Raw genomic sequence first — 54751 nt, forward strand, 5'->3', positions numbered from 1 at the left:
GCCGTCGGGGGCGGGGGTCGCGGTGAAGCGCGTGAGGTCGACGCCGGGCGGGATCACGGCGATCGCGCCGCGGTCGGCGCCGTATCGCGCGGCCAGGACGTCCGCGAAGGCCTGGGAGAGCACCACGAAGCGGTCGCTCCCGCGGTAGCGGGCGCGTTCGACGAGTGCCTTGGTCGCGACGGCGGCCCGGCCCTCGCCCGCGGTGGCGCTCTCCTGCGCCCACGGGCCGTGGAAGTGGGTGACGAGCGCGGCCCCGCGGGGTGCGGGCCCGTAGAGCGCGAAGTGCCGGTCGAGGACCGCGGTGCCGTCCGGCGCGCGCCGACGCGACGCCCGGACGCGGGCCGCGGTCGACCCGGCGTCGGGGCCCCACGTCGCGCCCCCGGGCTCCGGGGCACCGAAGGCCACGGCGGTCGCGGCGACGTCGGGACGCCGGCGCAGGGCCGCGTACAGGTCCGCGAAGTAGCGGGGCAGGCCGCCGGGTGCGGCACCCGGCCAGGTGGTCCCCGTCAGGTGAACGCGGACGCCCGTCACAGGTGTGCGGTGACGGCCGCGGGCCACGCCGTGCGGTCGAGGCCGTGCGTGGCGAGCAGCGCGAGGGCGATCCGTTCGATGCCGAAGCCGAGGCACGCGCTGTGCGCGGGCACGCCGTCCACGGTGGTGATGTCGAAGTGCACCCCGAAATGATCCCGAGGATAGTTGCTGGACGCAACGGCGACCCACGGAGCGTCGTCGCCGTACAGCGGCACGAGGACCTCGGTCTTGAGGTTCTCCATCGCCTGGTTCGCGGCGAGCATGCGCCCACCGCGGCCGAAGAAGGGGTCGGACGCGGATTCGTGGCGCACCCGCAGCCCCAGATCGGTGAGCAGGTCGGCGGCGCGGGCGACCCAGGAATCGCGGTGCGCGACCGCGGCCCGCTCGGAGCCGACGCGGACGATCTCGCGCATGCGGAAGGACTGCATGCGCTCCGGAGCAGGGGACGGCTCGCGGCGGAAGCAGTAGCCGGCGACGTCGACCCAGGCTCCGTCGCGGGGCAGCTGCCCGCTCAGGACCGGATACACCGAGTGGCACGCCGACGGGACGAGCGCGACGTCGCTCGCGTGGAAGTGGCCGCCCCAGTCGTGGCCCGCGTTGCGGCCAGCGAGGAGCAGGCGGTGCTCCGCGTCGCCACCCGTGTAGGTGGACACCGCCGCCGCGAGGTGCGGGAAGGACGCGATGTAATCGGTGCGGTCGAGGTACTCGCGCGGCATCACGGGAGGGAAGGAGAGCACGGTGGCGGCGCCGCCGTGCACGTCGCGGATGGTCCGCCCGACGAGGGCGTCGACCGCGGCCGTCAGCTCCGCGAACGCGGCGCCGTGGCCGTACACGCCGTCGACTCCCGACGGGATCAGGAGTCCGGCGTCGAAGAGGGAGTCGCGGAACTCCTGCTGGCGCGCGTGCAGGTCAGTAAAGTCGATCGCACGTGCTGCTGCGGCCTGCGTCATCGGTCTCTTCTCCGTGGCTGGAACCGTTGTCACTGCAACATGTTACCAGGCTAGGGTGTACGGCGGCGGCGCGGGAGTCGTGACTGCAAACGAGCTCGCGGTCGGCGTCGTGCCGGGGTGCGACGTACGGGGGAGGTGTGGTGGACGAGGCGATTCGCGCGATCGTGGCCGCTCACGGCCGGTTGACCAGGCCTGTTGCGGAAATTTCGGGTGGTGATGATCTGTATGCACTTGGTCTCACGTCCCACGCCGCAGTGAATGTCATGCTGGCTATTGAAGACCGATTCACTATCGAGTTCCCAGACGCGTCAATGACCAAGGACACATTTAGCACTTTGGATTCACTCGCGGCGACGGTCCGCGAGCTCGCCGGCTGAGGCCTGATGACGCGCATCGCCGTCGTCCACGAGCGGTGGACCGAACAGGGCGGCTCCGAGAACGTCGCGCGGGCTCTCGTCGACGCCTGGCCCGGCAGCCGACTGCACGTCGCTTTCGCCGACCCGCGCACCGTCCCCGCGGAGCTGCGCGATCGGATCGCCGTCACCGGGCTGGACCGGGTGCACCGGGCCCTCGGCCGTCGCTCGCACGCCCCGCTGATCCCGCTCGCGCCGGCGGCGTGGCGCCGGCACCGCCCGGACCCCGGCGCGGACGCGGTCGTCATCAGTCACCACGCCATGGCGGTCTCCGCCGCGCGGGCCTGGCCCGGCGTCGCGGTCATCGCCTACGTGCACTCGCCCGCCCGCTGGGCATGGCTGCCGGAGCTGCGGTCGGGGGAGGCCTTCGGCGGCGCGGGCAGGCTCGCGCTGGCGGGGCTCGCCGCGCAGACCCGGGCCGTCGAGACCGCCGCCGTGCCCCACCTCGACGTCGTGCTCGCCAACTCGACCGCCGTCGCGCAGCGCATCGAACGCTGGTGGGGCGTCCCGGCGCGGGTGGTGGCTCCGCCCGTCGACGTCGCGCGGTTCACGCCCGACGGTGCCGCCCCCGGCGGCTACTTCCTGGTCGCCGGGCGCCTCGTGCCGTACCGCCGGGTCGACGTGGCGATCCGTGCCGCGCAGCGCGCCGGGGCGCGCCTCGTCGTCGCCGGGGAGGGGCGGCACGACGCCGCCCTGCGCCGCATCGCGGGCGACGAGACCGTCTTCCTCGGCCGCGTCTCGGACGCGGAGATGGTGCGGCTGCAGCGCGACGCGATCGCCACGGTCATGCCCGGCGAGGAGGACTTCGGGATCGTCCCGGTGGAGGCCATGGCCGCGGGCACCCCGGTCCTCGCGCGCGCCGCGGGCGGGGCGCTGGACACCGTAGTACCCGAGGTCTCCGGGGTACTGGTGCCCGACGGTCCCGACGAGCCGTTCATCGAGTCACTCGCCGCGGCGATGCGCGACCTGCGGCCCGCGGACTTCGATCCCGCCGCCCTGCGCGCGCACGCCGAGCGCTTCTCCGTGCCCGCGTTCCAGGAGCGGATGCGCGCGATCGTGGCGGAGGCGGTGCGGTGAACCGTGTGGGGATCGACCTCGCCGAGGTGGCCGCGATCGAGGAGTCGGTGGCGCTCTTCGGGACGCGCTTCACGGAGCGGCTCTTCACGCCGGGCGAGCTCGCCGCGTGCGCGGGTGACGCGCGCCGCCTGGCCGCGCGCTGGGCGGCGAAGGAGGCGGCGATCAAGGCGCTGCGCCTCGGCCCCGCCGTGCCGACCCCACCGCGTGAGATCGAGGTCGCCGACACGCCCCGGGGCCCGGAGCTGCGGCTGCACGGCGGCCTCGCCGCCCGCGCCCGCGAGCAGGGCTGGCTCCGCGCCGAGGTCTCGCTGACCCACACGGACCAGTGCGCCGCGGCGGTCGTCCTCGCCGAGGTGCGGGCCGGCGGCTAGCGGCCGCCGCGACCGAAGAGCACCGTGCCGACCGAGATCAGCAGGATTTTCGCGTCGAGCCACAGGCTCCAGTTCTCGATGTAGTAGTTGTCGTACGATGCGCGGTCCCGGATGTCGGTGTCGCCCCGCAGCCCGTGGATCGCGGCCCACCCGGTCAGGCCCACCATCACGCGGTGCCGGGACTGGTAGGCGGGGATCTCCGCCCCGAAGCGGTTCGCGAAGTGCGGTCGCTCGGGCCGCGGACCCACCACGGACATGTCGCCGCGCACCACGTTCCACAGCTGCGGCAGCTCGTCGATCGAGTGGCGCCGCAGGAACCGGCCGAGCCGCGTGATCCGCAGCCGCTCGTCGGTCCAGTCGCGGTCCGACTCCTCGTCGGGGACCGGCCGCATCGTCCGGAACTTGTACAGCGAGAAGAGCCGGCCGTCCTGGCCGACGCGGGTCTGCCGGAAGAGGATCGGCGCGGTCGGCTCCTGGAGCTTGATCGCCACCGAGACCAGGAGCAGGAGCGGTGACAGCAGCACCAGCCCCACGAGCGAGGTCACGAACGAGGTCACGCGCTTGACCCGCCAGTGGCTCGAGCGCAGCGCCAGGCGGCGCACCAGCACCAGCGGCGTGGTGTGGATGCGGTCCATGTCGCGGTCCTGGTGCACGAACTCGTACAGCCGCGGGACGACGTAGATCTCGCAGTCCAGGGTGTCGCAGTCGCGTAGCGGCTCGACCAGCGTGGCGTCGCGGTCGCGGGAGAACGCGACGATCACCGTGTCGATGTCGTGCTCGCGGATCAGGCGCGCGAGATCGTTGCGGCGCGGGATCACCTCGACCGGGAACGCGGTGGCGTCGAGCGGGTCGTCGTCCATCACCAACACGGGACGCAGCCCGTACTCGGGGAACATGAACATCGAGTGGACCAGCTCGCCCGCGACCTTGCCACCGCCGATGACGAGGGTGCGCCCCCCGTTCTCGGGGTGCCGCGCGCGGTGCCGCCGGACCGCGCCGTAGTAGAGCACCCGCCCGGCGAAGAGCAGCACCCAGCACAGTGCCGCCCCGATCAGCTGGCTGTGGTCGTCGTACCAGACGGTGACGACGCCGAGCGGTGCGAGCATCCATCCGGCGATCGCCAGCTGCGGCGCGGCGTCGAGGGCGCTGAGGGTGATCCGCGTGCGGTACAGCCCGAACAGGTAGAACACGCTCACGGAGATCGCGGCACCCAGGACGCCCTCGATCACGTGACTGACCGGCGAGGCGGTCGACGTGTTCGTGGTCGTCAGGAACACGCAGATGAGGACGAAATCGAGGAACGCGAGCGCCCATGAGTGGCGGCGCATACGGCGGCCGCTGCCCGCCGGTGCGGCCGGTGCACCGTTCGGTCTCATGGGCTCCTCAGGACTTTCCGATGTTGCTCCGTCGCTCGAATATAGGACATTGTCGCGATGCTGTGACAACCAGTGCATTCCGCCGCTCGGCCGCACGTAGGGTGAGCGGCGTGCAGCCACTCCCTTCGCAGGTCGCGATGCTGCAGCTCGCTGCGCAGCGCCCGAGCGCGCGCTCCCTCGTGATCGACGCGGCGTGGCGTACCGAGCTCCCCATCGACACCGCTGCCCTCACCCGGGCCGCGACAGCGGCGCTCGCCGAGGCCGAGGCCGCGGCGGTCGGGGCGGTCGTCGACGACGGGGTGCGGCTCGTCGCGACCCGTCCCGCTCCTGTCGAGGTGCAGCGGTTCGCTTCGGAGGAGGCGTATCGGGCGTGGCGCGCGGGTGGCACGCTGCACCTCGACGGTGGGCCGCTGGTGCGCGCGACGATCGCGCGGATCGGCGGCGCCCACGTGGTGCGCGTGCTCGCGCACCACGCCGTCCTCGACGGCTACGCGGTCACCGGCGTCTTCCGCCGGATCGTCGCCCGCGTGCGCGCCGAGGCCGACGGTGCGCCCCTCCCGCACGAGCGCCTGGGGGATCTCGCGGCCCTCGCGGCCGAGACCGCGCCCCAGCGCCCGCCCGACACCGCCTTCTGGTCCGCCGCGACGGACGGCGTCGGCGAACCCGGCCTCGAGATCGCCCTCGCGGAGCGCACCGCTGCGCCGTCGGACAGTCCCCGGCAGCACCGCGCGAGGATCGCGGCGCCCGGCGTCGCGGGCCGCCGGTCCTGGCCGGCGGAGGCCGTCGGCACCGTCGCGGCGTACACCGCCCGGCACCTCGGTACCGCGGACGCCCACGTCGGGGTGACCGCCGGCCTGCGCCGGACCGCTCTCGAGCGGGCCACTCCCGTGCAGTGGATGGCGGTGGTGCCCACCCGCCTGGCCGTGCCCGCGGAGGCGACGCCCGCGAGCCTGGCCACAGAGGTGCGCGGCTGGCTGGCGGCGGCTTCGGAGCGGATCGCGCGCGGCGAGCGGCCCGAGGACCTGCTCACCGCGGTGCCGGCCGCGTGGCGCACCGGACGCGTCTACGGCCCCATCGTCAACGTCCTCCCGGACGTGCGGACCGACGGCTGGTCGCTGGACGTGGCGGCCTGGGGGCCGGTCGCGGACTGCCTGATCTCGGTGTACTCAGAGCCCGGCGACGACCTCGTCGTCGACGGCGTCTTCCATCCGGATCTCTACGACGCGGCGTCCGCCGCCGCCCACGTCGACGCGATCGCGGACCTGCTCGGCGCGGCCCTCGCCGCGCCGAGCGCGCCGCTGCCCGCGGTGCCGGCGCGGCCGGTGGACCCGGCTCGGGTCGCGGTGCCCGGCGGGTGGGTGGTGCCCGCGCGGATCCGCGCGGCCCTGGCCGCCGCCGGCTTCCCCGCGCACGACGTCGAACTGCGGACCGCCCCGCCGGTCACGGTCGTGCTGCGCGGCGTGGACCCGGCTCGCCTGCCGGATGCGCGGGCCGTGCTGCCTCCGGGCGTGCGCGTCCGGATCGCGTGACGTTTTGCCGGAACGGCACGAGAACTTGCCCGGCACGTCGCGCCGTGGGCACGCTGGATCGCATGGCGGACCACGCACATACGCACGCGCACACCCATCCGGACTGGGCGGCCCTCGCGGCCGAGATCGAGGCGGAGGGGGAGGTTCTCCTGCCGTACGCGACCCGGGCCTTCGATGTGCTCGCCGATCGCCTCGCCGCACCCGCGACGGTGCTCGACGTCGGTGCCGGCCCCGGGGTGTTCACCGAGGCGCTGGCGGCGCGATTCCCGGCGGCGCGCGTGATCGCCGTCGACGGCGCCCCCGCGCTGCTGGACCGGGCCCGCGAGCGCGGCGCAGCATCCGGCCACTCGATCGAGACGCTGCGCACCGACCTGCCGGCGGGATTCGCGGAGCTGCCCGCCGCCGACCTCATCTGGACCGCGCAGACGATGCACCACGTGGGGGACCAGGTCGCCGCGGTCGCGGCGCTCGCCGGCCGGCTCACCCCCGGCGGTGTGCTCGCGGTGGCCGAGGGCGGGTTGCCCTCGCGGTTCCTCCCGCGCGACATCGGGCTCGGGCGCCCGGGCCTCGCCGAGCGGCTCGACGCCCTGCAGTCCGCCGGCTTCGGGGAGATGCGGGCCGCGCTCGACGGCACCGTCGCCGCGCCCGAGGACTGGCCCGCGATCCTGCGGGCGGCGGGCCTGCGCGACGTGGAGGCGCGGACCTTCCTGGTCGACCGCCCCGCCCCGCTCGACGACGGGGCCCGCCGCGGCGTCGCCCACATGCTGGGCCGCTACCTGCGGATGGCGGACCGCCTTGACCCGGACGATGTGGAGGTCCTGCGCCGGCTCACCGACCCGGCGGACCCGCAGAACGTGCGACGCCGCCCCGATGCCTTCGTGCTCGCCGCACGCACGGTGTACATCGGGACGGCGTCGTGACCGTCGTCGGGACTAGGAGACCGTCGCGACCCCGTCGCGGAAGGTGATCGTCCCGTTCTGGAAGGTCTGCTTGATCGCGCCGCCCTCGGCGGTCTCGTCGCTGGTGGGGTAGCCCAGCTTGCCGGCCTCGTGGCCCTGGTCGCCCCACTTGTCGCCGATCACGCCGTGCACGACGTGCGCGCCCGAGGCCTCGGACCAGTAGATGGTGCCGCCCTTGAGGGTGAGGTACTTGCCCTTGCCGTCCGGCAGCGCCGAGACGGGGCCGAGCGGCGCACCGAGGTGCCCCTTGTCGTAGCCGTACTTCGCGTACTCGCCGATGATCGGGCCGTCGGTCAGCGTGACCTCCGTGCCGCCGGGTGTCGCGATGCTGGTCGAGGGAACGGCGGCCTTCGACTCCGAGCCCGCGCCGTTCGCTCCGGACTCGCCCGCTCCGGCGCCGTTCGCACCGGTGACGGCCGACGCCGCGCTACCGGCCGCCGACGTCGCGGCGTCCTTGGCGTCGTTCGCCGTGTCCTTGGCGTTGTCGCAGGCGGTGAGGGCCACGGTCAGCGCGGCGGCGGCGGCTACTGCACCGATCGTCCGAGTGATCCGAGTATTCATGAGAGCTCCCTTCGGCAGGGTGAATTGAACGCTCGGAATGTAACCACACTCTTGACTGCTTTTCAGCGTAGACGCACGGTTTGTATCTGATCGACGGTTCCGACCGGGCCCGCGATGTCGTGAATGACCGAATGGGTCAGACCTGCGCCATCGGGTCCCGTCGAGACCCTGGTGTCGAAGCCGAGAGCAGGGCCGACGGGGTCCCGGAACAGGTGCGCGGTGAGGTCGAGGTTGGGGTACGCCACCTCGTCCGGAGTGAACCGGGGTGTCATGCCGTTGGCGATGTCAAACAGGCGTGCGGCGCGAGCGATCGGGCCCGTCGGCTCGTCGAGAAGTTCGACGTCGGACTCCACCCAGTACGCCGCCCGGCCGGGGTGGACCTCCTGGCGCCGGGTTCTCGCGGACGCGATGTAGCCGCCGGGCCAGACCGCGCTCGGATCGTACTGCGGCATCCGGTCGGCGGGCGGTATCGGATCGAGCTCGGAGCCGGCGACCTCGCGCGTGTCGCGCCGGTCGAGCAGCCAGGCGCGCAGGACGAGTCCGGCGCGGCCGCCGTGGCTCAGGGTCGCCTCGACGAGTTCGATGGTGCGTCCCGCCCGGATCACGCGCACGTCGACCTCGACGGTGTCCATCGGCAGGGTGCCGAGGATGTCGTAGGAGAGGCGCGCGATGCGCAGGTCGTCGTCGCGGCGCGCGTCCCGGTCGTGCTCCACGGCGTGCGCGAGCAGTCCCATGGGCGGTGCGATGTGCTGCTCCGCGGTGTTCCATCCGCCGGAGACGTGCGCGGTCGGGCGGAACGTGGTCGCGGAGACCCGGTCGAAGTACGGCATGGGGTGAGCGTACGCCTGCGACCGGCGCGAATCGCATTCAGGGTTAACTCTCGCTAACTGAAATTCGATGGGGGAACGACCGCGCCCCGCACACCGGGAACGGTGTGCGGGGCGCGGCTTCCGGCCGGTGGAAGAGGATCAGGCCTTCACATCGAACCGGTCTGCGTTGGCGAGCTTGGTCCACGCGGCGACGAAGTCGCCCACGAACTTCTCGCCGGCGTCGGAGGCGCCGTAGACCTCCGCGATGCCGCGGAGGATCGAGTTCGAGCCGAAGACGAGGTCGGCCCGCGTGGCCGTCCACTTCTTCTCGCCGGTCGCCCGATCGGTGCCCACGTACGTCGAGTCGTCGTCGGAAGCCGGAGCCCACTTCGTCGACATGTCGAGCAGGTTCACGAACCAGTCGTTGCTCAGCGTGCCGGGGCGGTCGGTGAAGACGCCCGCCTCGGAACCGCCGAAGTTGTTGCCCAGCACGCGGAGACCGCCGATGAGCACCGTCATCTCCGGCGCGGTGAGGCCGAGCAGGTTCGCCTTCTCGACGAGCAGGTACTCCGCCGGCATCGGTGCGCCCTTGGCGACGTAGTTGCGGAACGCGTCGAAGCGCGGCTCGAGCACGGCGAAGGACTCGACGTCCGTGTCGGCCTGCGTCGCGTCGGTGCGGCCCGGCGTGAACGGGATCGTCACGTCGACGCCCGCGGCCTTCGCCGCCTGCGCCACGCCCGCGTTGCCCGCGAGGACGACGACGTCGGCGAAGGAGACCTTCTTGCCCGACTCGGCGTTGAAGGCCTCGACGACGCCCTCGAGCGTCCGGATCACCTGGGCGAGCTCGTCGGGCTCGTTCACCTCCCAGCCGGCCTGCGGCTGCAGGCGCAGGCGGCCGCCGTTGGCGCCGCCGCGCTTGTCGGTGCGGCGGAACGAGGAGAAGGCCGCCCATGCGGTCTTCACGAGCTGGGCGGTGGTCAGGCCGGTGGCCAGGATGCGCTCGGTGATCGCGTCGGCGTCGGCGGCGTCGATCGGGGTGCCCTCGGCCGCGGGGATCGGGTCCTGCCACAGGTGCTCGGTCGTGGGCACGAGCGGGCCGATGTAGCGCGAGGTCGGGCCCATGTCGCGGTGGAGCAGCTTGAACCAGGCCTTGGCGAAGGCGTCGGCGAGCTCCTGCGGGTTGTCGAGCCAGCGCTTCGTGATGGCGCCGTAGATCGGGTCGAAACGCATCGAGAGATCGGTCGTGAGCATCGACGGGTGGGTCTTGCCCGTGCCGAAGGCCTCCGGCACCGAATTCGCCCAGCCGCCGTCCTTGGGGCGCCACTGGTTCGCGCCCGCGGGGCTCTGGAAGAGCTCCCACTCGTTGCCGTACAGGATCTCCAGGAAGCTGTTGTCCCACTTGGTGGGGGTGTGCGTCCAGATGACCTCGAGCCCGCTGGTCACGGCGTCCTTGCCGACACCGGTGCCGTTGTGGCCCTTCCAGCCGAGGCCCTGCTGCTCGATCGGGGCGGCCTCGGGCTCGGGGCCGTTCTCCGCCGGTCCCGCGCCGTGGGTCTTGCCGAAGGTGTGGCCGCCGACGATCAGCGCCGCGGTCTCCTCGTCGTTCATCGCCATGCGACCGAAGGTCTCGCGGATGTCGTCCGCGGCGGCCAGGAAGTCCGGCACGCCCTCGGGGCCCTCGGGGTTGACGTAGATCAGGCCCATGTGGGTCGCGCCGAGGGGCTGGTCGAGCTCGCGCTTACCGGAGAACCGGCCGTCGGAGCCGAGCCACGTGTGCTCGGGGCCCCAGTACACGTCCTCGGGCTCGGCGACGTCGGCGCGGCCGAAGGCGAAGCCCTCCGTCGTGAAGCCCATGTCCTCGAGGGCGACGTTTCCTGCGAACACGATCAGGTCGGCCCAGGACAGCGTGCGGCCGTACTTCTGCTTGACCGGCCACAGCAGGCGGCGCGCCTTGTCGAGGCTGACATTGTCGGGCCAGCTGTTGAGCGGCGCGAAGCGCTGCAGGCCCGCGCCGCCGCCGCCGCGGCCGTCGGTGGTGCGGTAGGTGCCGGCGGAGTGCCACGCCATGCGGATGAACAGCGGGCCGTAGTGCCCGAAGTCGGCGGGCCACCAGTCCTGCGACTCGCGCATGACGGCGACGACGTCGGCGCGAACGGCGTCCACGTCGAGCGTGGCGACCGCGGCCGCGTAATCGAAGTCGGCACCCAGGGGGTCACCCTCGGCGGGGTTGTTCGCGAGCACCTTCAGGTTGACCTCGTCGGGCCACCAGTCGCGGTTGCCACCGCCGGCCACGGGCGGGCGCAGCGAACCGTGGGCGACGGGGCAACCGCCGCTTCCGCTCGTCTGTTCCTGGGGGGAGGTGGTCTGATCCTCGGACACGGCGTTCCTCTCGGTACGGATGTGTGTACGGCTGTTGAAGCGAGGCGGCCGGGCTGGCGGGCCGCGCGTCCTTCACTGTACGTCCGCGGAGCGCCGGATTCCAGCTTTTCTGGAATTATTCTAGAAATACCTGAAAGTCGAGGTGAAACGCCCTATCGCTACGGTAGGAATGCCCTATGGAAGGGGGCTGAGACGAGCTCCGGCGTCAGTCGCGCGCGCGAGGAAAGGCCGCGCCGATGGCGTCCAGGAGAGCCGGGTAGCGCTTCGCCTCCGGGTGGCCTCCCGGCTTGCCGCTCGAGACGACGGCGACCGCCAGATCCCGCTCCGGGTCCGCCCACATCGCGATCTCGGTGAGGCCCGTGTGTCCGAAGGTGGCCGGGGCGTGCCGGCCGAACGGGCCGAACCGCTCCGAGCCCAGCATGTACCCGGTGCCCCACCGCAGGGGCGCGCCGCCGGTCGCGAAGTCGGGACGCAGGCGCCGCGCCTGCCGGGTCGCCGCCGCGAGGGTCTCGGGGCGGAGCACGCGCACCCCGTCGAGCTCGCCGCCGCGGCGCAGGATCTCCGCGAACCGGGACAGCTCCTGCGCGTTCGAGACGAGGTTCGACGAGGGCACGATCCCGGTGAGGAACTGCGGCGAGTTCGACATCGGCACGATCTGCTGCATCGTGCCGCCCACCACCTTCCGGAAGGCGGCCTCGATCGCGGGCGGGGCGGGCCTGCCCGTCGCGTAGCTCAGGCCGACGGTGGGCAGGTCCTCCGCCGCGACGCCGAAGTTGGTCCACCGGAAGCCCAGCGGGTCGAGGATCTCCGTGGCCGCGATCTCGCGGATCGTCCGCCCCGTGGCGGCCAGCACCAGCTCGCGGACCAGCGGCCCCCAGGTGAGCGCGTGGTAGAAGTGCAGCCTGCCGGGGGAGTACACGGGCTTGATGCCGGCGAGCATCGCCCGCGTGTACGCGCTGTCCTCGGACCGCTTCAGGTCCGGCTTGGGGCCGGTGTTGATCGGGATGCCCGCGCTGTGGGTCAGCACGTGCCGCACCGTGATCCGGTCCTTGCCATCGCTGGTGAACTCCGGCATGTAGTCGGCCACGCGGGCCTCGATGTCGAGGTCGCCGCGCTCGATCAGGCGGTGCAGCACCGTGACCGCCACGCCCTTCGCGGTGGAGTACGTGCAGAACGGGGTGTCGACGGTGACGGGCACGGGCTCCGCCGCCTCGTCCCGGTTCGACGGGAGGTCGGGGCCGTTGCCGCGGGCGTGCCCGATAGCGCGGTCGAGCACGACGCGGCCGCGGTGCCGCACGCACACCTGGATCGCGGGCTGCATTCCCGCCGCGTACCAGGACCGGGCGGCGAGCCAGATGCGCTCCATCGCGCGCCGGTCCACGTCGGTGTGGTCCTCGGTGCCGACGTCGGTGATCGCATCCAGGTCGCGCGGGACGCGGATGCGTCCCTCCTCGGATGCGGGGGCGGCCGGCACGGTGTCGCTGCTCACGGGACGAGCCTACGGATAGATTGGCGCGGTGACCCGCGCCAGCACCGCCCTCAAGCTCGCCTACGCCGCGCTCGCCGCGGTCGACACCACCCTGTCGGCCTCGCCGCGACCCGCGCACCACCGCGCGCGCCGGTTCACCAAGCCGCTGCTGCTGCCAACCCTCGCCGCGTCCTTCGCGACCGATCCGCGGGCGCGGCGCTCGCCGCTGCGCAGCAGCACGCTCGCCGGTCAGGCGGCCGGCTGGGTGGGCGACGCGGCGCTGCTCGGCGACGAGCCGAAGCACTTCGCGCTGGGCGCGAGCGCCTTCGCCACGGGCCACGCCGCGTACATCAGCGGGCTCCTCGCCCAGCGCGACCCGGAGGCCACGCTCGCGAAGCCGGCCGCCGTCGGCGCCGCGTGGGCCGTGGGCGCCCCGCGCACGCTGCTCGCCGCGTACCGCACCGAGCCCTTCCTGGCTCCGGTGCTCGCGGGCTACTCCGCGCTGCTCAGCGGCACGGCGGCGGCCGCATCGGTGCTCGGCCCGCAGATCCCGGCGGACGCCCGGCGCGCCACCCTCGCGGGCGCGGGCCTGTTCCTGCTCAGTGACTCGATCCTCGGGCTGCGCAAGTTCGTCCTCGCCGACCCTCCGGCGTGGCTGGAGGGCGCCGTCATGGCCACGTACACCGGCGCGCAGTTCCTGCTCGCGGAGGGCGCGGCGCGCGCCGGGGCACCGGCGGCGGGGTCGTCGCTGCCCGGGGCTTGACCCTCACACCGTGTCAGCCGACAGAGTGGAGTCCGTGACCGACACCCCGGACCTCATGCCCATCGGCAGGTTCTCCTCCCTGAGCCGGATCAGCGTGCGGATGCTGCGCCACTACGACACCCACGGTGTCCTGGTGCCCGCGGACATCGACGCGACGAACGGCTATCGCCGGTACGCGCCGGCGCAGCTCGCCGACGCCGCCGCGATCCGCCGGCTGCGCGACGTGGGATTCGGCGTGTCCGCCATCGGGGCACTGCTGGCCGTCCGCGGCACCCCGGCGTTCGACGAGGCCCTGCGCGCGCAGCGTCTCGAGCTCGCCGCAGCCGCCGCGGACGCCGCCGCACGGCTCCGCCTCATCGACACTCTGATCCGGGAGCCCACCATGACCGACACCGTTTCCCTCACCACACTGCCCGCCCGCACGCTCGTGCACCTGCGCGGCACCGTCCCCGACTACGCCGGGGAGGGCCTGCTGTGGGAGCGCTTCCTCCCCGCGCTCCGGGCTCAGGGCCTCGCCCCGATCGGCCCGGGCGGCTGCATCGAGCACGACGACGAGTTCCGCGAGTCCGACGTCGACGAGTCCGTGTACTTCGAGGTGCCCGCCGGCACCACCGTCGCGGCGCCGCTCGCCGTGTTCACGGCCCCGGCGGGCCGGGCGGTCGAGGCGGTCGTCGACGGGGCGTACGCGCAGGCGATCCCGCGGGCGCACGAGCTGATCGGCGCGTACGTCGCCGCGCACGGACTGGTGCTCGCGCGGACCGTCGACGATCCGGCGACGCACCACTTCAACGTCTATCTCAACGACCCGTGCGCGGTGCCGGAGGCCGAGCTGCGGACCCGCGTCGTGGTGCCGGTCCGGTAGACGGTCCGGTAGATCAGTGCGCGGCGGGGGCGCCGCGGAGCTTGCCGATCAGGTGCACGATCGCGACGACCACGGCGCCCACCGCCAGCCCGAACAGGGCCGAGCCGAGCGTGTTGGCGAGCCAGCCGACCACCGAGCCGATGGCCGGGATCAGGTCGTGCGCCCAGGTCTCGAAGTGGTGCACCACGGAGTAGGGCCAGTGCCAGCCCAGTTCGTCGAGGCCCACGAGCAGGATGTGGCCGCCGACCCAGCACATGGCCACGATGCCGACGTTCGCGAGCACGCTCAGCACCACCGGCATGGCCTTGACCATCGCGGTGCCGACCTTGCGGCTGAACTCGGACGGGCGCTGCGCGAGCGCGAGCCCCACGTCGTCCATCTTGACGATCGCGGCGACCACCCCGTACACCAGCGCGGTGATGAGGATCGCCACCACGACGAGGATCAGCGCCCGGGACCAGATCGACTCGCTCGCGACCTCGTTCATCGCGATGACCATGATCTCCGCGGACAGGATGAAGTCGGTGCGGATGGCGCCGGCGACCACCGTGTCCTCGTCCACCTCGCCCGTCGACGACGAGGGCTCCTCGACCTCCCCGTGGCCGCTGAGCTTCTCCCAGATCTTCTCGGCACCCTCGTAGCAGAGGTACGTGCCGCCGAGCATGAGGATCGGGGTCAGGGCCCAGGGAGCGATCCAGCTCAGCAGCAGGATGGCGGGCAGGATGAAGATCAGCTTGTTCCGCAGCGAGCCCTTCGCGATGCGCGCGACGATGCTCAGCTCGCGCTCGGGCTTGATGCCCTGCACGTACCGTGGGGTGACGGCCGTGTCGTCGACCACGACACCGGCGGCCTTGACGCTCGCGCGCCCCGCGGCGGCCGCGACGTCGTCGACCGACGCGGCGGCGAGCCGCGCGAGGGCGGCGATGTCGTCGAGCAGGGCAGCGAGTCCTCCGGCCATGGCGACAGCGTAATCGGGGAGGACGGCCCGCGTTTGCCGGACTGCCGTCGCGGGCCGTCGGGGTGGGGGAGGATACTGGGGGAACCGTTACATGGAGACTGACAGAGCAGTTCGTACAGAGTCGACCGACCAAGACATTCGGGAGAAGCAAACACACATGAGTGCGCAGCAGCAGACCATCATCTACACGCTGACCGACGAGGCCCCACTTCTGGCCACCGCGTCGTTCCTGCCGATCATCCGCGCCTTCGCCGGGCCCGCCGGCATCGACGTGCAGACGAGCGACATCTCGGTCGCGGCGCGCATTCTGGCGACCTTCCCCGAGCGCCTCACGGACGAGCAGAAGGTGCCGGACAACCTCGCGGCCCTGGGTGAACTGACCCTCGATCCGTCGGCCAACATCATCAAGCTCCCGAACATCAGCGCCTCGGTGCCGCAGCTGCTGGCCGCGATCGCCGAACTGCAGTCCAAGGGCTACGACATCCCGGACCTGCCCTCCGAGCCGAAGACCGACGAGGAGCGCGACATCGCGACGCGCTACTCCACCATCCTCGGTAGCGCCGTGAACCCGGTTCTGCGCCAGGGTAACTCGGACCGTCGTGCCCCGCGCGCGGTCAAGGAGTACGCCCGCAAGAACCCGCACAGCATGGGCGAGTGGTCGATGGCCTCGCGCAGCCACGTCGCGCACATGAAGCACGGCGACTTCTATCACGGCGAGAAGTCCACGACGCTGGACCGCGAGCGCGACCTGCGCATGGAACTCGTCACCGCCGACGGCCAGACCCACGTGCTCAAGGACAGCGTCAAGCTCGGCGCGGGCGACGTCATGGACTCGATGTTCATGAGCAAGAAGGCCCTGCTCGAGTTCTACGAGGAGCAGATGCAGGACGCCTACGAGACCGGCGTCATGTTCTCGCTGCACGTCAAGGCCACCATGATGAAGGTCTCGCACCCCATCGTCTTCGGCCACGCCGTGAAGGTCTTCTACAAGGACGCGTTCGCCAAGCACCAGGAGCTCTTCGACGAGCTGGGCGTCAACGTCAACAACGGCCTCGGCGACCTCTACGACAAGATCGCCACGCTGCCCGCGAGCAAGCACGAGGAGATCGTCAAGGACCTGCACGCCTGCCACGAGCACCGCCCGGAGCTGGCGATGGTCGATTCGGCGCGCGGCATCTCCAACTTCCACTCGCCGTCCGACGTCATCGTCGACGCCTCCATGCCCGCCATGATCCGCGCCGGTGGCAAGATGTACGGTGCCGACGGCCGCACCAAGGACACCAAGGCCGTGATGCCGGAGTCCACCTTCGCGCGCATCTACCAGGAGATCATCAACTTCTGTAAGACCAACGGCGCCTTCGATCCCCGCACCATGGGCACCGTCCCGAACGTCGGCCTCATGGCGCAGAAGGCGGAGGAGTACGGCAGCCACGACAAGACCTTCGAGGTCCCGGCCGCCGGCACCGCCAACATCGTCGACAACGCCACCGGCGAGGTCATCCTCTCCCAGGAGGTGGAGGAGGGCGACATCTGGCGCATGTGCACCGTGAAGGACGCCCCGATCCGCGACTGGATCAAGCTGGCCGTCAACCGCGCCCGCAATTCCGGTACGCCCGTGCTGTTCTGGCTGGACCCGTACCGTCCGCACGAGAACGAGCTCATCAAGGCGGTCAAGGCCGAGCTGAAGAACTACGACACCGAGGGCCTGGACATCCAGATCATGTCCCAGGTGCGCGCCATGCGCTACACCCTCGAGCGCGCGATGCGCGGCCTCGACACCATCGCCGCGACGGGCAACATCCTGCGCGACTACCTGACCGACCTGTTCCCGATCCTCGAGCTCGGCACGTCGGCGAAGATGCTGTCGATCGTCCCGCTCATGGCGGGCGGCGGCATGTACGAGACGGGTGCCGGCGGCTCGGCGCCCAAGCACGTCAAGCAGCTCACCGAGGAGAACCACCTCCGCTGGGATTCGCTGGGCGAGTTCCTCGCGCTCGCGGTGAGCTTCGAGGACATGGGCATCAAGAACGAGAACGCCGCCGCGAAGGTCCTGGCGACCACCCTGGACGCCGCCACCGGCAAGCTCCTCGAGAACAACAAGGCCCCGTCGCGCAGCACCGGCGAGCTGGACAACCGCGGCAGCCAGTTCTACCTGGCGCTGTACTGGGCGCAGGAGCTGGCCGCGCAGACCGAGAACCCGGAGTTGGCCGCGAAGTTCGCGCCGCTCGCGAAGGCGCTCACCGAGCACGAGGCCACCATCGTGGAGGAGCTGCGCGCGGTCCAGGGCGAGCCCGCCGACATCGGCGGCTACTACTACCCGGACCCCGAGAAGATGTCGAAGGTGATGCGCCCCAGCGCGACCTTCAACGCGGATCTGGCGTCGCTGGACGACTGATCGTTCCGTCTCGACGGGCATCGCCGACCCTGGTCGGCGGTGCCCGTTCCGCTATCGCGGGACGGGTGCGGCGAGCGCGACGACCATGTCGATGACGGTCTCGAGGTCGGCGGCGGACCGCGCGGGGTCGGGGCTCGCGACGTGCTGCAGGATCAGGCCGTCGACGGCGCCGAGGATGACCCGCGCGAGCCGGTCGAGCGGGACGGCGCTGGTCTCGTGCGCGCGGTCGGCCGCCTCCGCGCACCATTGCTGCACCGCGGCGGCGTAGCGCTCGTACTGCAGCCGCGCCAGGTCCTCGAGGCCCGGCGTCCGCAGGGCGTGCGTGACCAATTCGTACTGCAGGACCTGTAGCTCACGTTCGTCGGCGACCAGGGCCGCCCAGAAGTTCCGCACGCCGTTGCGGATCGCGTGGGCGAGCCCGGCGTCGGTCTCGGCCGTGCGGCGGAGAACATCGGAGATGTCGTCGACGACGCGCTCGATGACGGCCTGGAGCAACTGCTGCTTGCTCGGGAAGACGTGCTGCAGCGTGCCCAGCGGGATCCCGGCCTCGGCCGCGACCGCGCGCAGGCTCGTCTTGGCGACCCCGTCGCGGATCAGGACCGCGCGGGCCGCCGCGACGATCTGCGGGCCGCGCACCGCGGACTCGACGTAGGGCATCCGGCCTCCGGTCTCCAGGGATGGGTGTCCAGCAAAGCACACCGAGTTCCGGTCGAGGTCTCGACACAGGGGTGTGACTCGGCTTACAGTGCATAAAGCAAGTCATACGACTGACTGAAAATGAGGAGCGGGACATGACGGATGTGGACGTGATCGTGGTGGGTGCCGGCCTGGCGGGTCTCTCGGCTGCGCGGCGGTTGACGGCGGCGGGGCGCACGGTGCGGGTGCTCGAGGCGCGTGACCGCGTCGCGGGCCGCAACCACGGGGGTTTCCTCAGCGACGGGACGCCGGTGGAGCTGGGTGGGCAGTGGATCGGGCCCGACCAGAGCGCTGCGCTCGACCTGGTGGCCGAGCTCGGGCTGGAAACCTTCCCCTCCTACGACGACGGTGACGCGATCACCTTCGTGGACGGGCGTGCCGTCCGGTACGCCGACGAGACCTTCGGCCTCGACGAGGTGTCGTTGGCCGAGGTGGGACGCCTGTGGGTGGCGATCGAGACCCTCGCCGCCGGCGTCGACCCCGCCGAGCCCTGGGCGGCCGACGGTGCCGCCGACCTGGACCGGCACAACGTCGACACCTGGGTGAGCGCGAACACCGACAACGCCCTGGCCCGCGGCTTCTTCCGGATCATCGTGCCGGCCGTCTTCTCCGCGGAGACGGCGGAACTGTCCTTCCTGCACTTCCTCGCCTACATCCGCTCGGGGACGAGCCTGGCGATGCTGCTCACCACCCGCACGGGCGCGCAGGACTCCCGCGTGGTCGGGGGCACCCACCTGATCTCGGAGCGGATGGCGGCCGAGTTGGGGGAGTCGGTCGTCCTCGGCGCCGTGGTCCGCACGATCACGCAGGACGACGGAGGCGTCACCGTCGCCTACGAGAACGCCGACGGGACGCCGGGCGGCGCGGTCACGGCGGACGAGGTGATCGTGGCGATCCCGCCGACCCTGGCCGGCCGCATCCGCTACCTGCCGGCCCTGCCCTCGGCGCGCGACGGCCTCACCCAGCAGATCCCCGCCGGCTCGGTGATCAAGGTGCAGGTCGGCTACGACCGCCCCTTCTGGCGCGAGGACGGGCTCAGCGGCTTCGTCATCAGCCTCGACGACGCCTTCAACGTGGTCCTCGACAACTCCCCGCAGGACGCGAGCTGCGGCGTGCTCGTCGGCTTCCTCGAGGGCGCCCACGCCCGCGCCGCGGAGCGGCTCAGCCCGGCCGAGCGACGCGCACTGGTTCTGGGCGCTCTGGTGAAGTACTTCGGGCCCGAGGCCGCGACCCCCTTCGACTACGTCGAGATGGACTGGTGCGCGGAGGAGTTCAGTCGCGGCTGCTACGGCGGACGGCTCGGCTGCGGGGTGTGGACGCAGTACGGCCACGCGCTCGCCGCACCCGTCGGGCGGATCCACTGGGCGGGCGCGGAGACCGCGAGCCGGTGGAACGGCTACATGGACGGCGCGATCCGCTCCGGCCGACGCGCCGCCGAGGAGATCCTCGCCCGGTCGCAGTAGCGGCTCAGAGGAAGCGCTTCGACTGCCCGTCGACGAAGGACATGAGCCGCTGATAGCCCGAGCCGGTGACCCGGACCAGCAGATCGAGTGCCACCGCGTCGGCGCCGATGAGGATGCGGCCGTGGTTCTTCTGCACGCCCTTGAGGATGGTGCGCGCCGCGGAGTCGGCCTCGGTGCGGGCGAGGTGCTGGTTGAAGAAGTCGGCGAACGAGGCCTGGTCCTGCCCCTCGGCCACGGTCGCGTTGTTGCAGATGTCGGTCTTGATCCCGCCGGGGTGCACGCAGCTCACGCCCACGTTGTGACCGCTCGAGAGCATCTCGATCCGGAGGGCCTCGGTGAAGCCGCGGACCGCGAACTTCGCGGCGTTGTAGGCGCTCTGGCCGCCGACGCCGAAGAGGCCGAAGATCGAGCTGGTGTTGGCGATGTGGCCGTCGCCGGAGGCGATCAGGTGCGGCAGGAAGGCCTTGGAGCTGTTCACCACGCCCCAGAAGTCGACGTCCATCATCCGGTCGTAGTCCTTGAAGGAGGTCTTCTCGACGCTCGCGTGGTGCGCGATGCCGGCGTTGTTGAAGACGAGGTTGACCACGCCGTAGTGCTCGGCGACCTCGTCCGCGTAGGCGAGGATCTGTTCGCGCTCACCGACGTTGACGACCTTGGTGTGCACGTCGGCGCCCAGGGCGCGCGCGTCCTCGGCGGTCTTCTCCAGGCCGGCGGCGTCGTAGTCGCAGAGCGAGAGCTTCGCGCCCTGTCTCGCCAGTTCGAGCGCGAGCTCGCGGCCCATGCCGGAGGCGACGCCGGTGACGACGGCGACCTTGCCGTGGAAGTCCTTCATACGATTACTCCTGGTTCTCCATGACCCGCGCGAGGAACGCGGCGGCGTCGTCGGCGGCCGCGTACACGGTGCCGAAATGGTCGGTGGGATAGAGCTTCAGCGTGACCGGTTGCCGGTGCAGGGTCAGTGCCGCGGCCAGCGACAGTCCGGACGCGACCGGTACGTCGATGTCGGTGAGGCCGTGGCCGAGGAAGATCGGCCGGTCGTAACCCTGCGTCGGCGTGCCCATGTGCGCGTGCAGGGCGTCGTAGATCCCGGGGACGCTGCGCAGGGGCGCGGTGACCCAGGTGCTGATCTTCGCGCCGCGCACCGCCTCCCGGGTGTCGTACAGGCTCAGCCGCTCGGCGAGGCCCACGATCCGTCGGCCCTCGTCGCTGAGCAGGGCGTCGATCCCGAGGTCGGGCCGGGCGTCGCGGATCCCGGCCAGGATGTACGCGGTGTAGACGTTGGTCAGCGGCGGCAGCGCGATCGGGGGGAAGGAGGGCCGCAGGAACTGCACGACGCGCTCGATGTTCGCCGGCGTGCCGGTCGCGACCGTCCCGCGCAGGTCGAGGTCGTAGCCCGCGCCGAACTCGGCGGCGTAGCGGGCGCCGTTCATGGCCGCGCCCGCGCCCTGCGACTGGCCGACGAGGGCCCACCGTCGGGCGAGCGGAAGACCGAGCTGCCTTGCGGCCTGCACCGAGTCGATGAGATTGTGCGCCTCGACCTTCCCGTTCAGGTAGCTCATCAGGCCGGGCGTGCCCATGCCCGCGTAGTCGGTGGCGACCACCGCGTAGCCGTGCCGCAGCCAGTGCCCCAGGTAGAACTGCTGCCGCTCGGACTGGGGCTGGGCCGACGGGGTCGCGTCGTCGCACAGTCCGACGGTGCCGTGCGCCCAGGCCACCACGGGCCATCCGGCCGCGGGCGCGTCCCCGTCGGGCAGGAACAGCGACGCGGTGCTCACGGCGTCCCCGCGCTGGTTGGTGGTCGAGTAGAGAAACCGGTACGCCTGCGCCGCCTCGTCGAGGCCGAGCCCCGCGGCGAGCGGCACCCGGTCGATCGGCGTGCCGGCGGGCAGCGCGGGGCCGGAGTACGCGCGCGCGTCGAGGCCCGACCAGTTCGGCGGACCGATGGGGGTGACGGGGTCGGGCGTGGCGAGGCCGCGGAGCAGGCCGCCGACGCGGCTGGTCAGCGCGCGCGGCAGGGCGGACGGCGTGATCGGCACCACGCCAACCTGACAGTCGCGCGCGGCGTCCGCCGTCGGGTGCCGGGGGATCGCGAGGGAGCAGACCGTGGCCACCGCGCAGACGCCGAGGCAGAGCAGGATCGTCGCCGTGTAGGCGCCGGCCGAGGGCGTTTCGACGGGGCCGGCCGGGGTCGCGGTGATCACCGTGCCGCCGGTCAGCACCATCGCGACGACGGCCGTGGCCATCGAAGTGCCGACCGAGCGCATCAGTGCGTTGACGCCGTTCGCCTCGCCCGTCTGCTCGACCGGAACCACCGCCATGATCAAGGCGGGCATCGCCGAATAGGCGATGCCGAGGCCCGCCCCGACCAGCGCGCTCGACGCCAGGATCCAGACCCAGCTCACGGTCCACGGCCCGGCGATCGCGAGGAGCAGCACCAGATAGCCCCCGGCGATGACCACGGCGCCCACGGCGAGCGAGATCCGGGCGCCGCGCCGGTCCGTGATCCACGAGCTGACCCGGGAGAAGGCGAACATCACCAGGCCGCTCGGCATGAGGACGAGGCTCGCCTCGACCATCCCGAGGCCCAGCCCGGCGGGTGTCTGCTCCGGTGCCATGAGCACCTGGATCGGCATCATCTGCATGGCGTAGAAGGCGAAACCGGTGGCGATCGACGCGGCGTTGGTGAGCAGGATCGGCCGGTACAGCAGCGTGCGCACATCGATGAGGGCGTTCGGGATGTGCAGCTCGTACCGCCACCACGCGGCGCCCGTGACCAGGAAGGCGGCGAACAGGCCGAGCGTCAGCGGGTCGGTCCAGCCCCACTCCGACGCCTTGGAGAGGGGGAGCAGAACGAAGGTCAGGACGGCGGTGAGGCCGACGGTGCCGACCGCGTCGAAGCTGCCGCCGGGGTCGGCGGGGCCCTCCGGGACCGACCGCAGGATCGCGGCGCCGCAGGCCACGGCCGCGAGCGCGCACGCCCAGAACAGCGCGTGCCAACTGACGTGTCGCGCGATCGACGCGGCGAAGGGCAGTCCCAGGGCGCCGCCGACGCCCAGGGAGGCGCTCATCGTGCCCACTGCGGAGCCGAGCCGCACCGCCGGGACGATGTCGCGAAGGATGCTGATCCCGACGGCGATCGCGCCGATGCCGAGCCCCTGCAGGCCACGGCCGATCAGGAAGGGCAGGAACGCGCTCGAGAGGGCGCAGACCGTCGAGCCCGTCGCGACCGCGGCCATGGTGCCGAGCAGCACGCGGCGCTTGCCGAACATGTCGCCGAGGCGCCCCGCGATAGGTGTCCCGACCGCCCCCACGAGGAGGGTGATCGTGAGGGTCCAGGAGGCGTTGGTCGGCGACGTGCCGAGCATGCCCGGCAGCTGGGGGATCAGCGGCACGATGATCGTCTGCATGAGCGCGACCACGATGCCCGCGGCGCACAGCACGGCGACCGCGGCGCGGGGATATGACTCGGACAGGGCTGTGCCTTCGTGATCGGCGGTGGGCAGGTAGCAATCCTAACAATGCCCGGCGGAGGTGACTTCCGCGTAGCCCGCGGCACCTGATTGGATCGTCGAATGCTCGTCGCCCTGCTCTCGTTCGCAGCCGCCTCCGCCGTGCTCGTCATCGTGCCCGGACCCGACACCCTCGTCGTGGTGCGCGGTGTGGCGCAGGGCGGCCGCGGCACCGGGCTGCGCACCAGCCTCGGGGTGCTCAGCGGCCTCGTCATCTGGGTGCTCGCCGCGGTGCTCGGGCTCTCGGCGATGCTCAAGGCCAGTGAATACGGCTACACCGCGCTCAAGGTGGTCGGCGCCGCGTACCTGATCTACATGGGCGTGCAGTCCCTGCGCGCGGTGATTCGCGGTACGGCGCTGGGGGAGCGGCCGGCCGCCCCGATGGAGACGTCGTGGCGCACGGGCGGCTTCGCCGCGGGCTTCCTCACCGACCTGCTCAACCCGAAGATCGGTGTCCTGTTCGTGAGCCTGCTCCCGGGCTTCGTGCCCAGCGGCTACTCGGTGACCTGGACGACGCTCGCCCTGGGCGGCGTTTACATCGCGCTGACGGCGGTCTACTGCGGCGTGTTGATCGCTGCCGCCGGCACGGTGACCCGCTGGATGCGGACGCCCCGCACCCGGCGGATGCTGGACGGCGTCGCGGGGGTCGCACTCATCGGCTTCGGCGCGAAGCTGGTCACCGAGCGGTAGCCGCCCGCACGCCGGCGATGCCGGACACGAGCGTGCCGAGGTCGACGAGGACCTCCGGGGCGCGTCCGTCGAGCGGCACGCGCCAGATGCGCCCGCCGAGGTCGGAGACGTAGGCGAGCCCGGACGCGGCGTCGACGGCCAGGCCGATGGCCTCGTCGAAGCCGCGCGCCAGGATCTCCGGAGCGGCCCCGCGCGTGCCGACCGCCGGGAGCGGGGCCCGGTTGAGCGAGTTGCCGTCGGGGGCCGCGCCGCGGTCGGTCCAGTACAGGGTGTCGCCGACGATCTCCAGGTCGATCGGCTCGGGCAGGCCGTCCCACAGCGTCTCGACGTCGGGGCGGTCGTCCGGCGACGCGCCGGCGGGGAGCTCGAGGCCGGCGCGCAGGATGCGTCCGCGGCCGCCCTTCGCGGGCCCCTTCTGCGTCCAATAGAGGTGGCCGCGCGCGGGATCGACGGCGACGCCCACACACTCGGCGAGGCGGTCGGGCTCGGGGGCGTTGACGACGAGGTCGCGCAGACCGGTGCCGTCCGTCCGGACCGAACTCACCCGGCACCCCTCGCGGTCGGCCCAGTAGAGGGTGCCGGCCCCGTCGGACGCGAGCTGCTTCCCGGTGGTCATCGCGCCCGCCGGCACGAGGTCGTGCCGGTCGGTGCCGTCGACCCGGATCGAGTGGACGCCGCCCGTGCGCCCCGAGTAGTCCAGGCTCGCCTCGCCGGAGCGCTCCGGATCGCGGACGGGGCGCCCCATCGTGGTCCAGTAGATCCGGCCGTCCTCCAGGACGATCCCGTCGGGCGAGGCCCCGGCCTCGTCGGTGTAGACGGTCTCGACGGCACCGTCGGGGAGCGAGACCCGGAGGATCGTCCCGTTACGGATACCGAGGGCGAGAAGTCCTTCGAACATGGAACTTATTCTACGGCGGGGTGCCCGGTGCGGGCCGCCGCTCACGGTGTGATCTTCGAGACCGGCTGCACGCCGAACAGCGTCTCCTCCGAGCGGACGAGGTACTCCTCGAGCAGGTCCGCCGCCGTGTCGCCGCGGCCCGCCAGGAAGGTCTCGAGGATCGTGACGTTGTCGTCGAGGAACGGGGCGTGCAGGAATTCGGGTTCCGCGATCGCCCCGAACGCGAGACGGAGCTCGGCCAGGATCGAGTCGAGGACCGCGTCGAGCCGGGGGCTGTCGCTGAGGCCGACGATCGCGCGGTGGAACGCGAGGTCGGCCGTGCCGACCGCCTGCCAGTCGCCGAGGCGGGCCGCCGCCTGAGCGGTCGCGACCGCATCGCGCATCCGGACCGCGCCGGGGTGGTCCGGTCCCGCTGCCCGGAGCGCCGGCGGTTCGACGGTGCGCCGGACCAGGTAGATGTCCCGCACCGACGCCCGGGTGGGGGTGGTGACCCGGGCGCCGCGGTTGGCCTCGTGCACGATCAGCCCCTCATGGGCGAGCGTGCGCATCGCCTCGCGCAGGGTGTTTCGGGAGACGCCGAGCTCCGCGGCCAGGCGCTCCTCGCGCAGCGGATCGCCCGGCCGCAGCGCGCCTTCGACGATCGCGCGACGCAGGTCGTCGGTGGCCTCCGTGGCGGCGTGGCCGCGCTGTCTGCCTGTGCTCACGGCTCGATCGTACGGAGCGGCACGAAATTTTGTTGAACAAATCGGTCGCCGGCTAGTGACAGATTGTTCAACAATCATCTATGGTGTGGATCACACCAGCGCCGACCGCCCGACCGAGAAGAGACCACCATGTCCACCGATCAGCCCGCGCCGGGCGCCGCGCAGAAGGGCGCCGTCAAGGCGTACATCGCCAGCCTCACCGGCACCTCCCTCGAGTACTACGACTTCGCGCTGTACTCCGTCGCGTCCGCGCTCGTCTTCCCGCACGTCTTCTTCCCCGCGGAGGACCCGTTCATCGGGCTCCTCCTCTCGTTCTCGACCTTCGCCGTCGGCTACTTCGCGCGCCCGATCGGCGGCGTGGTGTTCGGCCGCCTCGGCGACCGTATCGGCCGCAAGAACGTGCTGGTCGCGACGCTCCTCCTGATCGGTGTCGCAACGGTCCTCATCGGCGTACTGCCGAGCTACGCCACCCTCGGCGTGATCGCCCCGACGATCCTCGTGCTACTGCGGTTCGCGCAGGGCGTCGGCGTCGGTGGCGAGTGGGGCGGCGCGGTGCTGCTCTCCAGCGAGTTCGGCGACCCGCGCAAGCGCGGCTTCTGGGCCTCCGCGGCGCAGATCGGCGTGCCCGTCGGCAATCTCATGGCGAACGGCGTCCTCGCCCTGGTCGCGGCCCTGCTCACCGAGGACGCCTTCCGCGACTGGGGCTGGCGGATCGGCTTCCTGCTCTCGGCCGTGCTCGTCGTGTTCGGGCTCATGATCCGGCTCAAGCTGGAGGAGACCCCCGTCTTCCAGGCCATCGCCGAGCGCGCGGAGCAGCCGAAGGCCCCGATCTCCGAGGTGCTGCGCGGGCACCCGCGGGCGCTGCTCGCCGCGGCGCTCTCGCGGATCTGCCCCGACGTCCTCTACTCGCTGCTCACCGTCTTCCTCGCCAGCTACGCCACGAAGGAACTGGACTTCCCGACGAGCCACGTGCTGACGGCGGTGCTCACCGGTTCCGCCGTGCAGGTCTTCGCCATGCCGCTCGCCGGCGCGCTCACCGACCGGTTCAACCGGCGCCTCGTCTACGGCGTCGGCGCGGTCCTCACCGCGGCGTGGGTCCCGGTGCTGTTCCTCATGATCCAGTCCGGCAGCCGCGTCCTGCTGACGCTCGGCGTCGTCGTCGGAATGTCGCTGCACGCGCTGATGTACGGCCCGCAAGCGGCGTTCATCACCGAGCAGTTCCCCGCCCGCCTGCGGTACGTGGGCAGCTCCCTGGCGTACACCTTCGCGGGGGTCGTGGGCGGCGGTATGGCGCCCCTCATCTTCACGGTGCTGTTCCGGTGGACCGACTCGTGGGTGATCATCGCCGTGTACGTCGCGGTTACCGCCGTCGCCACCGTCGCGGGCATGGTCATCGGCCGCGATCCCGCGCCGGAGGAGGAGCTGGAGCTGCTGGCCGACGCCCCGGACGGTGTCGATGTTCCGCGCTGACGTCCGTCGCTTCGGCGCGCGCGCCGTCCGGGTTCGGGTGGACCCCGGCACCGTCGAGGCGCTCCGCGCCAGCCTGGCCGCCGAGCCGTTGCCGGGGCAGTTGGAGCTCGTCGCCGGGGCTGAGTCCGTCACGGTCCGCTTCGACGGTGCAGGATCGGCCAGGCGGGGTGAACGCCGGCTCGTGGACATGACGCCCCCGGAGGCCGTCCCGCTGGACGGGCCGCTCGTCGAGATCGAGGTCGTCTACGACGGCGAGGACCTGCGCGACGTCGCCGAGCAGCTCGGCACCGACGAGGCGGGCGTCGTGCGGATGCACACCACGCGCGCCTGGCACGTCGGCTTCCTCGGCTTCGCGCCCGGTTTCGCCTACCTCCGCTCGACGGAGCCGGTGCAGGAGATCGCGCGCCGGGCCTCGCCGCGGGTGCGGGTGCCGGCCGGCGCCGTCGGGCTGGCGGGGGAGTACAGCGCGGTGTACCCGCGCACCTCGCCGGGCGGCTGGCAGCTCATCGGCCGCACCGACGCCGAGCTCTGGTCGCTCGACCGCGACCCGCCCGCGCTGCTCGTCCCGGGCGCGCGGGTGCGGTTCACCGCGGTCCGCGCGCGGATCGCGGTCCCGGCGGGGCCGCCACCGAGCCTGCCCGTACCGCGCGCGGGCCGGGGCCTCGTCGTGCGCGAGACGGGACTGCAGAGCCTCGTCGAGGATCTCGGGCGGCCCGGTCGCGCGGCTATCGGGGTCACCCGATCGGGCGCCGCCGACCGGGGCGCGCTGCGTAAGGCCAATCGGCTCGTCGGCAATCCGTCCGGCGCAGCCGGCATCGAGAACGCCGGGGGCGGGCTGGAACTCGTCGCCGCGGGGGAGCAGGTGCTCGCCGTGACCGGCGCTGAGGCCGCTCTCGTCGTCGAATCGCCGGACGGGCGATGGCGCACCGTCGAGCGCGGTCGTCCCTTCGCCCTCGACGACGGCGACCTACTCGAGATCGGGCCGGTGACGGCCGGCCTGCGCGTCGTGATCGCCGTGCGCGGCGGTGTCGACGTGCCGCCCGTGCTGGGCAGCCGCAGCACCGACACCCTCGCGCATCTCGGGCCCGCCGCGATCGCCGCGGGTGACGTGCTGCCCGTCGGGCGCGCGCCGCGCACCGTCGTCGGGGAGCCGGAATCCCTTCCCGCCGTCCCGGACGGGAGTTCTCCGACGGTGCTCGACGTGCTGCACGGGCCCGACGCGGAGATCTTCCCCGCTGGCGCGTGGGAGCACCTGCTCGAGGAGCACTGGGAGGTCACGCCCCACAGCGACCGCGTCGGCGTGCGGCTCGCGGGGCAGCCGCTCGCGCGCGCCGACGGCGAGGTGCAGAGCCAGGCGCTCGTGCCCGGCGCGATCCAGGTCCCGCCGTCCGGCGAGCCGGTCGTCTTCGTCGTCGACCACCCGACGACCGGCGGCTATCCGGTGCTCGCCGTCGTGGCGGAGCACCACCTGGACCGGCTCGCGCAGCTGCCGCTCGGATCGCCGGTGCGGTTCGCGGCGACGAACGCGACGCCCGATGGGTGAGTGAAAGCGCCGGTCCGCAGCGCCGGGATGTGGTTACGTCGGGTCACGAGCGGTTCCGGAAGGACCGCTCGGTCGACTCGGAGCACCACCGGAAGGACCCATGAGGAAGATCGCAGCTCGACGGACCATCGGCGTCGTCGCCGGCCTCGCGGCCGCATCCCTGATCGTCGCGGGGTGCGGGAACGGCGGCTCGAGCGAGGATGTGGCCGCCACCTCGGCTGCGGTGGCCTCGACGACGTCCGCCGGGGCGGGGACCGGCAGGCCGTCGGCGACGTCCGCCTCGGGCGCGTCGTCCGCCACGGCGTCTCATTCATCCACCGCGGCTGGCTCCTCGGCGAAGGCCCAGCCCGGCGCGGTGAAGGTCAAGGGGGCCGACGGCAGCGACGTGACGCTGACCGGCCCGATCGCCGCGAAATACTCGGCAGCGACGCAGGCGCAGCGCACCGCGCTGGGCGTGGTCCTGACCGGCGACCACAACGCCGGGACCCGCGACAGCGGTGTGATCTTCCAGCAGTTCAAGGGCGGCGTCATCACCGCGAAGAACGCCGCCGCCGGCACGCCCGCCTACATCACCTGGGGCCGGATCCGGGACGCCTGGAACATCGAGCGCGGCCCGGACGGCACGCCCTCCCCGAGCGGGGCGAACGGTTCCGCGGGGCCGCTGGGCGCCGTGACCAGCGACGAGACCACGTCGGGTGCGGTCAAGCAGACCACCTTCGAACACGGGAGGATCACCTTCAACACCCAGACCAAGAAGGTCGAGGTCACAGTCAACGGCAAGGTCGTCCCGGCGGGGCTGTAGGAGGCGACGGCATCTCGGGCGCAGACACGACTCAGCGGGAGAGGACGCCACTCGCGAGCCGCTCGGCCGTCTCGGCGACGGTGCGCCGCCACGTCGCGGGATCGACGGCGTGCGCCCCGGATCCGCCCGCGAACGCACTCGAGGCGACCAGGTCGGGTTCGAGGCCGCCGAGCACCTCGAGGCTCGCGAGCAACTGCTCCCCGTCGCTCATCCCCGGGATGTAGCCCGCGTTCCAGCGCCCGTCCGCGCCCCGGTAGAGCGTGTCGCCGGTGAACAGGTAGCGCGCACCGTCGGAACCGGTGACCAGGAAGGACGTGCTCCCGGGCGTGTGCCCGGGGGTCGGGACGATCTCGACGCCGTTCGCGTCGACGGTCCGGTCGGCGAGGAGGACGCCCGGGGTGGCGTGCTCGGCGACGCCGTCGAGGTCCAGCACCGGCGCGTGCAGGACGACGCCGAAGCGCTCGGCGATCGCGCCCAGCATCGGGCCCGCCTCGTCCTGGTGGCTGAGGTACTGGTGGGCGATGCCGCCGCGCTCGGCGATGGCTCCGAAGTCGGCGTCGTCGCCGGGGGAGTAGAACAGGACGTTCCCGCCGGTCCGGGGCGTCCAGAGGTAGGCGTGGGTCGTGAGACCCGGGAACGGGGAGTAGGTCGGGGTCTCGAGCAGGTCGGGCCGGATCGTGGTGAGCATCGGATGTCCTCTCGTCGGGTGTCTTCGACGGTAGGACCTCAATATTGATTCAGGTCAAGACCGGTTCCGGCGTCGGTCGCGGGCGCACCCGCCGTGCGGCCACCAGCAGGGCGACGCCCAGGGCGCAGCGCCACCACAGGAACGGGTCGATCGCCGCCCGTTCTGTGCCGCCCGCGCCGAGCGGGTTCGCCCACGGGATGACGAGCGCGGCGATCCCGGAGACCGCGATGCAGGCGGCGGTGAGGGCCGCCAGCCGCCGGCGGGAGCGCAGTAGCAGCAGGACCGCGAGGCTCATCAGGGCCATTCCGCTCACGTGCTCGACGTACGCCGCGATCGGATGCACGACGATGCGCGCCCGGGGCCCGTCCGGGAACTCGCCGGCGCTGCCGGGGAAGATCCCGACGCACGCGAGGGCGACGCCGTTGACCACCGCCAGTGCCACGGCGGCCCGGTCCCAGGGGCGGGGAAGGAGGGGGCGAACCGCGACGGCAGCTGCGATGCCGAGTGCGCCGACGAGCACGAACGCCGTGTTCATGAGTGGATGCCACGGAGAGCACACGAACCGGTCGGTCACCGCGAGCCCGCCGTCGCGGCTGAGATCGCCGAGGCATTCGGGTACGCCCAGATCGCTGATCATGTTGTCGGTCCAGCTGTAGGGGCGGGGCCACTGTCGGGCGACGATGAGCTCGGCGAGGAAGTAGGCGACGGTCGCGGTGAGCAGCGTCCCGGCGAGCCCCGCGCGGCGGCCGGTGAGAGACGCCACGGGATGGAATGAGGGCAGGGCCGAAGTCTTTAGCTGCATTCATTATTTCTACGCGACGGGTCCCGTTGCACGCTGTGGTGTGCATCTCGCTCGCGGCGTACGGTCGGAACCATGGCGAAGAAGAATCCGGGGCCGTCCGTGAAGGACGGTGAACTGTACGAAGAGCTCCGCGACAAGGGGGACTCGAAGGAGAAGGCCGCGCGGATCGCGAACGCCGCCGCGAACCGGGGGCGCTCGGCGGTCGGCGCCGCCGGCGGTCACTCCCGCGCGTACGAGGACTGGACCGTCGACGAACTGAAGGCGCGTGCGAAGAAGCTCGGTCTGACCGGGTACTCGTCGAAGCGCAAGGCCGCCCTGATCGACGAGCTCCGCAACCACTGAGGGCCGCGGCCCTCAGCGCCGATCACTCGGCCGTCGCGGGCACCGCCGCCCGGCCGGCGCGCGATCGGACGTCGAGCGCGAGGACCAGCTCGACGACCGGGCGATGGTGGGCTGTGATGACGTCGAGGACGGGGTTGATGAGGCCGCACAGGAGGCTGTAGCCGGTCCACCGGGCGGGTGCGATCGTGCGCGCAGCGCGGCGCTCGATCCCGCGGACGGTGCTCTCGCCCGCCTGCTCCGGCGTGATCCGGGCGGTCAGGAACGACGGGAGCAGGTCCGTCACCGCGGAGGCGAGCGGGTCCTCGTCGAAGCCGACCTTGACCATGTGGGTGTCGACGAAGCCGTAGTACACGACGCCGGCGGTCGCGCCGTAGGGCGCGAGCTCGACGCGGAGCGCGCGGCCCAGCTGCTCGACGCCCGCTTTCGCCACCGCGTACGGGGAGACGCCGACGCCGTTGACGAAGGCGTACACCGACGACGTGAGCAGCAGGTGGCCGCGGTTCTGCAGGACGTGCGGCATCGCGGCGAGCACGGTGTTGTAGACCCCGTGCAGGTTGACCGCGAGCACTCGGTCGAACTCCTCGGGAGCCATGCCCTGCACGGTGGCGCCGCGCGGCGCGATGCCCGCGTTCGCGACCACGACGTCGATCGCGCCGAAGCGCTCGGCGACGGCGGTGAAGGCATCGGCGAGACCTGCGCGATCGGTGACGTCGGCGGCGAGGCCGATCGCGCCGTCGCCGATCTCGGAAGCGGCCGCGTCGACGTCCTGCTGCCGGAGGTCGAGCACGGCGACCCGGGCGCCGCGGGCCGCAGCGGCCTTCGCGGTCCCGAGGCCGATGCCGCGCGCGGCTCCGGTGATGACGACGGTCCGGCCGGCGAGGTCGAGGTTCATGAGTGGGTTCTCCTTGGTGGTGGTCGTCAGCCCGCGAAGGCGTAGTCGGTGAGGGGGAAACGGCGGCTCTGCCACGCCGCCTCGACGGTCGTGGAGGCCCGGAACGGGACGTCGCCCTGCTGGGTGAAGTAGTAGCTGTTGGCGCCCGCGCCGCTGGGGTTCGAGAACACCTGCAGCGGCCTGCGCGCCAGGATCGAGTCCATGTACGACTCCTGGGCGGCCGTCGTGACCTCGGCGGTGGTCGCGGCGCGGCGGCGGGCCTCGTCGAGCACCCGGACGATGTGCGCGGCGCTGTTCTCGACCAGGGTGAAGAACGAGGATCCGTTGTACCCGTAGGGCCCGAAGACGGTGAAGAAGTTCGGGAAGCCCGCGGTCGCGACGCCCTGGTACGAGTGGAAACGGCCCGTCTCCCAGTGCTCGGCGAGGTCGGTGCCGTCCGCGGCGGTGAGCGCGTACGTGGGGAGCGCGTCGCGGTCGGTGACCTTGAAGCCGGTCGCGAGGATGAGCACGTCGAGGGGGTGCTCGGTGCCGTCGGCCGTGCGGATGCCGGTGGGCGTGATCGCCTCGATCGACGAGGTCTCGAGCGCGACGTTCTCGCGGTTGAAGGTCGAGAGGTACGAGTTGTGGAAGCTCGGCCGCTTGCAGCCGAGCGCGTAGGTGGGCGTGAGCTTCTCGCGCGTCGCGGGATCGGAGACCTGCATCCGGATGTAGTTGCGCGCCGCGACCTCGAGGACGTCGGTGCCGGGGATCCACTTGTGGAAGTGGGCGAGTACGGGGAAGGTCGCCTCCACGAACGCCTGGCTGGCGAGCCGGGCCGCCTGCCGGACTCCGGGGATCGCGGCCAGGCCGGTGCGGCCGACGCGGCCGAGCGGGAAGTCGGGCTTGGGGAGGCACCAGATCGGGGTGCGCTGGAAGACGGTGAGTCGCTCGGTCTCGGGGGCGATCTCGGGAATGACCTGGACGGCGGTGGCACCGGTGCCGATGATGCCGACGCGCTTGCCCGCCGTCGTGACGTCGTGGTTCCACCGGCTCGTGTGCATCGTCTCGCCCTCGAAGGAGTCGATGCCGTCGATCTCGGGGAGCTTCGGCTGGCTCAGCGGGCCGCCCGCGTGGATCAGCCAGCGGGCCGTGATCTCGCCCGTGCCGGTCGTGATCGTCCAGCGGGCGGTCGCCTCGTCGAACGACGCGGCATGGACGCGCGTGCCGAAGCGCAGCCGCGGGGCGAGGCCGTACTCGTCGACGATCTGCTCGGCGTAGGCGCGCAGTTCCCGGCCGGGCGCGTAGCTGCGCGACCACGTCGAGCGCTGCGCGAAGGAGAACTGGTAGCTGAACGACGGGATGTCGACGGCAACGCCGGGGTAGGTGTTCCAGTGCCAGGTGCCGCCGGGGCCCGCCGCATCGTCGACGAGGAGGACGTCGTCGAATCCCGCTCGGGCCAGCGCGATCGCGGTGCCGAGGCCGGAGAAGCCGGCGCCGACGATGACGATCTCATGGTGGGGGACCACGGGGAGCGGTGTATCGGGCACGACGGCCGCCTCATTTCAGATACGGAGAGTATTCGAATGCAGACTGTATCCCGATAGGATGGCCGGATGCAACGGTTGTCGCGGGCGGACGCCCAGTCGCGCACACGGGCGCTGATCGTCGCCTCGGCGACGGAACTGTTCCTCCGAGACGGGTTCACCGCGACCTCCCTCGAGGCCGTCGCGGCGCACGCGGGCTTCACGCGCGGCGCCGTCTACTCGAACTTCGCGAACAAGGTCAGCCTGGGAACGGCGGTCATCGACGGGCTCTACGAGGAGGAGACCGCGCGAGTCCTGGCGCTGGCCGAGGCCGCGCGGGACGACGGTCTCTCCGCGGTGATCGACTCCCTCGACGCGTGGGGCCGCACCATCGTGGGGGACCGAGCGTGGTTCCGGTTGGAGATGGCGGTCTCGGCCACGAGCGTCGCGGACGGCGAGCTGACGGCGGCGACCGCGTCGCGGTACGAGCGCATCCGTGCCGCCACGACGACGCTGGTACAGGAGCTGGAGGTGGCGCACGGGCTGAACCTCCCGGTCGATGCCGAGACGCTGGCGTTGGGACTGTTCAGCCTGATCCTGGGGCTGGGCATGCAGCGCGCGACCGATCCGACGGTGTCGACGGACGTCGTGGCGGTCTTCGTTCAACGGCTCCTGGGGGAGTAGCGGAGCAGCACGACGCCGCTGTCGAAGCGGCGCTGGTCGACGAGTTCGAGGTCGACGCGGATCCCGGTGGGCAGCCCCGCTTTCCCGCCGCCCACGACGATCGGCAGGACGTACAGCTGGACCTCGTCGATCAGGCCGGCCGCGAACGCCTGCGCGGCCAGATCGGCGCCGCCGATGAGGAGGTCACGGTCCGCGGCGGCCTTCAGGGTACGGACGTGATCGGGATCGAAGGCGCGCTCGATCCGGGTGTTCGCGGTCGACGGTGCCGCCTGGCTCGTGGAGTAGACGACCTTCGCGGGCGCGCGCCACGCGGCGGCGAACTCGGCTGCGGCAGGGGAGCGCCCGGCCAGGGAAGGGTCCGTCTCCCAGGCGGACATCATCGCGTAGAGGCGCCGGCCGTAGAGCAGCGTGCCGACGGATCGCATCAACGCGGTGTGCGCGGCGAAGACGTCGTCGTCGCCGGGCAGCCAGTCGAAGGCGCCGTCCTCGTCCTCGATGAAGCCGTCGAGCGAGACGTTCGTCGGATAGATCAGATCAGCCACCGGTGTGATTCTTCCGGGCTTCTCCGATGGTCGTGGGATGTTTCCGCGGCTTTCAGCAGCAGTTCGGGTCGAGCACCCTGCAGAGGGCGGTGAGTGCCTCGCGACGGGGGGAGTGGTGCATGCTCATGCCCTGTCGCTCGGAGGAGATGAAGCCGGCGGTGCGCAGCTGGCCGAGGTGGTGGCTGACTGTCGATTCCGCGAGGCCCACCGTCGACGCGAGTGAGCCGGTGGTGCACGGCTCGCCGCAGGTGAACAGCTGTGACAGCAACTTGACGCGGACCGGATCCGCGAGCGCCTTGAGACGCAGCGCCACGTCCAGTGCCGTCGCATCGTCGGCCGGCGTCGAGGCGACGGGGGCGCAGCAGACCGGATCGGTCATGTCGATGACGGGCAGCGTCTTGGGCATGGCGTCGATCGTACGCACCTCGTTGACATATGTCGAAGAGGTGGCGTAGAAAGATCCCGAAGCTGATTCGATATACGTCGCAGTCCTGGAGGTCGTCATCGATGTCGCGCACGCAGCTCGCCCTGAACGTCGATGACTTGGATGCGGCGATCGCCTTCTACACCACGCTGTTCGGAATCGCACCGGCGAAGGTCAAGCCCGGCTACGCCAACTTCGCGGTCGCCGATCCGGCACTCAAACTGGTGCTGATCGAGAATCCCGGCCAGGGCGGCACGCTCAATCACCTCGGTGTCGAGGTCGAGTCCAGCGACGCGGTGCACGCCGAGATCGCGCGCCTGACGGATGCCGGGATGTTCACCGAGGAGGAGATCGGTGCGACCTGCTGCTTCGCCACCCAGGACAAGGTGTGGGTGACCGGCCCCGATGGGGAGCGGTGGGAGGTCTACACCGTCCTGGCCGATACGGAGACCTTCGCCGGCGAGCGGGTCGCCGCGACTGCGGCGTGCGACCGCGGCCCGCGGTGACCGCGCCCGTCGCGGACCGTCGGGTCGCACAGCGGCTGTCCATCCTCGACCGGTTCCTGCCGGTGTGGATCGGCGTCGCCATGGTCGCCGGCCTGCTGCTCGGCCGGATGATCCCGGGCCTGAACACCGCCCTGGAGAAGATCCAGGTCGACGGCGTCTCCCTGCCGATTGCGCTCGGGCTGCTCATCATGATGTACCCGGTGCTGGCGAAGGTCCGTTACGACCGCCTCGACACCGTCACCGGCGACCGCAAGCTGCTCCTCGGCTCGCTCCTGTTGAATTGGGTCCTCGGACCGGCGCTGATGTTCGCCCTCGCGTGGATGTTCCTGCCCGACCTCCCCGAGTACCGCACCGGGCTGATCATCGTCGGCCTCGCCCGGTGCATCGCCATGGTGATCATCTGGAACGACCTCGCGTGCGGCGATCGGGAGGCGGCCGCGGTGCTCGTGGCGCTGAACTCGGTGTTCCAGGTGATCATGTTCGCGGTCCTCGGCTGGTTCTACCTCTCGATCCTGCCGGGATGGCTCGGCCTCGAACAGGCGACGATCAGTACCTCGCCGTGGCAGATCGCGAAGTCGGTGCTGATCTTCCTCGGCATCCCGCTGCTGGCCGGCTATCTGTCGCGTCGGATCGGGGAGAGGACCAAGGGCCGCGACTGGTACGAGTCGACATTCCTCCCGCGCATCGGCCCGTGGGCGCTGTACGGCTTGCTGTTCACCATCGTCGTCCTGTTCGCGCTGCAGGGGGAGCAGATCACCTCCCGCCCGTGGGACGTCGCGCGGATCGCGCTGCCGCTCCTGGTGTACTTCGCCGTGATGTGGGGCGGCGGGTACCTGCTCGGCGCCGGGATGGGGCTCGGCTACGAGCGCACCACGACGCTCGCGTTCACGGCTGCGGGCAACAACTTCGAGCTCGCGATCGCCGTCGCGATCGCCACCTACGGCGCGACGTCCGGGCAGGCGCTGGCCGGCGTCGTCGGGCCGCTGATCGAGGTCCCGGTCCTTGTCGGGCTCGTGTACGTCTCGCTGGCACTACGGAAGCGATTTCCGCTGAGTCCATCCACCGCGGTAGACACGTCCAGGAGCGTGAACTGATGCCCAGCACCGACACCCGCAGGCCGAGTGTGCTGTTCGTGTGTGTGAAGAACGGCGGCAAGTCCCAGATGGCCGCCGGCCTGATGCGGAAGACCGCCGGCGATGCCGTCGAGGCGCACTCGGCCGGGACGCGGCCCGGCAACGCGGTCAACGGCCTGTCCGCCGAATCCCTGGCCGAGGTGGGCGTCGACATCACCGGCGAGACGCCGAAGGCGATCGACCCCGGTGTGATCGCGCGCGTGGATCTGGTGGTCGTCCTCGGCCGCGAAGCGGTCGTCGAACCGCCCGCGGGGGTACGACTGGTCACCTGGGACACCGACGAGCCCTCCGAGCGGGGCATCGACGGGATCGAGCGGATGCGGCTCGTCCGCGACGACATCGCCGCCCGCGTCGTCGCGCTGGCCGCCGAACTCACCGGGGACCGGTCAGTTGCCTCGTAATGTCATAATGTAGATTATCGGTGGATTGGGGGGGATTCGTCGGTGACGGTCGGCGATCCGCCGCCTACGGCTTCCTTGCCGCGGTCTTGCATCCGCGGGTAACGGCGATGGTCGCTCGGCGCCGTGAATTTGAGCCCCGCGTTCTCCGGGCGGTGAATCCATGGTGAACCCACCGTCGGCATGCACACCGCGCTTCTCGGGCCATCGACATCGACCGACCGCCGTACGTCGACGCCTGTGCGACGCACGACCGCCTTTGGGCTGAGTTCGTCGTCTCTCGCCCGCGAGCTCACTTCAGGCCCGGGCAACGATGTCGCGACGTCGCCTCCGGCGTCCCGGTCGGGCTGGCCGACCTCATGTTTACGTCACTGTGACGTATATACCGTGGTGGACTCGCGAGGTTCGGAGGCTCGTTCGCGTTCGCTCCGAGAATGTTCTCAACAATGGCGGAAATGGACATCCTGCCGCGCCTATTGCAATAGCAAGCGGCTCTCTCCTACTCTTGTGGCGCACGTTGAAACGCGGCGCGAATGGGGAATTCGTTCGTGTGGGCAAGGAGGAATTATGGGTAGGCATAGCCATGAGGAAGTCGTGGCCGCTCCGCGGGACATCTCCCTCGAAGAGACCGTGCAGTTCCGCCTCCCCGGCCTCAGTCTCGACCGCCCGACCTCTGCGCTGGCCAGTTCCGATACGCGTCAGATGGCCATAGATTCAATTTCACGCATGATTGATTTGATTGACATGATCGACAATGCGCCGAATCCCCGGGCGGCCCGGCGCGCCGCGCACCGCGGCTCGCTCGTGAACTTCCGTCAGATCGCCACGGCCGGAAACCGATTCGCGCATGCCGCCGCGACCCGCATGCGGCACCCGATCGGCGGTCGACACCGGCTCACAGGAGAATCTGCCGACGACACCCGGCTTCCTGCGGGGAACATTAACCATCGGTGGTCGGATAACGCTATTGTTAACACCATGACCAATGATGACCTCTCCGTCCTCAAGCGCGCTCAAGAACTCGTCCGCAAGCACGACGAGGAGCAGCGCGCCCAGCGAGTCGAGCGTGAAGGCCGGGTGCGCCAGACGGGCTCGCTGATCGCCACCTATAGCGCCGACTGTGCGCTCCGCCTCGCGGAGCTGCTGGACTTCTCCACGAAGGACGGCCCCGTCGACAAGATCAAGTGGCAGCTGTCGGCCTCCGGCGAGAAGCTGATCTCGTTCAACCCCGAGGACAACGACCTGATGGTCGACATGCATCGCATGCCGATGCTGGTCACCAACGTCGAGGGCTACACCGTGGGCGTGCAGCACCTACTGGGCACCGACGTCTACGCCTTCGGCCTCACCGACGGTGGGGACAACTGGAGCGGCTTCGAGGACCTCGAGGGCTTCGGTCGCGCCACCCTCACCCCGGGCAACCGCTACAAGTGGGGCGAGGTCTTGCTCTCCCAGTACAACGAGTGACACGCTCCCCCGTCCGCTGAGCCGAGCACACCTGCAAGGGGTGCTCGGCTCTTCTCTTCGCCGGGGTCCCGCGCCGGTACGCTGGTGCGGTTGCCGTACGAGGTCATCAGGAGCGTTCATGCCGCAGTCCGTCCCGCACGCCGCCGACAGCCACGAGAGGATCCGCGTCCACGGGGCGCGCGAGAACAATCTCAAGGACGTCAGCATCGAGCTCCCCAAGCGCCGGCTGACGGTGTTCACGGGCGTCTCCGGGTCCGGCAAGAGCTCGCTCGTCTTCGGCACCATCGCCGCGGAGTCGCAGCGACTGATCAACGAGACGTACAGCGCCTTCGTGCAGGGCTTCATGCCGACGCTCGCCCGGCCCGATGTGGACGTCCTCGACGGGTTGACCACCGCGATCATCGTGGGCCAGGAGCGGATGGGATCCGACCCGCGCTCCACGGTGGGCACCGCCACCGACGCCAACGCCATGTTGCGGATCCTGTTCAGCCGGCTCGGTGACCCGCACATCGGCTCCCCGCAGGCCTACTCCTTCAACGTCGCCTCGGTCAGCGGCGCCGGCGCCGTCAAGCACGACAAGGGCGGCCGGGAGGTCAAGGAGAAGGTCAGCTTCAGCATCACGGGCGGCATGTGCCCGCGGTGCGAGGGCCGGGGCAGCGTGACCGACATCGACCTCACCGCCCTCTACGACGACAGCAAGTCGCTCGACGACGGCCCGTTCACCATTCCCGGCTACAGCATGGACGGCTGGCAGGGCCGCATCTACCGCGGCAGCGGCTTCTTCGACACGGCCAAGCCCATCGCGAAGTACAGCAAGCGCGAGCTGAACGACCTCCTCTACAAGGAGCCCACCAAGATCAAGGTCGAGGGGATCAACCTCACCTACGAGGGCATCATCCCCAAGATCCAGAAGTCGTTCCTGTCCAAGGACGTCGAGGCGATGCAGCCGCACATCCGTGCCTTCGTCGAGCGCGCCGTCGCGTTCAGCACCTGTCCTGAGTGCGACGGTACGCGGCTCTCGGAGCTCGCGCGGTCCTCGAAGATCGGCGGCACGTCCATCGCCGACTGCTGCGCGATGCAGATCAACGAGCTCGCCGAGTGGATCCGTACCGTCGACGATCCCTCGGTGGCGCCGCTGCTCGAGAACCTCCAGCAGACCCTCGACTCCTTCGTCGAGATCGGGCTCGGATACCTCTCCCTGGACCGCCCCGCGGGCACGCTCTCGGGCGGCGAGGCGCAACGCACCAAGATGATCCGGCACCTCAACAGCTCGCTGACCGACATCACCTACGTCTTCGACGAGCCCACCATCGGCCTGCATCCGCACGACATCGCGCGCATGAACGGCCTGCTGCTGCGGCTGCGCGACAAGGGCAACACCGTCCTCGTCGTCGAGCACAAGCCCGAGGCCATCGCCATCGCCGACCACGTCGTCGACCTCGGACCCAAGGCCGGCACCGCCGGCGGCGAGATCGTCTTCGAGGGCACCGTCGACGGCCTCCGCGCGGCCGGCACGCTCACCGGGCGCCACCTCGACGACCGGGCCCGCCTCAAGGACGAGGTCCGGGCACCGTCGGGCGTGCTCGAGGTGCGGGGCGCGACCGAGCACAACCTGCAGGAGGTCGACGTCGACGTCCCGCTCGGCGTGCTCGTCGTGGTCACCGGCGTCGCGGGATCGGGCAAGAGCTCGCTGATCCACGGCTCGATCAGCCCGCGGGAGGGCGTCGTCACCGTCGACCAGACGCCGATCAAGGGCAGTCGGCGCAGTAACCCGGCCACCTACACCGGCCTGCTCGACCACATTCGCAAGGCCTTCGCCAAGGCCAACGGCGTCAAGCCCGCGCTGTTCAGCGCCAACTCCGAGGGCGCCTGCCCCGCCTGCAACGGCGCGGGCGTCATCTACACCGACCTCGGCATCATGGCCGGTGTCTCCACCACCTGCGAGGAGTGCGAGGGCCGCCGCTTCCAGGCGGCGGTGCTCGAGTACCACTTCGGCGGGAAGAACATCAGCGAGGTGCTCAGCATGCCCGTCGCGGAGGCGCTCGAGTTCTTCGGCGCCGGCGAGGCGAAGATCCCGGCCGCGCACAAGATCCTCGGCCACCTCGACGACGTGGGCCTGGGGTACGTCGGACTCGGTCAGCCGCTCACCACGCTGTCGGGCGGCGAGCGCCAGCGGCTCAAGCTCGCCACGCACATGGGCGACAAGGGCGGCGTCCTCGTGCTCGACGAGCCGACCACGGGCCTGCATCTGGCCGACGTCGAGCAGCTCCTCGGGTTGCTCGACCGCCTCGTCGACGGGGGCAAGTCGGTCATCGTCATCGAGCACCACCAGGCGGTGATGGCGCACGGCGACTGGATCATCGACATCGGCCCGGGTGCCGGGCACGACGGTGGCCGGGTCGTCTTCGAGGGGACCCCGTCGGACCTGGTGGCGGGACGTTCGTCCCTGACCGGGGAGCATCTGGCCGCGTACGTCGGGGCGTGATGTCCCCATCGGCCGCCGGCTGACAGCGAGTCCACAGCACGTTCGCATACGATCGCTGGCGTGTCCACCATCGAGACCGCCGTACCGGCCACCGAGAACCGTCGCACCACCGGAATCCTGCTGCTCGTGACCGGCGTGCTGGGGCTGCTGGCCTCGGCGATGCTGACGATCGACAAGATCAAACTGCTCGAGGACCCGAACTTCGTGCCCGGATGCAGCTTCGATCCGACGATCTCGTGCGGCTCGGTCATGCAGTCCTGGCAGGGATCGGTGTTCGGCTTCCCCAACCCCCTGATCGGCATCGCGGCCTTCTCGGTGGTGATCGTCGCGGGCGTGCTCGCCGTGGGCGGCGTGGAACTCCCCCGCTGGTTCTGGACGGGGCTCGCGATCGGCGCCGCCGCCGGCCTCGCCCTGGTGGTCTTCCTGATCTACTCGAGCCTGTTCGTGATCCACGCGCTGTGCCTGTGGTGCATGCTCGTCTGGACGATCATGCCCATCGTGCTCGCGACCGCCGTAGCCGCCGCTCTCGGGCCGAAGGCCACGCAGCAGGTCAAGCAGGGGCTCGCCGCCCTGGTGCTGCTCTGGTACATCGTCGTGCTCACGCTGATCGCGGTGCAGTTCTGGGACTACTGGAGCAGCAAGTTCTAAATCAGTTCCAGGTGTCCTCGAGCATGCGCGGCTTGCACGCCTGGTAGGCGCCGACGCCGAGCACCGCGAGGCAGGCGAACAGCATCAGGAACGGCGCGGTCCAGCCGTGCGTCGCCTCGTGCAGCAGGCCGAAGCCCAGCGGGCCGGCGCACGCCGCGAGGTAGCCCACGCCCTGCATGAAGCCGGACAGTGCGGCCGATCCGGCGCCCGTGCGGGTGCGCAGGTTGACCAGCGTCAGGGCCATCGGGAAGGTCGTCGGGCCGAGCCCCAGCGCGATCACCCAGACCCAGGTCAAGGTCATCGGCGCGAACAGCAGGCCCAGGAAGCCCACGACGAAGCAGCCGAGGAACACGGTCACCAGCGGGAACGGGTTCACCATCCGGGTGCAGAGGCCGGGCACGATCAGCGTCGCCAGGAAGCCGACGCCGGAGAACAGCGCGACCATGTTGCCGCCGAGCGCAGCACTGCCGCCGGAGTCCGAGAGGATCTTCGGGATCCAGGTGAACATCGCGTAGGTGTTCAGCGAGGTCATGCCGAACATCGCGGCCGCGCCCCAGGCCAGCGGGGAGCGCCAGATCCGGCCCGTGGGCTCCGACGGTGCCTCCCCCGTCACGTCCTCCACGTCGTGGCCGCGCCGGGCCAGGACGATGCCGAGCCAGGGCAGGAACGCGGCGATCGGGATGATCGCCCAGACCGCGAGGGACACACGCCAGCCGTAGGCGTCCGCGACCGGGACCGCGGCGAGCGCGGGGACCATGGTGCCCAGCTGGACGCAGGTGAGGTACGCGGTGCTGAGCACGGCGACGTTGTCCGAGAAGTAGCGCTTGACCAGCGGTGGCAGCACCACGTTTCCGACGCCCATGCCGATCAGAGCGAGGCACGAGAAGGCCAACAACCCGAGGGTGCCGCCCATCAGCGAGCGCACGCCGATGCCGATCGCGGTCGCGGCGACGGCCACCAGCGTTGTGCGCTCCAGGCCGATCCGGCTCGTCAGGAACGGCGTGACGATCCCCGCTGCGGCGAACATGGCCGTGGGCAGCATGCCGAAGACGCCGATGATCGTCGCGCCGAAGTGCAGGTCCTCGCTGATCTGCGCCAGGAGCGGCGTCAGGGACGTGACCGCGGTACGCAGGGTGAGCGCGAACAGCACGATCGCCAGCAGTACGAGCAGCCGCCCCTGCTTCACGGATCGCACCATGGTCTGATCGGCCTCCTGCGGCTCGGTCGCGATGCTGGTCATTCGCCCTCCTTACAGTCGACACGAATCATAGGATGAATGGATGTATGACGGCAAGACGGTTTCCGTCCGGATAGGATGACTGTGATGCAACCCGTACGTAGGCAGACCTTGATAGCGCAGGTCACAGAGCAGCTCCGCGGCGAGATCGCCAGCGGACGATGGCCCGTGGGTGGCCGCATACCCACCGAGACCGAGCTGCGTGAGCTCACTGGCACCGCGCGCAATACTGTCCGCGAGGCGGTGCAGGCGCTCGTGCACGCCGGCATGCTCGAGCGCCGGCAGGGATCGGGCACGTACGTCCTCTCCGCTTGCGCCACCTCCACGTTGGGCGACTACTTCTCCGCCGCGCGCGACACCGACCTGCTGGAGCTGCGCGAGGCGCTCGAGGTGACCGCCGCCGGGCTCGCCGCGGAGCGCCGCGACGACGACGACGTCGCCGAGCTGCGCCGCCTCCTGGAGGCCCGGAATCGGCTCTGGGCGCCCGAGCAGGTCGCATCCGGAGCCGAGCGGGAGGCCATCGCGGCGGATCTCGCCATGCACCGCGGCGTGGTCGCCGCCAGCCACAACGCGATCTACCTCGAGTTCTACGACTCGCTGGTGCCCGTCCTGCAGGAGCACCTCCAGGAGTTCCCCGTCGGCTTCGCCACCTCGTACGAGTGCGCGCACATCGCGGTCATCGACGCCGTGGCCGCCGGCGATGCGTCGGCCGCCCGCGCCGCCGCCCGCGAGCTCCTCGCCGAGGTCCGACTCCGGGAGCGCTGACCAATACCCCACTGGGGTATCATTCGGGCGTGCGGACGATGCGGAGCGGATGGACGGCGGCCACCACGGCCGTGCTCCTCGCGCTCGCCGTCGTTCTGATGCATCTCGGCATGCCGCCGATGTCGATGCCCACCGCGGCCGCGTCGACGACCCACCACGGGGCGCCCCGCGATGCCGCGGCCGAGCGCACCACGATGGACCGGGCCGATCACGGCACCTCGGTGCAGAAGCAGACCGTCGATGCGGTCCACGACCACGAGTCGCACGACTGCGCCGGCACCGTCGTCGTGCACAAGACCGTCGGCGCGCCGCCGCTCGTCGCGGTCCTCCCCCTCGCCGACGGTGCCGCCCGCACCACCCCGGCGGATCACGCCGCCGTCGCGCGCGGTCCGCCGTCCTGGACGGTCTTCGACCTCGCCCAACTCTGCGTTCTCCGAGTCTGATCGACGCCCGCGCGCGGCCCCGGCCGCGGCGCGCTGAGCCGACCCGTCAGAAGACTCCGAGACCCGCAGAGGGAACAACCATGACCGTTTCACGTATCCGTATCGCCACCATGCTGTCCGCCGTCGCCGTCGGCGCGTCCCTGATCGGCGCGTGCACCACCGGCACGTCGCCCGAGGCCGCCACGTCGAGCACCGCCGCCACCGGCGCAGCCGACCACGCCGGCCACAGCATGGGCTCGTCGGCCCCGTCGAGCAGTGCGGTCACCGCGCCGTTCAACGACGCCGACGTCGACTTCGCCACGATGATGTACCCGCACCACGCCCAGGCCGTCGAGATGGCGAAGCTCGTCGACGGCAAGGGGGCCCGGCCCGAGGTCGTCGAGCTCGCCGCCGAGGTCCAGGGCGCGCAGCAGCCCGAGATGGACGCCTTCACCCGACTGCTCGCGCAGTGGGGCAAGCCCGCCCCCAGCGCCACCATGGAACACGCCATGGACGGGATGATGACGCCCGCGCAGATGGAGAAGCTCGGCACCCTGCGCGGCGCCGAGTTCGACCGCGAATGGCTCACGATGATGATCGCGCACCACAGGGGCGCCATCACCATGGCGGACACCGAGCTCGCGAAGGGCGTCAACCCGGAGAACCGGAAGCTCGCCGAGCAGATCAAGAGCGGCCAGCAGGCGGAGATCGCCCGCATGGAGAAGCTCCTGGCATAGCCGACAGCGGCGTCGTCACGGCCGTCGCCCGCGATCAGCGGGCGGCGGCCGTCGCGCTGCGCGGCGGGGCCGCTGTCGCCCTCCCGTGGGATCCGACGAAATCCTTCCACCGGAACGATTTTCGGGCACAATCAGCAGCGCACCGACGACCCACGTCATTGCTTCGAGAAAGCGAGCAACTGATGACAGCGAGGCATGCCCTCCGCAAGCCCCGGCCGATCGCACTCGCGGCAGCGGGTACAGGGCTCGCGGGCGTGCTCGCCCTCACCGGCGGCGGCGCGGACTTCCTCGCGCAGGTCGCGGCCAAGACGGTCATCGTCGTCGGCGGGGCCAGCGATCCGACGGGCAAGGATCAGTGGGCCCGGATCGGCGGCGACTACACCGGGCCGGCGCCGGTGTTCGTCCAGTACCCCGCCGTCTTCGGCATCGGCTACCCCGGGTTCGCCCTCAGCAGCGACTTCAAGCACACCTACGCCCAGTCCAACGACATCGGCGCGGCCGCAACCGTCGATGCGATCACCGCCGCGAAGGCCGACCCGAACGAAGAGGTCGTGGTGTACACGATCTCCCAGGGCGCCGACGTCGTGGGCCTCGCGGTCCTGCGGTACGGGAAGGACCACCCGCGCCCCTCCGACGGCTCGGCGAGGCTCACGTTCATCGAGCAGGGCAGCCCGAGCTTCGTCCGTTCCGGCGCCTGGAGCGTGATCCCCGCGGGTATTCCCGGTCTGCACAACGGACCCGTCCGCAACGACGGCGCGTCCGGCGCGACAGTGGTCAGCATCTGCGTCAAGGGCGACATCGGCTGCGCGATGGGACTGAACCCGGTCGTCGCGATGGTCTACCTCGTGCCCGGATTCATGATGCACGGCACCGTTTACACCGCGGAGAACATCGGCCGCTACTCCCCGCTCAGCGGCGAACCCTTCACTCCGGGATCCACACCCGAGAGCCCGGTCGACACCCGCTCCGAGACCCGCAACGGCTCCACCGTGACGGTCGAGACCTACGCGGACGGCACCGTCAAGCGGACGTGGACGGAGGACAATACGACCTGGGTCTCGATCGACAAGGGGGAGAATCCCTGGGGCTGGATGCTGCGCCGCAACGGATTCGCCGTGCCGAAGGAGTTCGACCAGATCCTCTCCACGCTGGTGCCCGTGCCGGAACCCGGCGACGGTGGACTGCTCCCGGACGTGCCGGCCCCGGCCCCGTCGCCGTCGACGGCCCGTCATCGTGACGACCGGCCGGACGCCATTCCCGTGGCGGATCTGTTCACCCAGGAAGACGACGCCGATCAGGATCAGCCCCAGGCGGATCCGCCCACCCGGGATCAGCCCGCCGACTCCCCCACTGACGCTCAGACCGACGCGCCCGCCGATCCCCCGGCCGGCGAGACCGAGGTCGCGCCGGAGCCGACGACCGCCGAGGAGCCCGCCGTCGAGGCAGCCGCTCAGGAGCTCGCCGCGGACGACTCGGAGGCCGGCCCGGTGGAGGCGGACGAGCCCGCGGCGGACGCGGCCTAGCCGTAGACCTCGTCGTACAGGGCGACGATCTCGGCGGCGTCGGGCACGCGCGGGTTGTTGCCGGGCGAGCCGGACGCCAGCGCCTGCTCCGCCATCAGCGGCGCGAGCTCGTCCCAGCGCGCCTTGTCGATGCCGTACGCCCGCGGCGTGGGTACAGCGAGGTCGGCGCACAGCTGCTCGATCGCGCCCACGAGGGCCTGGGCGAGTGCCTCGTCCGAGTCCCCGGACAGCCCGTACGCGCGGGCGCAGTCCGCGTAGCGCGACGGTGCCGCGCCGACCGAGAAGCGCATGACCGCGGGCAGGAGCATCGCGTTCGACAGTCCGTGCGCCACATGGAAGTGCGCGCCGATCGGGCGGCTCATGCCGTGCACGAGCGCGACCGAGCTGTTCGAGAAGGCGACGCCGGCCTGCGTGGCGGCGAGCATCATCGCCTCCCGGGCCGGGCGGTCGGCACCGTCGGCGTAGACGGCCCGGATGTTGGCGGAGATCGTCGAGATCGCGGTGAGGGCGAAGCCGTCGGCGAACGGATTCGCCTTGCGGCTGACGTACGCCTCGATCGCGTGGGTGAGGGCGTCGACGCCGGTGTCCGCCGTGAGCCGCGCGGGCATCGACAGGGTGAGCTCGTAGTCGACGACCGCCGCCACCGGCAGGAACGCCGGCCCCGGGCAGAGCATCTTCTCGTCGCTCGCGCTGTCGGTGATGATGCTGAACTGCGTGGCCTCGCTGCCGCTGCCGGCCGTCGTCGGGATCGCGATCACCGGGAGCGCCGGCCCGACGGTGACCGTCGGGGCCTTGTAGTCCCGCATCGTGCCGCCGCCCGCGGCGAGCACCGCGAGGGCCTTCGCCGTGTCCAGCGGGCTGCCGCCGCCGAGTCCGATGACGCAGTCCGCGCCGTGCTCGCGGACCACGGCGAGGCCGGGCGCGAGCGAGTCGGTCGTCGGGTCGGGCACCGTGCGGTCGAAGACGGAGACCTCGCAGCCCGCGTCGGTCAGGGCCGCGACCAGCCGCGCGACGGTGCCCTGCGCGGAGAGGAAGGCGTCCGTCACGACCACCGGTCGGGAGAAGCCGAGGTTCCGGACCAGGCGGCCGGAGTCGGCGAGTGCGCCCCCTCCGACCGCGAGCCGACGGGGAAGTCCTATCTGCGCTGCAGTCATGCCACGAACGTACCTAGACTCCTTCTCATGGCTGAGCAGATCGGTGAAGGCACACACGAATTCGAGCCGCACCACGCCGCGATCGGGGACCGTCTCAACTGGCTACGGGCGGGCGTGCTCGGCGCGAACGACGGGCTGATCTCCACCGCGGGCATCGTGATCGGCGTGGCCGCGGCCACCGGCGAGTCCTCGGCGATCCTCACCGCGGGCATCGCGGGCCTGACCGCGGGCGCGGTGTCGATGGCGCTCGGCGAGTACGTCTCGGTGAGCACGCAGCGCGACACCGAGGTCGCGCTCATCGCCAAGGAGAAGGCCGAGCTCAAGGAGATGCCCGACGACGAGTTCGCCGAGCTGGAGCAGATCTACCGGCAGAAGGGGCTCTCCCCCACGACGGCGCGCCTGGTCGCCGAGGAGCTCACGGCGAACGACCCGCTGCAGGCGCACCTCGACGCCGAGCTCGGCATCGACGAGGAGAACCTCACCAGCCCGGTCGCGGCGGCGCTGTCCTCCGCCGTCTCGTTCAGCGTGGGCGCGAGCATCCCCATCCTGGCCTCGCTCATCGAGGGGCAGCGGATCCTGGCCATCGTGCTCTCGGTGCTGGTGGGGCTCGCGCTCACCGGGTACGTCTCCGCGCGGCTCGGCGACGCGGACGTCCGGCGCGCGACGGCTCGCGTCGTGATCGGCGGCCTCATCGCGATGGCCGTGACCTACGCCGTGGGTAAGCTCCTCGGCACCACCGGAATCGCCTGAGGAGGCCGCGAGTGATCGCACGGTTCGCAGACAAGACGCCCCGCATCGCCGAGACGGCGTGGGTGGCCGAGACCGCCGCCGTCGTGGGCGACGTGGAGCTCGGGCCGGGCGTCGGGGTGTTCTACAGCGCCGTCGTGCGCGGCGACACGACGCCCATCGTCATCGGCGAGAACAGCAACGTCCAGGACGGGGTGGCGATGCACGCCGACCCGGGCTTCCCGCTGACCGTCGGCGAGCGCGTGTCCATCGGCCACAACGCCGTGGTGCACGGCTGCACCGTCGGCGACGACGTGCTCATCGGGATGGGCGCCGTCGTGCTCAACGGCGCGGTGATCGGCGCAGGCAGCCTGATCGCGGCGAACGCCCTCGTCCCGCAAGGGATGGAGGTGCCGCCCGGGTCGATGGTCGCGGGGGTGCCCGCCAAGGTGCGGCGCGAGCTGTCCGAGGACGAGCGCGCCGGGATCACGGCGAACGCCGCGGGCTACCAGTTCCTCACGCAGGCCCACGCGACGCAGACCGGACCGGCGTAGCTCGGACCCGTCGGGCCGAGGCCGGTCGACTCAGAGTCCGGACCACACCATCGACGCGCCGGAGTGCCCGGCGGCGATCACGCCCCAGATGCACGCGGCCGCGGCCACCGTCGACAGGACGCCCAGCACGACGGACCCAGCGCGACCGGAGAGTACCGTCGCCCCCGAGGCGCGTGCGGCGACCGCGGGGCTGGACCCGGCCCACACCAGGACCGCCACGACGAGCAGCCCCAGCGACCACAGGAACGTCGCGGTGCCCTGGGTCTCGTGGCCGGCGATCTGCTCGCGCATGCCCTCCATCGACGGGCGCTGTTCCAGCTTCTCCCCCGACTCCTTGGCGAGGTAGCACGCCAGCGCCGCGGCCAGCGCCGACACGGGCAATCCGACGCCCAACCGGGTGCGGGCCGCCGGCCACCACGCGGCGACGACGAGGGCCAGCGCGGCGAGCGGCAACAGGACGACCGCGGCATGGACCAACAGCGGATGACTCGGAATTCCCGCGATCTCGGTGAGCACGCATCAATGCTGGCAGAGTGGACCCCGTGATGCAGACAACTCAGCCAACCTTCTGCCCCACGCGGCGCGCGGTACTCGCGGCCCTTCCCGGTATCGCGATCCTGCCCGTCGCGGTGGCCTGTGGAACGACCTCGAAGACCGACGACTCCTCGTCGGGCTCCACTCCTACCAATGACGCCTCCACCGGCGGCGCGGCACCGGGCGGCGGCGCCCGGATCCCCGTCGCCCAGGTCCCCGTCGGGAGCGCCGTGGTGATCGCGGGCGCGAAGCCCTACGTGGTCGCCCAGCCCACCGACGGCGCGTTCGTCGCCTTCGACGCGGCGTGCACCCACCAGGGCGCGACCGTCGCGGCGCAGGACGGGCTCAGCCTCGAATGCCCGGCGCACGGGAGCAAGTTCAACGGCGCCACCGGCGCGGTCGAGGGCGGCCCCGCGAAAACGGCGCTGGCTTCGGTGCCCGTGCGCCGGGACGGGGAGAACCTCGTCGTCGGGTGACGCCGGGGTGATAGACGTAGACCCGGAAGCTACCGCGTTGTAGCATGGCGGGAACGTTATTGAACTGGTCTCAGTAGGCAGCCACCGCCGGGACCGGCACCACTTCGACGAGGAGACTCCCGTGGCCAATCCCGAGGCGATCTACAAGGACGTGCTCATCGTGGGCGCCGGTCTCGCCGGCATCGACACCGCCTACCGCGTGTCGAACGAGGTCCCGCACTTCAGCTACGCGGTCCTCGAGCAGCGCGCCGAGATGGGCGGCACCTGGGATCTGTTCAAGTACCCCGGCATCCGCTCCGACTCCGACATCTTCAGCCTCAGCTACCCCTTCCTTCCCTGGAAGGGGACCAACCGCCTCGCCAGCGGCCCGGAGATCAAGGCCTACATCGAAGAGGCCGCCGCGAAGTTCGGCATCACCAAGAACATCAGCTTCAACACCAAGGTCGGCACCGTCGACTTCGACTCGCGCACCGACCTGTGGACCGTCACGGCCGAGCGCGAGGGCGAGCAGGTCGTGTACCAGTCGCGGTTCCTCGTGGCGTGCACCGGCTACTACAACTACGAGGCCGGCTACGAGCCGCCCTTCCCCGGCGTGGACCGGTTCCAGGGCCAGATCGTGCACCCGCAGCACTGGCCCGAGGACCTCGACTACAAGGACAAGAAGGTCGTGGTCATCGGGTCCGGCGCCACCGCCATCACCCTGATCCCGTCGATGGCCGACGACGTCGAGCACATCACCATGCTGCAGCGCTCCCCCACCTACGTGCTGCCGGTCCCGAACGCCGACCCGCTGACGATGTTCGGCGCCAAGGTGCTCCCGCCCACCGTCGCGCACAACATCACCCGCAACGTGAACGCCGTCATCAACGTCGGCCAGTACGTCCTCGCGCGGTCGTTCCCGAAGACCTCACGCAAGTTCCTGCGCAAGCTCAACCAGGCCATGCTGCCCGAGGGCTACGACGTGGACGTGCACTTCAAGCCGAAGTACGAGCCGTGGGACCAGCGGCTGTGCGTCGTCCCGAACGGCGACCTGTTCAAGACCATCAAGGACGGCAAGGCCGAGGTGGTCACCGACACCATCGAGACCTTCACCGAGAAGGGGATCCGACTGACCTCGGGCCGCGAGCTCGAGGCCGACATCGTGATCACCGCGACCGGCCTGCAGCTGCTGGCCTTCGGCGGCGTCGAGGTCAACGTCGACGGTGCCCCGATCAAGCCCAACGACAAGTTCGCCTTCAACGGTTACATGCTCGAGGGTGTCCCGAACTTCGCGTTCATCATCGGCTACACCAACAACTCGTGGACGCTGCGCGCCGACATCTCGGCCCGCGGCATCGCGCGCCTGCTCAACCACATGGTGGTCAAGGGGTACACGCACGTCGAGCCGCAGGTCGGCGGCAAGGTGCTCACCGAGCATCCCGCGCTCGACCTGAGTTCGGGCTACGTGCAGCGCTCGCCCGACGCGATGCCCAAGGCCGCCACGGAGCAGCCGTGGATGATCCGGCACAACTTCGTGCTGGACTCGCTGGACTACCAGCGCTCGCGCGTCGACGCCCCCGAGCTGAAGTTCGGCACGGTCACGGCGCCGTCGAAGGCCGGCGTCTGATCGCCTGAGCCTGCAACGGAAGAACCCGCCCCCTCGTCGGAGGGGGCGGGTTCTTCTGGTCCGTGCGGGCCGAGGCCCAGCGGAGAGTCTTACGAGCCCGGCACGTAGGTCCCGCCGACGGTGTTGCGTACCACGATCGGCGAGCCGATCGGGAAGTTGTCGTAGAAGTACTTGCCGTTGGCCGTGCTCACGTTGAGGCAGCCGTGGCTCACGTTGGAGACGCCCTGCTGGTTCACGGACCACGGGGCGGCGTGCACGAAGATGCCGCTCCACGACATGCGCGTGGCGTACTCGACGTAGGTGCGGTAGCCCTCCGGGGAGTCGACCGGGACGCCGTACGTGGACGAGTCCATGTACATGTCGCGCTTCTTCTCCATGGTGTAGTACGTGCCGTTCGGCGTGGGGTGCTTGTTCGTGCCGAAGGACGTCGGCATGGTCTTGACGACCTCGCCGTTGTGCCACACGGTGATCTGCTTGGTGTTGTCGTCCGCGAGGGCGACCCAACCGGTCTTGGTGGCGACGGGCGGCTCGGGCGAGGCCGCGACGGTCTCGCCCGTCTCGGTGGCACCGGCCGGCTTCGACGGACCCGTGGGGCGGGGCGTGGTCGGACGCGACGGGGTGGTGGGCACCGCCCCGGCGACGGCCGCGGAGGCCGTGGCGGCGACGATCGCCGCTGCCGCGCCCGCGCCGAGCCGCGCGAAGCCGCGGCGGTTGACGCCGGTGGGACCGAGATTCCGGTCAGTCATCGTTGTTCCTCCTGCGGTATCAAGCTTTGCGCACGATTCTACGGGTCCAGTGCCTCAGGTGAAGAAATCCCTGAACCTGAGCTGAGGATCACACCGCTTCCGTTCAGTATCCAGTGGACCAGGAAACAGGGCCACCACCTGCTGGTTCGGCGCGCGAGGGCGTCCATCGCGGCACCGAAACCGGCGGTGACGGCGATTGTCGGAAAGACGGGGTCGTGAGCACTGTGCGCGGCACCGACGTGCCACAGACCGAACGCCAGCGGCCCCGCCACCGCGCCCGCCCGCCGGCCGTACGCCGCCTCCAGCGCCGGCGTCAGCGAACCGCGGAAGAGCAGTTCCTCCGGCAGCGCGGTGCCGAGCGGAATGTCCACGAGCACCCACTTCGCCCGGTTCGACGGTGTTTCGCGCCGCACTGGCCGCACGAGTGCCAGGCCCGCTCCCGCGAGCACGCCCCCGCCCACGACGCCGGCGATGGTCGGGACGCTCGACCGCGCGAGCGCGGCGTCGGCGGCGCAGAAGGCGAGCGTGGCCGCCGAGCGCGCGTCGCGGTTCCAGCCGAACCGGTCCGCGAGCCGCGGCAGCACCGCGTTGGACCACGCAACGGCCGCCCCGGCCGCGAGCGCGGGCGCGCCCCGCCGCACGCGGGTCACTGCATCGCCACCCAGGAGCCCAGGGAGCGGAACAGCGTGGCGGAGAAGGGCAGGTCGCCCCCGTACCGTGCCGGGTCCCGCGAGGCGTCCTCCTGCAGGGCGTGGCTCACGCCGCGCAGCCGCACATAGTTCGCGTGGGTGCCGGTCATCACGTCGGCGAGGTCCTGCGTGGCGGAGCAGTCGACCGCGACGTCCGCATCCGAGCAGGTGACGATGTTGTGCTTCTGCGGCGGCAGGGTCATCGCGGTGCGGAGTAGGTCCGGCGTCCCGTCGGGCAGGCCCTGCAGCACGGGCTCGACGAGGGCCATCGGCAGGGCAGCGCGTCCGGTGGCGCCGGTGCCCAGAGCGAGCGCCTGGGCCGCTGCCGTGCCGTGCCCGACGGCCAGCAGCCGGTCGTCACCGAGACCGGACCGGTCGGCGAGCGCCGTGAGGCCCTTCCCGGCCCGGTCCAGGAGGGCCGCGTAGCTCGGGCTGCCCGACGGGGCGCCGTCGAAGCGGAGCGAGGCCACGCCGTGCTGGGCGAGCATCACGGACAGCTCGCGCGCGGCGATCTGGCCGGCGCGGTCCGGCCCGGCAAGGATCAGCGCGGCGCGCAGCCGCTGCTGGTTGCTCGGCGAGACGTACGTCGCCGCGCCCGCATCGGCGGGCACCTGCACCGTCGATTCGTTCCAGTTCGCCGGCAGGGCGGCCGGTGCGGGCGGCGCGGCCTCCTGCGAGATCACGGGGGTGGGCTTGTCCGATGCGCAGGACGCGACGGCCAGCAGGATCGCGAGGAGCACCGCGGCGAGCCGCGTCCGGGCGTGGGTCATCGACTCCCTCTCGTGGTTCGGCGCGTGGTCAGCGCAGGCGTTCGGCGGCGCGCGCGGTCTCGACGAGCCGGTCCGCGAGCGCGGCGAGTTCGTCCTGGCCGGCGCCCTCGGCGATCGCGGTGCGAACGTCCTCCGCCGCGCAGCGCACCTCGAACATACGCTCCCCCACCGATTCGGCCTCGTCCGCGGTGAGCACCACGGAATCCGGCGGCAGGGAGGTCCCGGCGAGCGCATTGCGGGCCTCGTACGCGCGCTGCCGGCACGACCGGCGGCAGTACTTGCGGGTGCGGCCGGGCCCCTCGGAGACCACCTCGCGTCCGCACCACGCACACGCGGCGGACCTGCGACGGCGAGCGGTGGTCATGGGCCGCAGTCTAATGAACCGGGTAGACTGGGAATGTTCGGCGTAGGCGAGAGGTTGGGAGAAGCATGGCAGATCGAGTTCTACGGGGCAGCCGCCTGGGCGCGGTGAGCTATGAGACGGATCGGGACCACGACCTCGCTCCGCGCCGGGTGGCGCGGTACCGCACGGACAACGGTGAGGAGTTCGACGTCCCGTTCGCGGATGACGCCGAGATCCCCGGCACCTGGCTGTGCAAGAACGGGCTCGAGGGCACCCTGATCGACGGGGTCGCACCCGAGGAGAAGAAGGCGAAGCCGCCGCGCACGCACTGGGACATGCTGCTCGAGCGGCGGTCCGAGGGCGAGCTCGAGGAGCTCCTCAAGGAGCGGCTGGACCTGCTCAAGGCGCGGCGCGGTAAGTAACGCGAGGTACGTCCGACGAACACCAAGGGCCCCGGAGTGATCCGGGGCCCTTCGGCGTTCCTGCGGTCCTACTTGCCGCGCAGCTTCTGCAGCTTGCGCTTGCGGGCGCGGAAGCCCCACTTCGGCACCAGGGTGGCCGCCTCCTTGAAGATCGAGCCGCTCATCTTCGAGTCGCCGATCACCCGCTCGGTGAAGGTGATGGGCACCTCGACCACGGTGAAGCCGGCCTGCACGGCGCGCCAGGTCAGGTCGATCTGGAAGCTGTAGCCCAGCGACTCGACCTCGTCGAGGCCGAGGCCCTCGAGGGTCTCGCGGCGGAAGGCCTTGTAGCCGCCGGTGATGTCGCGGATACGGGTGC

General features: G+C 71.2%; 58 protein-coding genes (1 of these 58 cut by a window edge). 30 read left to right on the top strand and 28 right to left on the bottom strand.

Going from position 1 to position 54751, the window contains the following annotated elements:
* Positions 1–531: glycosyltransferase (locus tag ACM9LD_RS20730; RefSeq protein WP_415678427.1), on the bottom strand; the 531-nt coding region annotated here is incomplete at its 3' end.
* On the bottom strand, positions 528–1481 hold the full coding sequence (locus ACM9LD_RS20735; RefSeq protein WP_415678428.1) for an amino acid--[acyl-carrier-protein] ligase: 954 nt from the start codon (positions 1479–1481) through the stop codon (positions 528–530). The genes ACM9LD_RS20735 and ACM9LD_RS20730, both read right to left, overlap by 4 nt.
* A gap of 137 nt (positions 1482–1618) precedes the next feature.
* Between ACM9LD_RS20735 and ACM9LD_RS20740 the strand changes: the two genes are divergently transcribed.
* The 3 genes from ACM9LD_RS20740 to ACM9LD_RS20750 are packed head-to-tail and all read left to right on the top strand — an operon-like array spanning position 1619 to position 3342.
* The gene (locus ACM9LD_RS20740; RefSeq protein ID WP_415678429.1) at positions 1619–1858 is read left to right on the top strand and encodes an acyl carrier protein; all 240 of its coding nucleotides are present in this window, start codon (positions 1619–1621) and stop codon (positions 1856–1858) included.
* 6 nt (positions 1859–1864) lie between these two features.
* Entirely contained in the window at positions 1865–2971 is a 1107-nt protein-coding gene (locus ACM9LD_RS20745) for a glycosyltransferase (RefSeq protein WP_415678430.1), read from the top strand.
* Positions 2968–3342, top strand: coding sequence for a holo-ACP synthase (locus tag ACM9LD_RS20750; RefSeq protein ID WP_415678431.1), 375 nt, complete (start codon positions 2968–2970; stop codon positions 3340–3342). Before ACM9LD_RS20745 ends, ACM9LD_RS20750 begins: the two co-directional genes overlap by 4 nt.
* Here ACM9LD_RS20750 and ACM9LD_RS20755 read toward each other — a convergent pair.
* Positions 3339–4670: an exopolysaccharide biosynthesis polyprenyl glycosylphosphotransferase gene (locus ACM9LD_RS20755; RefSeq protein WP_415678432.1), complete on the bottom strand. Its 1332-nt coding sequence runs from the start codon at positions 4668–4670 to the stop codon at positions 3339–3341. The genes ACM9LD_RS20750 and ACM9LD_RS20755 overlap by 4 nt on opposite strands.
* A gap of 158 nt (positions 4671–4828) precedes the next feature.
* Here ACM9LD_RS20755 and ACM9LD_RS20760 point away from each other — a divergent pair, with 158 nt between their 5' ends.
* A complete protein-coding gene (locus ACM9LD_RS20760; protein WP_415678433.1) occupies positions 4829–6247 on the top strand; it encodes a condensation domain-containing protein in 1419 nt (472 codons plus the stop codon).
* 62 nt (positions 6248–6309) lie between these two features.
* Positions 6310–7167, top strand: a complete 858-nt coding sequence (locus ACM9LD_RS20765; protein ID WP_415678434.1) for a class I SAM-dependent methyltransferase — start codon at positions 6310–6312, stop codon at positions 7165–7167.
* A 12-nt stretch (positions 7168–7179) separates the two neighbouring features.
* On the opposite strand, the gene ACM9LD_RS20770 is transcribed toward ACM9LD_RS20765, so the two are convergent.
* From ACM9LD_RS20770 to ACM9LD_RS20785, 4 genes are all read right to left on the bottom strand, one after another.
* On the bottom strand, positions 7180–7767 hold the full coding sequence (locus ACM9LD_RS20770) for an LGFP repeat-containing protein (protein ID WP_415678435.1): 588 nt from the start codon (positions 7765–7767) through the stop codon (positions 7180–7182).
* A 62-nt stretch (positions 7768–7829) separates the two neighbouring features.
* Positions 7830–8597, bottom strand: coding sequence for a thioesterase family protein (locus tag ACM9LD_RS20775; protein WP_415678436.1), 768 nt, complete (start codon positions 8595–8597; stop codon positions 7830–7832).
* A gap of 138 nt (positions 8598–8735) precedes the next feature.
* On the bottom strand, positions 8736–10955 hold the full coding sequence (gene katG, locus ACM9LD_RS20780; protein ID WP_415678437.1) for a catalase/peroxidase HPI: 2220 nt from the start codon (positions 10953–10955) through the stop codon (positions 8736–8738).
* Positions 10956–11160: 205 nt separating this feature from the next.
* Positions 11161–12444, bottom strand: a complete 1284-nt coding sequence (locus ACM9LD_RS20785) for a serine hydrolase (protein ID WP_415678438.1) — start codon at positions 12442–12444, stop codon at positions 11161–11163.
* 28 nt (positions 12445–12472) lie between these two features.
* On the opposite strand from ACM9LD_RS20785, the gene ACM9LD_RS20790 reads away from it, so the two are divergent.
* Both ACM9LD_RS20790 and ACM9LD_RS20795 read left to right on the top strand, forming a co-directional pair.
* Positions 12473–13186, top strand: coding sequence for a lysoplasmalogenase (locus tag ACM9LD_RS20790; protein WP_415678439.1), 714 nt, complete (start codon positions 12473–12475; stop codon positions 13184–13186).
* Between the two features lie 34 nt (positions 13187–13220).
* A complete protein-coding gene (locus tag ACM9LD_RS20795) occupies positions 13221–14048 on the top strand; it encodes a MerR family transcriptional regulator (protein WP_415678440.1) in 828 nt (275 codons plus the stop codon).
* Positions 14049–14061: 13 nt separating this feature from the next.
* Here ACM9LD_RS20795 and ACM9LD_RS20800 read toward each other — a convergent pair whose 3' ends face one another.
* The gene (locus ACM9LD_RS20800) at positions 14062–15006 is read right to left on the bottom strand and encodes a DUF808 domain-containing protein (protein WP_415678441.1); all 945 of its coding nucleotides are present in this window, start codon (positions 15004–15006) and stop codon (positions 14062–14064) included.
* Positions 15007–15163: 157 nt separating this feature from the next.
* Here ACM9LD_RS20800 and ACM9LD_RS20805 point away from each other — a divergent pair, with 157 nt between their 5' ends.
* On the top strand, positions 15164–17401 hold the full coding sequence (locus ACM9LD_RS20805; protein ID WP_415678442.1) for an NADP-dependent isocitrate dehydrogenase: 2238 nt from the start codon (positions 15164–15166) through the stop codon (positions 17399–17401).
* A 51-nt stretch (positions 17402–17452) separates the two neighbouring features.
* On the opposite strand, the gene ACM9LD_RS20810 is transcribed toward ACM9LD_RS20805, so the two are convergent.
* Positions 17453–18058 carry a TetR/AcrR family transcriptional regulator gene (locus ACM9LD_RS20810; protein ID WP_415678443.1) on the bottom strand — a complete coding sequence of 202 codons (606 nt, stop codon included), beginning with the start codon at positions 18056–18058 and terminating at the stop codon, positions 17453–17455.
* 134 nt (positions 18059–18192) lie between these two features.
* On the opposite strand from ACM9LD_RS20810, the gene ACM9LD_RS20815 reads away from it, so the two are divergent.
* Positions 18193–19560, top strand: coding sequence for a flavin monoamine oxidase family protein (locus ACM9LD_RS20815; protein ID WP_415678444.1), 1368 nt, complete (start codon positions 18193–18195; stop codon positions 19558–19560).
* Between the two features lie 4 nt (positions 19561–19564).
* Here ACM9LD_RS20815 and ACM9LD_RS20820 read toward each other — a convergent pair whose 3' ends face one another.
* Together ACM9LD_RS20820 and ACM9LD_RS20825 are read right to left on the bottom strand one after the other, a co-directional pair.
* Entirely contained in the window at positions 19565–20392 is an 828-nt protein-coding gene (locus ACM9LD_RS20820; RefSeq protein WP_415678445.1) for an SDR family NAD(P)-dependent oxidoreductase, read from the bottom strand.
* A gap of 4 nt (positions 20393–20396) precedes the next feature.
* Positions 20397–23000 (bottom strand): MFS transporter, encoded by a 2604-nt coding sequence (locus tag ACM9LD_RS20825; protein ID WP_415678446.1) that lies wholly within the window; start codon positions 22998–23000, stop codon positions 20397–20399.
* Positions 23001–23132: 132 nt separating this feature from the next.
* Between ACM9LD_RS20825 and ACM9LD_RS20830 the strand changes: the two genes are divergently transcribed.
* Positions 23133–23759 carry a LysE family translocator gene (locus tag ACM9LD_RS20830; protein WP_415678447.1) on the top strand — a complete coding sequence of 209 codons (627 nt, stop codon included), beginning with the start codon at positions 23133–23135 and terminating at the stop codon, positions 23757–23759.
* On the opposite strand, the gene ACM9LD_RS20835 is transcribed toward ACM9LD_RS20830, so the two are convergent.
* Positions 23746–24657: a hypothetical protein gene (locus ACM9LD_RS20835; protein WP_415678448.1), complete on the bottom strand. Its 912-nt coding sequence runs from the start codon at positions 24655–24657 to the stop codon at positions 23746–23748. The two genes, ACM9LD_RS20830 and ACM9LD_RS20835, sit on opposite strands and share 14 nt — an antisense overlap.
* Before the next feature lie 41 nt (positions 24658–24698).
* The gene (locus ACM9LD_RS20840; RefSeq protein WP_415678449.1) at positions 24699–25361 is read right to left on the bottom strand and encodes a GntR family transcriptional regulator; all 663 of its coding nucleotides are present in this window, start codon (positions 25359–25361) and stop codon (positions 24699–24701) included.
* A 129-nt stretch (positions 25362–25490) separates the two neighbouring features.
* Between ACM9LD_RS20840 and ACM9LD_RS20845 the strand changes: the two genes are divergently transcribed.
* The 3 genes from ACM9LD_RS20845 to ACM9LD_RS20855 all read left to right on the top strand — a co-directional run bounded on the left by ACM9LD_RS20845 (position 25491) and on the right by ACM9LD_RS20855 (position 29176).
* A complete protein-coding gene (locus tag ACM9LD_RS20845; RefSeq protein ID WP_415678450.1) occupies positions 25491–26831 on the top strand; it encodes an MFS transporter in 1341 nt (446 codons plus the stop codon).
* The gene (locus ACM9LD_RS20850) at positions 26818–28374 is read left to right on the top strand and encodes a 5-oxoprolinase subunit B/C family protein (protein WP_415678451.1); all 1557 of its coding nucleotides are present in this window, start codon (positions 26818–26820) and stop codon (positions 28372–28374) included. The genes ACM9LD_RS20845 and ACM9LD_RS20850 overlap by 14 nt, the downstream gene beginning before the upstream one ends.
* A gap of 100 nt (positions 28375–28474) precedes the next feature.
* Positions 28475–29176 carry an LGFP repeat-containing protein gene (locus ACM9LD_RS20855; protein WP_415678452.1) on the top strand — a complete coding sequence of 234 codons (702 nt, stop codon included), beginning with the start codon at positions 28475–28477 and terminating at the stop codon, positions 29174–29176.
* Between the two features lie 31 nt (positions 29177–29207).
* Here the strand turns inward: ACM9LD_RS20855 and ACM9LD_RS20860 are convergent, their stop codons facing one another.
* Together ACM9LD_RS20860 and ACM9LD_RS20865 are read right to left on the bottom strand one after the other, a co-directional pair.
* Positions 29208–29864 (bottom strand): MBL fold metallo-hydrolase, encoded by a 657-nt coding sequence (locus tag ACM9LD_RS20860; RefSeq protein ID WP_415678453.1) that lies wholly within the window; start codon positions 29862–29864, stop codon positions 29208–29210.
* 49 nt (positions 29865–29913) lie between these two features.
* On the bottom strand, positions 29914–30627 hold the full coding sequence (locus ACM9LD_RS20865; protein WP_415678454.1) for a DUF998 domain-containing protein: 714 nt from the start codon (positions 30625–30627) through the stop codon (positions 29914–29916).
* Between the two features lie 111 nt (positions 30628–30738).
* Between ACM9LD_RS20865 and ACM9LD_RS20870 the strand changes: the two genes are divergently transcribed.
* The gene (locus tag ACM9LD_RS20870) at positions 30739–31008 is read left to right on the top strand and encodes an SAP domain-containing protein (RefSeq protein WP_415678455.1); all 270 of its coding nucleotides are present in this window, start codon (positions 30739–30741) and stop codon (positions 31006–31008) included.
* A gap of 22 nt (positions 31009–31030) precedes the next feature.
* Here the strand turns inward: ACM9LD_RS20870 and ACM9LD_RS20875 are convergent, their stop codons facing one another.
* Entirely contained in the window at positions 31031–31900 is an 870-nt protein-coding gene (locus tag ACM9LD_RS20875; protein WP_415678456.1) for a short-chain dehydrogenase/reductase, read from the bottom strand.
* A 26-nt stretch (positions 31901–31926) separates the two neighbouring features.
* On the bottom strand, positions 31927–33405 hold the full coding sequence (locus tag ACM9LD_RS20880; protein ID WP_415678490.1) for a flavin-containing monooxygenase: 1479 nt from the start codon (positions 33403–33405) through the stop codon (positions 31927–31929).
* 87 nt (positions 33406–33492) lie between these two features.
* On the opposite strand from ACM9LD_RS20880, the gene ACM9LD_RS20885 reads away from it, so the two are divergent.
* Positions 33493–34086: a TetR/AcrR family transcriptional regulator gene (locus ACM9LD_RS20885; protein WP_415678457.1), complete on the top strand. Its 594-nt coding sequence runs from the start codon at positions 33493–33495 to the stop codon at positions 34084–34086.
* Here the strand turns inward: ACM9LD_RS20885 and ACM9LD_RS20890 are convergent.
* Positions 34065–34628 (bottom strand): dihydrofolate reductase family protein, encoded by a 564-nt coding sequence (locus ACM9LD_RS20890; protein ID WP_415678458.1) that lies wholly within the window; start codon positions 34626–34628, stop codon positions 34065–34067. The genes ACM9LD_RS20885 and ACM9LD_RS20890 overlap by 22 nt on opposite strands.
* A 52-nt stretch (positions 34629–34680) precedes the next feature.
* The gene (locus ACM9LD_RS20895) at positions 34681–35034 is read right to left on the bottom strand and encodes an Rv2640c family ArsR-like transcriptional regulator (RefSeq protein ID WP_415678459.1); all 354 of its coding nucleotides are present in this window, start codon (positions 35032–35034) and stop codon (positions 34681–34683) included.
* Between the two features lie 101 nt (positions 35035–35135).
* On the opposite strand from ACM9LD_RS20895, the gene ACM9LD_RS20900 reads away from it, so the two are divergent.
* The 3 genes from ACM9LD_RS20900 to ACM9LD_RS20910 are packed head-to-tail and all read left to right on the top strand — an operon-like array spanning position 35136 to position 37092.
* A complete protein-coding gene (locus ACM9LD_RS20900) occupies positions 35136–35558 on the top strand; it encodes an ArsI/CadI family heavy metal resistance metalloenzyme (protein ID WP_415678460.1) in 423 nt (140 codons plus the stop codon).
* Positions 35555–36652 carry an ACR3 family arsenite efflux transporter gene (gene arsB / locus ACM9LD_RS20905; protein ID WP_415678461.1) on the top strand — a complete coding sequence of 366 codons (1098 nt, stop codon included), beginning with the start codon at positions 35555–35557 and terminating at the stop codon, positions 36650–36652. The genes ACM9LD_RS20900 and arsB overlap by 4 nt, the downstream gene beginning before the upstream one ends.
* Positions 36652–37092, top strand: a complete 441-nt coding sequence (locus ACM9LD_RS20910; protein ID WP_415678462.1) for an arsenate-mycothiol transferase ArsC — start codon at positions 36652–36654, stop codon at positions 37090–37092. Before arsB ends, ACM9LD_RS20910 begins: the two co-directional genes overlap by 1 nt.
* A 717-nt stretch (positions 37093–37809) precedes the next feature.
* On the opposite strand, the gene ACM9LD_RS20915 is transcribed toward ACM9LD_RS20910, so the two are convergent.
* Positions 37810–37980, bottom strand: coding sequence for a hypothetical protein (locus ACM9LD_RS20915; RefSeq protein ID WP_415678463.1), 171 nt, complete (start codon positions 37978–37980; stop codon positions 37810–37812).
* Between the two features lie 87 nt (positions 37981–38067).
* Here ACM9LD_RS20915 and ACM9LD_RS20920 point away from each other — a divergent pair, with 87 nt between their 5' ends.
* The 3 genes from ACM9LD_RS20920 to ACM9LD_RS20930 all read left to right on the top strand — a co-directional run bounded on the left by ACM9LD_RS20920 (position 38068) and on the right by ACM9LD_RS20930 (position 41689).
* Complete coding sequence (locus ACM9LD_RS20920) at positions 38068–38556, top strand: hypothetical protein (protein WP_415678464.1); 489 nt, start codon at positions 38068–38070, stop codon at positions 38554–38556.
* 118 nt (positions 38557–38674) lie between these two features.
* Positions 38675–41041 carry an ATP-binding cassette domain-containing protein gene (locus tag ACM9LD_RS20925; RefSeq protein WP_415678465.1) on the top strand — a complete coding sequence of 789 codons (2367 nt, stop codon included), beginning with the start codon at positions 38675–38677 and terminating at the stop codon, positions 41039–41041.
* 60 nt (positions 41042–41101) lie between these two features.
* Positions 41102–41689 (top strand): vitamin K epoxide reductase family protein, encoded by a 588-nt coding sequence (locus ACM9LD_RS20930; RefSeq protein ID WP_415678466.1) that lies wholly within the window; start codon positions 41102–41104, stop codon positions 41687–41689.
* Between the two features lies 1 nt (position 41690).
* Here ACM9LD_RS20930 and ACM9LD_RS20935 read toward each other — a convergent pair whose 3' ends face one another.
* On the bottom strand, positions 41691–42929 hold the full coding sequence (locus ACM9LD_RS20935) for a CynX/NimT family MFS transporter (protein WP_415678467.1): 1239 nt from the start codon (positions 42927–42929) through the stop codon (positions 41691–41693).
* 84 nt (positions 42930–43013) lie between these two features.
* Here ACM9LD_RS20935 and ACM9LD_RS20940 point away from each other — a divergent pair, with 84 nt between their 5' ends.
* From ACM9LD_RS20940 to ACM9LD_RS20955, 4 genes are all read left to right on the top strand, one after another.
* Positions 43014–43691, top strand: coding sequence for a FadR/GntR family transcriptional regulator (locus ACM9LD_RS20940; RefSeq protein WP_415678468.1), 678 nt, complete (start codon positions 43014–43016; stop codon positions 43689–43691).
* Positions 43692–43720: 29 nt separating this feature from the next.
* On the top strand, positions 43721–44134 hold the full coding sequence (locus ACM9LD_RS20945; protein ID WP_415678469.1) for a DUF6153 family protein: 414 nt from the start codon (positions 43721–43723) through the stop codon (positions 44132–44134).
* Between the two features lie 80 nt (positions 44135–44214).
* Positions 44215–44850, top strand: coding sequence for a DUF305 domain-containing protein (locus tag ACM9LD_RS20950; protein ID WP_415678470.1), 636 nt, complete (start codon positions 44215–44217; stop codon positions 44848–44850).
* Positions 44851–45032: 182 nt separating this feature from the next.
* Positions 45033–46373 (top strand): hypothetical protein, encoded by a 1341-nt coding sequence (locus ACM9LD_RS20955; protein ID WP_415678471.1) that lies wholly within the window; start codon positions 45033–45035, stop codon positions 46371–46373.
* Here ACM9LD_RS20955 and ACM9LD_RS20960 read toward each other — a convergent pair.
* A complete protein-coding gene (locus ACM9LD_RS20960; protein ID WP_415678472.1) occupies positions 46370–47527 on the bottom strand; it encodes an iron-containing alcohol dehydrogenase in 1158 nt (385 codons plus the stop codon). The two genes, ACM9LD_RS20955 and ACM9LD_RS20960, sit on opposite strands and share 4 nt — an antisense overlap.
* Before the next feature lie 27 nt (positions 47528–47554).
* On the opposite strand from ACM9LD_RS20960, the gene ACM9LD_RS20965 reads away from it, so the two are divergent.
* Both ACM9LD_RS20965 and ACM9LD_RS20970 read left to right on the top strand, forming a co-directional pair.
* Positions 47555–48277 carry a VIT1/CCC1 transporter family protein gene (locus ACM9LD_RS20965; RefSeq protein ID WP_336670251.1) on the top strand — a complete coding sequence of 241 codons (723 nt, stop codon included), beginning with the start codon at positions 47555–47557 and terminating at the stop codon, positions 48275–48277.
* Between the two features lie 11 nt (positions 48278–48288).
* Positions 48289–48807: a gamma carbonic anhydrase family protein gene (locus ACM9LD_RS20970; RefSeq protein WP_415678473.1), complete on the top strand. Its 519-nt coding sequence runs from the start codon at positions 48289–48291 to the stop codon at positions 48805–48807.
* A 30-nt stretch (positions 48808–48837) separates the two neighbouring features.
* Here ACM9LD_RS20970 and ACM9LD_RS20975 read toward each other — a convergent pair whose 3' ends face one another.
* The gene (locus ACM9LD_RS20975; protein WP_415678474.1) at positions 48838–49323 is read right to left on the bottom strand and encodes a hypothetical protein; all 486 of its coding nucleotides are present in this window, start codon (positions 49321–49323) and stop codon (positions 48838–48840) included.
* 29 nt (positions 49324–49352) lie between these two features.
* Between ACM9LD_RS20975 and ACM9LD_RS20980 the strand changes: the two genes are divergently transcribed.
* Both ACM9LD_RS20980 and ACM9LD_RS20985 read left to right on the top strand, forming a co-directional pair.
* Positions 49353–49817 carry a Rieske (2Fe-2S) protein gene (locus ACM9LD_RS20980; RefSeq protein WP_415678491.1) on the top strand — a complete coding sequence of 155 codons (465 nt, stop codon included), beginning with the start codon at positions 49353–49355 and terminating at the stop codon, positions 49815–49817.
* A gap of 121 nt (positions 49818–49938) precedes the next feature.
* The gene (locus ACM9LD_RS20985; RefSeq protein WP_415678475.1) at positions 49939–51423 is read left to right on the top strand and encodes a flavin-containing monooxygenase; all 1485 of its coding nucleotides are present in this window, start codon (positions 49939–49941) and stop codon (positions 51421–51423) included.
* Positions 51424–51512: 89 nt separating this feature from the next.
* On the opposite strand, the gene ACM9LD_RS20990 is transcribed toward ACM9LD_RS20985, so the two are convergent.
* Genes ACM9LD_RS20990 through ACM9LD_RS21005 form a run of 4 tightly spaced genes read right to left on the bottom strand, consistent with a single transcriptional unit; the run spans position 51513 to position 53992 of the window.
* Entirely contained in the window at positions 51513–52169 is a 657-nt protein-coding gene (locus tag ACM9LD_RS20990) for a L,D-transpeptidase (protein ID WP_415678476.1), read from the bottom strand.
* Between the two features lie 38 nt (positions 52170–52207).
* Positions 52208–52819, bottom strand: coding sequence for a CPBP family intramembrane glutamic endopeptidase (locus tag ACM9LD_RS20995; protein ID WP_415678477.1), 612 nt, complete (start codon positions 52817–52819; stop codon positions 52208–52210).
* Positions 52816–53628, bottom strand: a complete 813-nt coding sequence (locus ACM9LD_RS21000) for an alpha/beta fold hydrolase (RefSeq protein WP_415678478.1) — start codon at positions 53626–53628, stop codon at positions 52816–52818. Before ACM9LD_RS21000 ends, ACM9LD_RS20995 begins: the two co-directional genes overlap by 4 nt.
* A gap of 28 nt (positions 53629–53656) precedes the next feature.
* Entirely contained in the window at positions 53657–53992 is a 336-nt protein-coding gene (locus ACM9LD_RS21005; RefSeq protein ID WP_415678479.1) for a hypothetical protein, read from the bottom strand.
* 65 nt (positions 53993–54057) lie between these two features.
* Here ACM9LD_RS21005 and ACM9LD_RS21010 point away from each other — a divergent pair, with 65 nt between their 5' ends.
* Positions 54058–54393, top strand: coding sequence for an RNA polymerase-binding protein RbpA (locus tag ACM9LD_RS21010; protein ID WP_068525672.1), 336 nt, complete (start codon positions 54058–54060; stop codon positions 54391–54393).
* 68 nt (positions 54394–54461) lie between these two features.
* On the opposite strand, the gene ACM9LD_RS21015 is transcribed toward ACM9LD_RS21010, so the two are convergent.
* Positions 54462–54751: the end of a polyprenol monophosphomannose synthase gene (locus ACM9LD_RS21015; protein WP_415678480.1), read on the bottom strand. The gene runs 469 nt beyond the window's last position; the window shows 290 of its 759 coding nt (coding positions 470–759); its start codon lies beyond the right edge, outside the window — the gene reads right to left on this strand; it ends in the stop codon at positions 54462–54464.

This window comes from Tsukamurella hominis (assembly GCF_965137015.1).
In the GTDB taxonomy this organism is placed as follows: Bacteria; Actinomycetota; Actinomycetes; order Mycobacteriales; family Mycobacteriaceae; genus Tsukamurella; species Tsukamurella hominis.

What these genes read in the sequence shown, in the direction of transcription:
- ACM9LD_RS20820 (WP_415678445.1), bottom strand. Translation starts at nt 20,392, where the DNA reads ATGAAGGACTTCCACGGCAAGGTCGCCGTCGTCACCGGCGTCGCCTCC.
- ACM9LD_RS20875 (WP_415678456.1), bottom strand. Translation starts at nt 31,900, where the DNA reads ATGAACCTCGACCTCGCCGGCCGGACCGTCGTCATCACCGGAGCCGCG.
- ACM9LD_RS20805 (WP_415678442.1), top strand. Translation starts at nt 15,164, where the DNA reads ATGAGTGCGCAGCAGCAGACCATCATCTACACGCTGACCGACGAGGCC.
- ACM9LD_RS20745 (WP_415678430.1), top strand. Translation starts at nt 1,865, where the DNA reads ATGACGCGCATCGCCGTCGTCCACGAGCGGTGGACCGAACAGGGCGGC.
- ACM9LD_RS20800 (WP_415678441.1), bottom strand. Translation starts at nt 15,006, where the DNA reads ATGGCCGGAGGACTCGCTGCCCTGCTCGACGACATCGCCGCCCTCGCG.
- ACM9LD_RS20765 (WP_415678434.1), top strand. Translation starts at nt 6,310, where the DNA reads ATGGCGGACCACGCACATACGCACGCGCACACCCATCCGGACTGGGCG.
- ACM9LD_RS20990 (WP_415678476.1), bottom strand. Translation starts at nt 52,169, where the DNA reads ATGACTGACCGGAATCTCGGTCCCACCGGCGTCAACCGCCGCGGCTTC.
- ACM9LD_RS20955 (WP_415678471.1), top strand. Translation starts at nt 45,033, where the DNA reads ATGACAGCGAGGCATGCCCTCCGCAAGCCCCGGCCGATCGCACTCGCG.
- ACM9LD_RS20845 (WP_415678450.1), top strand. Translation starts at nt 25,491, where the DNA reads ATGTCCACCGATCAGCCCGCGCCGGGCGCCGCGCAGAAGGGCGCCGTC.
- ACM9LD_RS20835 (WP_415678448.1), bottom strand. Translation starts at nt 24,657, where the DNA reads ATGTTCGAAGGACTTCTCGCCCTCGGTATCCGTAACGGGACGATCCTC.
- ACM9LD_RS20735 (WP_415678428.1), bottom strand. Translation starts at nt 1,481, where the DNA reads ATGACGCAGGCCGCAGCAGCACGTGCGATCGACTTTACTGACCTGCAC.
- ACM9LD_RS20850 (WP_415678451.1), top strand. Translation starts at nt 26,818, where the DNA reads ATGTTCCGCGCTGACGTCCGTCGCTTCGGCGCGCGCGCCGTCCGGGTT.
- ACM9LD_RS20885 (WP_415678457.1), top strand. Translation starts at nt 33,493, where the DNA reads ATGCAACGGTTGTCGCGGGCGGACGCCCAGTCGCGCACACGGGCGCTG.
- ACM9LD_RS20980 (WP_415678491.1), top strand. Translation starts at nt 49,353, where the DNA reads ATGCAGACAACTCAGCCAACCTTCTGCCCCACGCGGCGCGCGGTACTC.
- ACM9LD_RS20950 (WP_415678470.1), top strand. Translation starts at nt 44,215, where the DNA reads ATGACCGTTTCACGTATCCGTATCGCCACCATGCTGTCCGCCGTCGCC.
- ACM9LD_RS20810 (WP_415678443.1), bottom strand. Translation starts at nt 18,058, where the DNA reads ATGCCCTACGTCGAGTCCGCGGTGCGCGGCCCGCAGATCGTCGCGGCG.
- ACM9LD_RS20920 (WP_415678464.1), top strand. Translation starts at nt 38,068, where the DNA reads ATGACCAATGATGACCTCTCCGTCCTCAAGCGCGCTCAAGAACTCGTC.
- ACM9LD_RS20815 (WP_415678444.1), top strand. Translation starts at nt 18,193, where the DNA reads ATGACGGATGTGGACGTGATCGTGGTGGGTGCCGGCCTGGCGGGTCTC.
- ACM9LD_RS20755 (WP_415678432.1), bottom strand. Translation starts at nt 4,670, where the DNA reads ATGCGCCGCCACTCATGGGCGCTCGCGTTCCTCGATTTCGTCCTCATC.
- ACM9LD_RS20900 (WP_415678460.1), top strand. Translation starts at nt 35,136, where the DNA reads ATGTCGCGCACGCAGCTCGCCCTGAACGTCGATGACTTGGATGCGGCG.
- ACM9LD_RS20965 (WP_336670251.1), top strand. Translation starts at nt 47,555, where the DNA reads ATGGCTGAGCAGATCGGTGAAGGCACACACGAATTCGAGCCGCACCAC.
- ACM9LD_RS20775 (WP_415678436.1), bottom strand. Translation starts at nt 8,597, where the DNA reads ATGCCGTACTTCGACCGGGTCTCCGCGACCACGTTCCGCCCGACCGCG.
- ACM9LD_RS20935 (WP_415678467.1), bottom strand. Translation starts at nt 42,929, where the DNA reads ATGACCAGCATCGCGACCGAGCCGCAGGAGGCCGATCAGACCATGGTG.
- ACM9LD_RS20830 (WP_415678447.1), top strand. Translation starts at nt 23,133, where the DNA reads ATGCTCGTCGCCCTGCTCTCGTTCGCAGCCGCCTCCGCCGTGCTCGTC.
- ACM9LD_RS21000 (WP_415678478.1), bottom strand. Translation starts at nt 53,628, where the DNA reads ATGACCCACGCCCGGACGCGGCTCGCCGCGGTGCTCCTCGCGATCCTG.
- ACM9LD_RS21005 (WP_415678479.1), bottom strand. Translation starts at nt 53,992, where the DNA reads ATGACCACCGCTCGCCGTCGCAGGTCCGCCGCGTGTGCGTGGTGCGGA.
- ACM9LD_RS20940 (WP_415678468.1), top strand. Translation starts at nt 43,014, where the DNA reads ATGCAACCCGTACGTAGGCAGACCTTGATAGCGCAGGTCACAGAGCAG.
- ACM9LD_RS20925 (WP_415678465.1), top strand. Translation starts at nt 38,675, where the DNA reads ATGCCGCAGTCCGTCCCGCACGCCGCCGACAGCCACGAGAGGATCCGC.
- ACM9LD_RS20960 (WP_415678472.1), bottom strand. Translation starts at nt 47,527, where the DNA reads ATGACTGCAGCGCAGATAGGACTTCCCCGTCGGCTCGCGGTCGGAGGG.
- ACM9LD_RS20860 (WP_415678453.1), bottom strand. Translation starts at nt 29,864, where the DNA reads ATGCTCACCACGATCCGGCCCGACCTGCTCGAGACCCCGACCTACTCC.
- ACM9LD_RS20855 (WP_415678452.1), top strand. Translation starts at nt 28,475, where the DNA reads ATGAGGAAGATCGCAGCTCGACGGACCATCGGCGTCGTCGCCGGCCTC.
- ACM9LD_RS20870 (WP_415678455.1), top strand. Translation starts at nt 30,739, where the DNA reads ATGGCGAAGAAGAATCCGGGGCCGTCCGTGAAGGACGGTGAACTGTAC.
- ACM9LD_RS20910 (WP_415678462.1), top strand. Translation starts at nt 36,652, where the DNA reads ATGCCCAGCACCGACACCCGCAGGCCGAGTGTGCTGTTCGTGTGTGTG.
- ACM9LD_RS20895 (WP_415678459.1), bottom strand. Translation starts at nt 35,034, where the DNA reads ATGCCCAAGACGCTGCCCGTCATCGACATGACCGATCCGGTCTGCTGC.
- ACM9LD_RS21010 (WP_068525672.1), top strand. Translation starts at nt 54,058, where the DNA reads ATGGCAGATCGAGTTCTACGGGGCAGCCGCCTGGGCGCGGTGAGCTAT.
- ACM9LD_RS20770 (WP_415678435.1), bottom strand. Translation starts at nt 7,767, where the DNA reads ATGAATACTCGGATCACTCGGACGATCGGTGCAGTAGCCGCCGCCGCC.